Annotated in this window: 52 protein-coding genes, 1 rRNA gene and 1 pseudogene (1 of these 54 running past the window's edge); 18 read left to right on the plus strand and 36 right to left on the minus strand. The window is 46.8% G+C overall.

Features of this window, described 5'->3' with window-relative positions; translation table 11 throughout:
• Positions 1–95 (plus strand): 5S ribosomal RNA (gene rrf / locus MHO32_RS18750); the annotation flags it as partial.
• A 339-nt stretch (positions 96–434) separates the two neighbouring features.
• Here the strand turns inward: rrf and MHO32_RS18755 are convergent.
• The 10 genes from MHO32_RS18755 to MHO32_RS18800 form a co-directional block, all read right to left on the minus strand.
• Positions 435–1,424: a sensor domain-containing diguanylate cyclase gene (locus MHO32_RS18755; RefSeq protein ID WP_239213372.1), complete on the minus strand. Its 990-nt coding sequence runs from the start codon at positions 1,422–1,424 to the stop codon at positions 435–437.
• A 227-nt stretch (positions 1,425–1,651) separates the two neighbouring features.
• Positions 1,652–1,948 carry a DNA-binding transcriptional regulator Fis gene (gene fis, locus MHO32_RS18760; protein WP_000462885.1) on the minus strand — a complete coding sequence of 99 codons (297 nt, stop codon included), beginning with the start codon at positions 1,946–1,948 and terminating at the stop codon, positions 1,652–1,654.
• A gap of 23 nt (positions 1,949–1,971) precedes the next feature.
• Positions 1,972–2,940, minus strand: coding sequence for a tRNA dihydrouridine synthase DusB (dusB, locus tag MHO32_RS18765; protein ID WP_005448258.1), 969 nt, complete (start codon positions 2,938–2,940; stop codon positions 1,972–1,974).
• A 139-nt stretch (positions 2,941–3,079) separates the two neighbouring features.
• Complete coding sequence (gene prmA, locus MHO32_RS18770) at positions 3,080–3,967, minus strand: 50S ribosomal protein L11 methyltransferase (protein ID WP_009698909.1); 888 nt, start codon at positions 3,965–3,967, stop codon at positions 3,080–3,082.
• Between the two features lie 130 nt (positions 3,968–4,097).
• Positions 4,098–5,441: an acetyl-CoA carboxylase biotin carboxylase subunit gene (accC, locus tag MHO32_RS18775; RefSeq protein WP_005440401.1), complete on the minus strand. Its 1,344-nt coding sequence runs from the start codon at positions 5,439–5,441 to the stop codon at positions 4,098–4,100.
• Positions 5,442–5,455: 14 nt separating this feature from the next.
• Positions 5,456–5,923, minus strand: a complete 468-nt coding sequence (gene accB / locus MHO32_RS18780) for an acetyl-CoA carboxylase biotin carboxyl carrier protein (protein WP_239213383.1) — start codon at positions 5,921–5,923, stop codon at positions 5,456–5,458.
• 60 nt (positions 5,924–5,983) lie between these two features.
• Entirely contained in the window at positions 5,984–6,433 is a 450-nt protein-coding gene (aroQ, locus tag MHO32_RS18785) for a type II 3-dehydroquinate dehydratase (protein ID WP_005448261.1), read from the minus strand.
• A 307-nt stretch (positions 6,434–6,740) separates the two neighbouring features.
• A complete protein-coding gene (gene acs, locus MHO32_RS18790; RefSeq protein WP_005428764.1) occupies positions 6,741–8,693 on the minus strand; it encodes an acetate--CoA ligase in 1,953 nt (650 codons plus the stop codon).
• Positions 8,694–8,911: 218 nt separating this feature from the next.
• Positions 8,912–9,544 (minus strand): 3'-5' exonuclease, encoded by a 633-nt coding sequence (locus MHO32_RS18795; protein ID WP_005440406.1) that lies wholly within the window; start codon positions 9,542–9,544, stop codon positions 8,912–8,914.
• A gap of 35 nt (positions 9,545–9,579) precedes the next feature.
• Positions 9,580–11,406 carry a DUF294 nucleotidyltransferase-like domain-containing protein gene (locus MHO32_RS18800; protein WP_239213385.1) on the minus strand — a complete coding sequence of 609 codons (1,827 nt, stop codon included), beginning with the start codon at positions 11,404–11,406 and terminating at the stop codon, positions 9,580–9,582.
• A 240-nt stretch (positions 11,407–11,646) separates the two neighbouring features.
• On the opposite strand from MHO32_RS18800, the gene MHO32_RS18805 reads away from it, so the two are divergent.
• Positions 11,647–12,837, plus strand: coding sequence for a 3-phenylpropionate MFS transporter (locus MHO32_RS18805; RefSeq protein ID WP_239213386.1), 1,191 nt, complete (start codon positions 11,647–11,649; stop codon positions 12,835–12,837).
• Between the two features lie 143 nt (positions 12,838–12,980).
• A complete protein-coding gene (locus MHO32_RS18810) occupies positions 12,981–16,412 on the plus strand; it encodes a hybrid sensor histidine kinase/response regulator (RefSeq protein ID WP_009698905.1) in 3,432 nt (1,143 codons plus the stop codon).
• A gap of 56 nt (positions 16,413–16,468) precedes the next feature.
• Here the strand turns inward: MHO32_RS18810 and MHO32_RS18815 are convergent, their stop codons facing one another.
• From MHO32_RS18815 to aspA, 10 genes are all read right to left on the minus strand, one after another.
• Positions 16,469–17,854 carry a class II fumarate hydratase gene (locus tag MHO32_RS18815; protein WP_239213388.1) on the minus strand — a complete coding sequence of 462 codons (1,386 nt, stop codon included), beginning with the start codon at positions 17,852–17,854 and terminating at the stop codon, positions 16,469–16,471.
• A 16-nt stretch (positions 17,855–17,870) separates the two neighbouring features.
• Positions 17,871–18,251, minus strand: a complete 381-nt coding sequence (locus MHO32_RS18820) for a hypothetical protein (protein ID WP_017190957.1) — start codon at positions 18,249–18,251, stop codon at positions 17,871–17,873.
• Positions 18,252–18,466: 215 nt separating this feature from the next.
• Positions 18,467–18,952, minus strand: coding sequence for a hypothetical protein (locus tag MHO32_RS18825; RefSeq protein WP_239213390.1), 486 nt, complete (start codon positions 18,950–18,952; stop codon positions 18,467–18,469).
• A 99-nt stretch (positions 18,953–19,051) separates the two neighbouring features.
• Positions 19,052–20,779, minus strand: a complete 1,728-nt coding sequence (locus MHO32_RS18830) for a sodium:solute symporter family protein (protein WP_005448271.1) — start codon at positions 20,777–20,779, stop codon at positions 19,052–19,054.
• A 12-nt stretch (positions 20,780–20,791) separates the two neighbouring features.
• Positions 20,792–21,055 (minus strand): DUF4212 domain-containing protein, encoded by a 264-nt coding sequence (locus MHO32_RS18835; RefSeq protein ID WP_005448273.1) that lies wholly within the window; start codon positions 21,053–21,055, stop codon positions 20,792–20,794.
• A gap of 200 nt (positions 21,056–21,255) precedes the next feature.
• Positions 21,256–21,882 (minus strand): MarC family protein, encoded by a 627-nt coding sequence (locus MHO32_RS18840; RefSeq protein WP_005448274.1) that lies wholly within the window; start codon positions 21,880–21,882, stop codon positions 21,256–21,258.
• A 129-nt stretch (positions 21,883–22,011) separates the two neighbouring features.
• The gene (locus MHO32_RS18845) at positions 22,012–22,647 is read right to left on the minus strand and encodes a response regulator (RefSeq protein ID WP_005448275.1); all 636 of its coding nucleotides are present in this window, start codon (positions 22,645–22,647) and stop codon (positions 22,012–22,014) included.
• 195 nt (positions 22,648–22,842) lie between these two features.
• A complete protein-coding gene (locus tag MHO32_RS18850) occupies positions 22,843–24,678 on the minus strand; it encodes a protein-disulfide reductase DsbD (RefSeq protein WP_239213392.1) in 1,836 nt (611 codons plus the stop codon).
• 161 nt (positions 24,679–24,839) lie between these two features.
• Complete coding sequence (locus MHO32_RS18855) at positions 24,840–26,147, minus strand: anaerobic C4-dicarboxylate transporter (RefSeq protein ID WP_005448277.1); 1,308 nt, start codon at positions 26,145–26,147, stop codon at positions 24,840–24,842.
• Between the two features lie 178 nt (positions 26,148–26,325).
• Positions 26,326–27,777, minus strand: coding sequence for an aspartate ammonia-lyase (aspA, locus tag MHO32_RS18860; RefSeq protein ID WP_005428778.1), 1,452 nt, complete (start codon positions 27,775–27,777; stop codon positions 26,326–26,328).
• Positions 27,778–28,201: 424 nt separating this feature from the next.
• Here aspA and MHO32_RS18865 point away from each other — a divergent pair, with 424 nt between their 5' ends.
• On the plus strand, positions 28,202–28,720 hold the full coding sequence (locus MHO32_RS18865; RefSeq protein WP_239213394.1) for an FxsA family protein: 519 nt from the start codon (positions 28,202–28,204) through the stop codon (positions 28,718–28,720).
• Positions 28,721–28,790: 70 nt separating this feature from the next.
• Here MHO32_RS18865 and trmL read toward each other — a convergent pair whose 3' ends face one another.
• The 4 genes from trmL to MHO32_RS18885 form a co-directional block, all read right to left on the minus strand.
• Positions 28,791–29,270, minus strand: a complete 480-nt coding sequence (trmL, locus tag MHO32_RS18870; protein WP_239213396.1) for a tRNA (uridine(34)/cytosine(34)/5-carboxymethylaminomethyluridine(34)-2'-O)-methyltransferase TrmL — start codon at positions 29,268–29,270, stop codon at positions 28,791–28,793.
• Positions 29,271–29,400: 130 nt separating this feature from the next.
• Positions 29,401–30,009, minus strand: coding sequence for a superoxide dismutase (locus MHO32_RS18875; protein ID WP_050907128.1), 609 nt, complete (start codon positions 30,007–30,009; stop codon positions 29,401–29,403).
• A gap of 72 nt (positions 30,010–30,081) precedes the next feature.
• Entirely contained in the window at positions 30,082–31,485 is a 1,404-nt protein-coding gene (gene cpxA / locus MHO32_RS18880; RefSeq protein ID WP_050907129.1) for an envelope stress sensor histidine kinase CpxA, read from the minus strand.
• Positions 31,485–32,174 (minus strand): response regulator, encoded by a 690-nt coding sequence (locus MHO32_RS18885; protein WP_005448283.1) that lies wholly within the window; start codon positions 32,172–32,174, stop codon positions 31,485–31,487. The genes cpxA and MHO32_RS18885 overlap by 1 nt, the downstream gene beginning before the upstream one ends.
• A 191-nt stretch (positions 32,175–32,365) precedes the next feature.
• Here MHO32_RS18885 and MHO32_RS18890 point away from each other — a divergent pair, with 191 nt between their 5' ends.
• The 3 genes from MHO32_RS18890 to pfkA all read left to right on the plus strand — a co-directional run bounded on the left by MHO32_RS18890 (position 32,366) and on the right by pfkA (position 35,154).
• Complete coding sequence (locus tag MHO32_RS18890) at positions 32,366–32,875, plus strand: CpxP family protein (RefSeq protein ID WP_050907130.1); 510 nt, start codon at positions 32,366–32,368, stop codon at positions 32,873–32,875.
• A 123-nt stretch (positions 32,876–32,998) separates the two neighbouring features.
• On the plus strand, positions 32,999–33,907 hold the full coding sequence (gene fieF / locus MHO32_RS18895) for a CDF family cation-efflux transporter FieF (protein WP_005448287.1): 909 nt from the start codon (positions 32,999–33,001) through the stop codon (positions 33,905–33,907).
• Positions 33,908–34,191: 284 nt separating this feature from the next.
• Positions 34,192–35,154, plus strand: coding sequence for a 6-phosphofructokinase (pfkA, locus tag MHO32_RS18900; protein WP_005448288.1), 963 nt, complete (start codon positions 34,192–34,194; stop codon positions 35,152–35,154).
• Between the two features lie 113 nt (positions 35,155–35,267).
• Here the strand turns inward: pfkA and MHO32_RS18905 are convergent, their stop codons facing one another.
• Complete coding sequence (locus tag MHO32_RS18905) at positions 35,268–36,647, minus strand: MATE family efflux transporter (protein WP_239213406.1); 1,380 nt, start codon at positions 36,645–36,647, stop codon at positions 35,268–35,270.
• A 229-nt stretch (positions 36,648–36,876) separates the two neighbouring features.
• On the opposite strand from MHO32_RS18905, the gene MHO32_RS18910 reads away from it, so the two are divergent.
• The 3 genes from MHO32_RS18910 to MHO32_RS18920 all read left to right on the plus strand — a co-directional run bounded on the left by MHO32_RS18910 (position 36,877) and on the right by MHO32_RS18920 (position 39,925).
• Positions 36,877–37,167: a co-chaperone GroES gene (locus MHO32_RS18910; RefSeq protein ID WP_005448290.1), complete on the plus strand. Its 291-nt coding sequence runs from the start codon at positions 36,877–36,879 to the stop codon at positions 37,165–37,167.
• Positions 37,168–37,241: 74 nt separating this feature from the next.
• Positions 37,242–38,888, plus strand: coding sequence for a chaperonin GroEL (gene groL, locus MHO32_RS18915; RefSeq protein ID WP_009698895.1), 1,647 nt, complete (start codon positions 37,242–37,244; stop codon positions 38,886–38,888).
• A 473-nt stretch (positions 38,889–39,361) separates the two neighbouring features.
• The gene (locus MHO32_RS18920; RefSeq protein ID WP_005448292.1) at positions 39,362–39,925 is read left to right on the plus strand and encodes a VC2662 family protein; all 564 of its coding nucleotides are present in this window, start codon (positions 39,362–39,364) and stop codon (positions 39,923–39,925) included.
• A 77-nt stretch (positions 39,926–40,002) separates the two neighbouring features.
• Here the strand turns inward: MHO32_RS18920 and MHO32_RS18925 are convergent, their stop codons facing one another.
• Both MHO32_RS18925 and epmB read right to left on the minus strand, forming a co-directional pair.
• Positions 40,003–40,500 (minus strand): MgtC/SapB family protein, encoded by a 498-nt coding sequence (locus MHO32_RS18925; protein ID WP_005425045.1) that lies wholly within the window; start codon positions 40,498–40,500, stop codon positions 40,003–40,005.
• 94 nt (positions 40,501–40,594) lie between these two features.
• Positions 40,595–41,617, minus strand: a complete 1,023-nt coding sequence (gene epmB, locus MHO32_RS18930; protein WP_069687534.1) for an EF-P beta-lysylation protein EpmB — start codon at positions 41,615–41,617, stop codon at positions 40,595–40,597.
• A 32-nt stretch (positions 41,618–41,649) separates the two neighbouring features.
• On the opposite strand from epmB, the gene efp reads away from it, so the two are divergent.
• From efp to MHO32_RS18945, 3 genes and pseudogenes are all read left to right on the plus strand, one after another.
• On the plus strand, positions 41,650–42,216 hold the full coding sequence (gene efp / locus MHO32_RS18935; protein ID WP_005425036.1) for an elongation factor P: 567 nt from the start codon (positions 41,650–41,652) through the stop codon (positions 42,214–42,216).
• Between the two features lie 273 nt (positions 42,217–42,489).
• Positions 42,490–43,893: an SPFH domain-containing protein gene (locus MHO32_RS18940; protein WP_005425046.1), complete on the plus strand. Its 1,404-nt coding sequence runs from the start codon at positions 42,490–42,492 to the stop codon at positions 43,891–43,893.
• A 243-nt stretch (positions 43,894–44,136) separates the two neighbouring features.
• Positions 44,137–44,820, plus strand: a pseudogene (locus tag MHO32_RS18945) (nitroreductase family protein).
• Between the two features lie 91 nt (positions 44,821–44,911).
• On the opposite strand, the gene frdD reads toward MHO32_RS18945, so the two are convergent.
• From frdD to frdA, 4 genes are read right to left on the minus strand one after another with little or no spacing between them, the layout of a single operon-like run.
• Positions 44,912–45,289 (minus strand): fumarate reductase subunit FrdD, encoded by a 378-nt coding sequence (gene frdD / locus MHO32_RS18950; protein WP_005425034.1) that lies wholly within the window; start codon positions 45,287–45,289, stop codon positions 44,912–44,914.
• Between the two features lie 12 nt (positions 45,290–45,301).
• The gene (frdC, locus tag MHO32_RS18955) at positions 45,302–45,685 is read right to left on the minus strand and encodes a fumarate reductase subunit FrdC (protein ID WP_005425044.1); all 384 of its coding nucleotides are present in this window, start codon (positions 45,683–45,685) and stop codon (positions 45,302–45,304) included.
• A gap of 2 nt (positions 45,686–45,687) precedes the next feature.
• Complete coding sequence (locus MHO32_RS18960; protein WP_005425032.1) at positions 45,688–46,446, minus strand: succinate dehydrogenase/fumarate reductase iron-sulfur subunit; 759 nt, start codon at positions 46,444–46,446, stop codon at positions 45,688–45,690.
• Positions 46,446–48,266: a fumarate reductase (quinol) flavoprotein subunit gene (gene frdA / locus MHO32_RS18965; protein WP_005448312.1), complete on the minus strand. Its 1,821-nt coding sequence runs from the start codon at positions 48,264–48,266 to the stop codon at positions 46,446–46,448. The genes MHO32_RS18960 and frdA overlap by 1 nt, the downstream gene beginning before the upstream one ends.
• Before the next feature lie 449 nt (positions 48,267–48,715).
• On the opposite strand from frdA, the gene epmA reads away from it, so the two are divergent.
• From epmA to MHO32_RS18985, 4 genes are all read left to right on the plus strand, one after another.
• On the plus strand, positions 48,716–49,687 hold the full coding sequence (epmA, locus tag MHO32_RS18970; protein WP_239213408.1) for an elongation factor P--(R)-beta-lysine ligase: 972 nt from the start codon (positions 48,716–48,718) through the stop codon (positions 49,685–49,687).
• A gap of 9 nt (positions 49,688–49,696) precedes the next feature.
• A complete protein-coding gene (locus tag MHO32_RS18975; RefSeq protein WP_005448316.1) occupies positions 49,697–50,071 on the plus strand; it encodes a VanZ family protein in 375 nt (124 codons plus the stop codon).
• Between the two features lie 21 nt (positions 50,072–50,092).
• A complete protein-coding gene (locus tag MHO32_RS18980) occupies positions 50,093–50,728 on the plus strand; it encodes a TetR/AcrR family transcriptional regulator (RefSeq protein ID WP_005448317.1) in 636 nt (211 codons plus the stop codon).
• Positions 50,729–50,914: 186 nt separating this feature from the next.
• Entirely contained in the window at positions 50,915–51,871 is a 957-nt protein-coding gene (locus tag MHO32_RS18985; protein ID WP_239213418.1) for a DHH family phosphoesterase, read from the plus strand.
• A 95-nt stretch (positions 51,872–51,966) separates the two neighbouring features.
• On the opposite strand, the gene MHO32_RS18990 is transcribed toward MHO32_RS18985, so the two are convergent.
• The 5 genes from MHO32_RS18990 to MHO32_RS19010 form a co-directional block, all read right to left on the minus strand.
• The gene (locus tag MHO32_RS18990; RefSeq protein WP_005448319.1) at positions 51,967–53,115 is read right to left on the minus strand and encodes a murein hydrolase activator EnvC family protein; all 1,149 of its coding nucleotides are present in this window, start codon (positions 53,113–53,115) and stop codon (positions 51,967–51,969) included.
• Positions 53,116–53,141: 26 nt separating this feature from the next.
• Positions 53,142–53,963, minus strand: coding sequence for a serine O-acetyltransferase (gene cysE, locus MHO32_RS18995; protein WP_005381475.1), 822 nt, complete (start codon positions 53,961–53,963; stop codon positions 53,142–53,144).
• A gap of 78 nt (positions 53,964–54,041) precedes the next feature.
• On the minus strand, positions 54,042–55,079 hold the full coding sequence (gene gpsA, locus MHO32_RS19000) for an NAD(P)H-dependent glycerol-3-phosphate dehydrogenase (protein ID WP_005448320.1): 1,038 nt from the start codon (positions 55,077–55,079) through the stop codon (positions 54,042–54,044).
• A 204-nt stretch (positions 55,080–55,283) separates the two neighbouring features.
• Positions 55,284–55,748, minus strand: coding sequence for a protein-export chaperone SecB (secB, locus tag MHO32_RS19005; RefSeq protein WP_005386410.1), 465 nt, complete (start codon positions 55,746–55,748; stop codon positions 55,284–55,286).
• A 201-nt stretch (positions 55,749–55,949) separates the two neighbouring features.
• Positions 55,950–56,384 (minus strand): rhodanese-like domain-containing protein, encoded by a 435-nt coding sequence (locus tag MHO32_RS19010; protein WP_005448321.1) that lies wholly within the window; start codon positions 56,382–56,384, stop codon positions 55,950–55,952.
• A gap of 486 nt (positions 56,385–56,870) precedes the next feature.
• Here MHO32_RS19010 and gpmM point away from each other — a divergent pair, with 486 nt between their 5' ends.
• Positions 56,871–57,671, plus strand: partial view of a 2,3-bisphosphoglycerate-independent phosphoglycerate mutase gene (gene gpmM / locus MHO32_RS19015; RefSeq protein WP_005448323.1) — the 5' portion only. 732 nt of this gene lie beyond the right edge of the window; only the first 801 of its 1,533 coding nucleotides appear in the window; it begins with the start codon at positions 56,871–56,873; its stop codon lies beyond the right edge, outside the window.

Here is a 57,671-nt window from a genome sequence, read left to right on the forward strand (position 1 = left end):
ACCCACCTGACTTCCATTCCGAACTCAGAAGTGAAACGAATTAGCGCCGATGGTAGTGTGGGGCTTCCCCATGTGAGAGTAGGACATCGCCAGGCTTTAAATTTGAAGAAGCCCACTCGAGAGAGTGGGCTTTTTTGTATTTGGAGCAAAGTAAATCTGATCACCAGAGCCCTTCTTACAAAGTCGCATCACTTTCTAATCCCTGTATATCTTTCCTGTGACTAACTTGATCATGAGATAGTGCTAACGCATTACCTAACCTCTCACAATGCCACTACTTCTCATTGCCTTTACAACAGCCTCAAACTCGCTATTAAAACACATCGAGCTTGTGCCTAGTCCTATAACTCGATTAGGCAAAAGAGCTGCGTGTGAGTGTTTTGGAGGGTGTGTGGATAAGGTGATGTAAGATAAGGGGGATGAAGAGCGAAGGGCTAAGAAACCTTTTGGATATTTAGGTTTAAGGAGTGCTGTATTTTGACATCAGGAATACAGTCGTGATGAAGTGTTACTTGGTTGCGTCCAGAGTGCTTTGAGTAATACATGGCTTTATCAGCGTTAATCATGAGCTCTTTAGCACTAGATACTTGTCCGTCATATTCTGCGACACCAATACTTACGGTTGTGCTGATTTCGATACCATCAACTTGGCATGGGGCGTTTTGAATCGCACCTCTGATCCTTTCTGCTACATCATAGGCTTGAATCGCGCTGGTGTTGACTAAAATCACTGCAAACTCTTCTCCTCCTAACCGACCAATAAAGTCAGTGCCACGGATTGCTCGTTGGCATATCTTTGCTACATGGTTGATCACCTGATCTCCGGAGAAGTGACCGACTTGGTCATTTATCTCTTTAAAGTGGTCAATATCGATCATGACGCAGGAGAGTGTTTGAGATAGGCGAGAATGCGAGTTCAGAGCTTTATCTAGGCTGGTTAAGAATGCTCGTCGATTCATTAAACCAGTTAGCTCATCAGTCTCTGAGAGCTCTTTCAGGCGCTTTTCAAGTAGGTGTGTTTTCGTTACGTCACGAACAGACCAAATTACCCAACTTTCGTCGTCTTGTAAGCTTTCAACAGGTTTGATGATCGCTTCAAACCAGGTTTCCTCTGGGTTGTCTAACGCTTCTAGCTCTTCTATTGGCATTAGTAGGTGGTCTTGTAGTGCGATGCTGTATTTGACGACTTTTGGCTCATTAGAGCGAATTACATCATCAATATAACTTATTAATTCAGAAGCTTTACTTGATGACAAAACATCGTTTAACGAGAGGTTAGTGTAACTTTCGGCATTGAATTTCTTTGAGTGGTAAGTGCCACCAAAGCTTTCAATATAGCGACCGTTTTCATTGAGGATAAAGACATGATCAGGGAGAGTATTCAGAATGGCGTGAAGCCAATCTTCCCTTTCTTTGTAAATCATGAGGTTAGTTCCTTTATCCAATGTAAGTCTTTGATTATATCTGTTTATATTGAGTTCACAATCAATACTGATCACAGTTCAATGTATCAGGCTTGACTAATGTTTGTACAAAGGGTTGGTAAGAGAAGGTAAGGGAGGATGAAATACAGGATTGCGAGGAACAAAAAATAAAAAAGGCTTAATCATTGCTGACCAAGCCTTTTTTACAAAAATACTGTATGAACCTATTAGTTCATGCCGTACTTTTTAAGTTTTTTGCGAAGAGTACCGCGGTTGATACCCATCATAGTTGCTGCGCGAGTTTGGTTACCGCGAGTGTACTGCATGATGGTATCTAATAGTGGCTGTTCAACTTCAGCTAGAACTAATTCGTATAGTTCTGTTACTTCCTGGCCGTTTAGTTGAGCTAGGTAGTTTTTAAGAGACGCTTTAACAGAGTCACGTAAAGGCTTTTGAGTAATCTGGTCTTGTGACGTTACTGTAGTTACTGTTAATGCTTCTGAAGTCAGATTTTGTTCGAACATATTCGGTCTAGCTCTTCTCTTAATTATGATGCAACGTTATCAAAATAACCTTCTAACGCCTCAAGTTGCAGCTCAGCTGCGTCGATAGCGTTGAAGGTACGGCGAAACTCACTTGCTTGTTCATGTTCCTTTAGATACCACCCAACGTGCTTGCGCGCGATACGTGGACCTAAGAACTCTCCATAGAAATCATGCAGAGCGTTAACATGACCAAGCATAATGGCTTTCACTTCCTCACTTGGAAGCTCATCCATTGTGGTGCCGTTTTCCAAATAGTGATGGATTTCCTGGAAAATCCAAGGACGACCTTGGGCAGGGCGTCCAATCATTAAAGCGTCTGCACCGGTGTACTCCAGTACAAACTTCGCTTTCTCCGGGCTATCGATATCACCGTTTGCGATAACCGGAATGGATATAGCGTGTTTAACCGCTTTAATGCTGTCATATTCGGCCTCACCTTTGTACATACACGCTTTTGTTCTGCCATGCAGTGCAAGAGCCTGTATGCCGCAGTCTTCGGCTAATTTAGCGATGTGAACACAGTTTTTATTTTCTGTGTTCCAGCCAGTACGGGTCTTTAACGTTACAGGAACGTCTACCGCGTCCACTACCGCAGTCAAAATCTCTTTGATGATGTCTGGGTATTGAAGCAGTGCAGAACCCGCCAGCTTCTTATTCACTTTCTTTGCTGGGCAGCCCATGTTGATGTCGATGATTTGCGCACCGTTTTCAACACTGAATTGAGCCGCATCGGCCATAAGCTGTGGATCGGAACCGGCAATCTGTACAGAGCGAATGCCCGATTCGCCTTCATGTACCATGCGCTGTTTCGACTTTGACGTTCCCCATAGTTTCGGGTTAGCAGACATCATTTCACTGACGGCCATTCCCGCACCATAGCGAAGACACAACTCGCGAAACGGTCTATCCGTTACACCAGCCATAGGGGCTACGATTAGATTGTTCTTAAGTTGATAGTTTCCGATTTTCAAAACGTCATCACAGTTCTGTACCAGCAAGGGCGCGCATTTTACGCATTTTTTTACTGCGTGAAAAGACTAATATTTGAGCATTTACAAATTGTTTTTGTAATTTGTATGAAATTCAAACAATTAGCCCTGAAAACCTTGTCTAGCCTTGCTTACGACCAGAGATACGACACCATTCACTTTGCTCCACAATTGGGTCAATGTGAAGCTCGTCACGGTAATGGTTTGCTACATCCTCTGCTTGAGTGTCTAAAACACCCGACATCGCAAGGTCACCATTTGGTTTCACCAAACCTTTAATTATTGGTGCTAGTTCACGTAGAGGACCAGCAAGAATGTTCGCAACCACAACGTCTGCAATTAGACCTTCAGGTTGGTTTTGAGGTAGGAACACTTCAAGTTGATCGGCAACGCCATTACGTTCAGCGTTGTCGCGAGATGCTTGTAGTGCTTGAGGATCAATGTCGATCCCGATAACTTTTTCTGCACCTAGTTTGATCGCTGCGATCGCTAGGATGCCTGAGCCACACCCGAAGTCGATAACCGTCTTACCTGATAGATCGAGACCTTCTAGCCACTCAAGACACAATGCCGTAGTTGGGTGTGTACCTGTACCGAATGCAAGACCCGGATCTAGCATTACGTTTACTGCGTCTGGCTCTGGAATTTCACGCCAGCTTGGGCAAATCCATAGGCGTTCGCCGAACTTCATTGGGTGGAAGTTTTCCATCCACTCGCGTTCCCAGTCTTTGTCTTCTAGCTGTTCTACTTTGTAAGCAAAATCGTCAGTAAGCATGCCGCTTGCTTTGATTTGAGTGATGATGAAGTTTGTATCAGCTTCTGCATCGTACAGTGCCAGAATGTCAGTATCGCCCCATAAGCGAGTTTCGCCAGGCAGAGGTTCGAATACAGGCGTATCCTGCGCGTCTAGGAATGTTACAGACAGCGCACCAGTCTCTTCCATTAGCATGTCGCCGATTTGCTCAGCGTTTTCATTGGTCGCGTTGAGTTTGATTTGAATCCAAGGCATTTGTTTTTGCTCTTAAAGTGAATGAAGTGGCGCAGAGTTTACCAGAACTCTACGATTTGTTTGAGTATAGACTTTATACAAAACAAAAATGCCCACAGATGTGGGCATTTATCATGAGGTTAGCGAAGGCTTATTGTAGACCTAGCTTCTTCTCTAGGTAGTGAATGTTTGCACCACCGTGCTGGAAGTTCTCATCATTCATGATTGATTCTTGTAGAGTAACGTTAGTCTTGATGCCTTCAATGATCATCTCGCCTAGTGCGTTCTTCATACGTGCAATCGCTACATCACGGTTCTCACCGTAAGTGATCAGTTTACCAATCATTGAATCGTAATGAGGTGGTACTGTGTAGCCTGTGTAAATGTGAGATTCCCAACGAACACCCATACCGCCTGGTGCGTGGAAGCGTTCAATCTTACCTGGTGAAGGTAGGAAGCGCTCAGGGTCTTCTGCGTTGATACGACACTCAATCGCATGGCCGCGGATCTTGATGTCATCCTGAGTGAATGACAGTGGTTGACCTGCTGCTACGCGTAGCTGTTCTTTAATTAGGTCAACACCGGTAACCATTTCTGTTACTGGGTGCTCAACCTGAATACGAGTGTTCATTTCGATGAAGTAGAACTCACCGTTCTCGTATAGGAATTCGAACGTACCTGCGCCGCGGTAACCGATTTCTAGACATGCACGTGTACAACGTTCACCGATGTATTTACGCATCTCTTCAGTGATACCTGGTGCTGGAGCTTCTTCAACAACCTTCTGGTGACGACGCTGCATAGAACAGTCACGTTCACCTAGGTGGATAGCACCGCCTTGACCATCAGCAATCACTTGTACTTCAACGTGACGAGGGTTTTCTAGGAATTTCTCCATGTAAACCATGTCGTTGTTGAACGCCGCTTTTGCTTCTGCACGCGTCATAGCGATAGCTTGAACAAGTTCTGCTTCAGAACGTACAACACGCATACCACGACCACCGCCGCCACCAGAGGCTTTGATGATTACTGGGTAGCCGATACGCTTAGCGTGAGCTTTGTTTTTGTCTTCGTCGTTATCTAGTGGACCGTCAGAGCCTGGTACACAAGGAACGCCTGCTTTTTTCATTGCGTTGATTGCGGACACTTTGTCACCCATCATACGGATGGTGTCTGCTTTAGGACCAACGAAGATGAAACCGCTACGCTCTACTTGTTCAGCAAAGTCTGCGTTCTCAGATAGGAAGCCGTAACCCGGGTGAATCGCAATTGCACCCGTCACTTCTGCTGCAGAAATGATACGAGGGATGTTTAGGTAGCTGTCGATACCACGAGCAGGACCGATACATACTGTTTCGTCTGCGAGTAGTACGTGCTTAAGATCGCGGTCAGCTGTTGAGTGAACTGCCACAGTCTTAATGCCTAATTCTTTACAAGCGCGAAGGATACGAAGTGCAATTTCACCTCGGTTCGCGATGACTACTTTATCTAGCATAAGGCAAGCCCCGCTTATTCGATTACAACTAGTGGTTGGTCGAATTCAACTGGTTGGCCGTCTTCAACTAGGATTGCAGTTACAACACCTGATTTGTCCGCTTCGATTTGGTTCATCATTTTCATTGCTTCAACGATACATAGTGTGTCGCCAGCATTTACGCTCTGACCAACTTCAACGAATGATTTCGCGTCTGGACTTGGTGAGCGGTAGAAAGTACCAACCATTGGAGAAAGAACTTGGTGACCTGCAGGAACTGCTGCTGGCGCTTCTGCTGCCATTGCTGGTGCGTCTGCTACTGGAGCTGCTACCACTGGTGCAGGTGCTGCTACTGGAGCTGCTGCGTAATGAACTGGTGCTGGAGCAGCTGCAGGGCCACTACGACTGATGCGTACTGACTCTTCACCTTCAGAGATTTCTAGCTCAGCAATGCCAGATTCTTCAACTAACTCGATTAGCTTCTTGATTTTACGAATATCCATCTTTTCTTTCTCTTTTATCTTGTGATTAAGACAACCCCAAAGGGCTGCAGAGTGTTTGGTTTACTTTGCCTGCAATTTCGCGATTGCTGCAGACAGAGCGAATTCATAACCTTGTGCACCTAAGCCACAAATCACTCCTTCTGCTTTATCAGACAGATAAGAGTGATGACGGAACGGCTCACGAGCGTGAACGTTCGATAGGTGCACTTCGATAAATGGGATGGCTACGCCAAGTAATGCATCACGCAGCGCGACACTGGTATGAGTGAAAGCCGCTGGGTTGATGATAATGAAGTCCACTTTGTCATATGCAGCGTGGATAGCTTCAATCAGTTCGTACTCACGATTCGATTGCAGGTGTTCAAGTTCCACCCCAGAGTTGTGAGCTTGTTCAGTCAATGCGTCAACAATCTGTGCTAGGGTGTTGTTACCGTAATGTGTCGGTTCACGCAGACCTAATAGATTAAGATTTGGTCCGTTTAGAACTAGAATCCGTGACTTTGCAGACATTATGTTGCTATCTTCCTTTATCGTGAGTGGAACGTTTATATTCCCAAATATACGATAATTCAGCACGATTTTTTTGTTAAAACCGAGCAAATTTTAAAAAATCGACCAAGATTATAGCTAATTCACAGCAATTAGCAGCAATTTACTGGTCTAATCTCCCAATAACCCCCGCCGTTTCTGTAACCAAGTTAACAAAAACAACATAATTGCCATGTGCTTTCTGTGGTTTATTTTGCGTCCACGCACAAAAAAGCCACCATATGCAATGGTGGCTTTTAGGGCTAGCGTTTAAAACAGGGGCCGGGTGTTATGCCAGTTCTGCTTTCTCTGCAATTAGCTTGTCTACAACACTTGGATCTGCCAGTGTCGAAGTATCACCTAGGTTGCTGGTATCACCCGTTGCAATCTTACGTAGGATGCGGCGCATGATTTTACCGGAGCGAGTTTTTGGTAGAGAGTCTGTCCAGTGCAGCACGTCTGGTGTCGCGATTGGACCAATCTCTTTACGTACCCAGTCTTTCACCTCTTTGTGCAGCTCGGCTGATGGGAATTCACCATCATTAAGCGTGACGTATGCGTAAATTGCCTGACCTTTGATGTCATGAGGGATACCGACAATCGCTGCTTCCGCAATTTTATCGTGTGCAACCAGTGCTGACTCAATCTCTGCGGTACCCATACGGTGACCTGAAACGTTCAGTACGTCATCTACACGACCTGTGATCCAGTAATAGCCGTCTTCGTCACGACGTGCGCCATCACTGGTGAAGTACATGCCTTTGAAGGTAGAGAAGTAGGTTTGCTCAAAGCGCTCATGGTCGCCGTAAACAGTACGCATCTGACCTGGCCATGAATCAAGGATCACTAAGTTACCTTCTGCTGCGGTCTCTTCAATGATGTTACCCATGTTGTCCACTAGCGCTGGTTGTACGCCGAAGAATGGGCGAGTTGCTGAGCCTGGCTTAAGATCGGTTGCACCTGGTAGTGGCGCTATCAAGATACCGCCTGTCTCTGTTTGCCACCAAGTATCAACGATAGGTGAGTTTTCATTACCAATGGTCTTGTAGTACCACTCCCATGCTTCAGGGTTGATAGGTTCACCTACTGAGCCCATTACACGCAGGCTTGAACGAGATGTTCCTGCTACCGCTTCGTTACCTTTTGCCATTAGTGCACGAATCGCTGTTGGTGCAGTGTAGAGAATGTTTACTTGATGCTTATCAACCACTTCACTCATGCGAGCCGTGCTTGGGTAGTTTGGTACACCTTCGAAAAGAATGGTCTTCGCACCGTTCGCCAGTGGACCGTAAATTAAGTAAGTGTGACCTGTAATCCAACCCACATCCGCAGTACACCAGAACGTTTCACCTTCTTGGTAATCGAACACGTATTTGAAGGTCATGGTTGCGTACACTAGGTAACCACCTGTAGTGTGCAGCACGCCTTTTGGCTTACCTGTTGAGCCTGAAGTGTAAAGAATGAATAGAGGGTCTTCCGCTTTCATCTCTTCTGGTGGGCACACATCAGAAACGACAGCCGTTGCTTCGTGCCACCAAACGTCACGGTGCTCGTGCCAATCAATGTCGCCGCCCGTGCGTTTTAGAACGACAACTTTGTCGATGGTTTTTACTTCTGGGTTCGTCAGTGCTTCATCAACGTTTTTCTTCAGTGGTACTGCGCGACCACCACGAACGCCTTCGTCAGCGGTGATAACGATTTTCGCATCTGAGTCGATGATACGACCGGATAAGGCTTCTGGTGAGAAACCACCAAATACTACGGTATGAACCGCACCAATACGCGTACATGCCAGCATTGCGATAGCCGCTTCTGGCACCATTGGCATGTAAAGACAAACCACGTCGCCTTTGTGCACGCCTTGCTCTTTTAGTGCGTTAGAGAACTTACACACTTCTTTGTGCAGTTCATTGAATGTGAGGGTTTTATCGTCAGCAGGATCATCGCCTTCCCAGATGATTGCGACTTCATCGCCACGCTCGGCAAGGTGGCGGTCAATACAGTTTGCAGATACGTTCAGCGTACCGTCTTCGAACCAACGAATGTCGACGTGACCAGTATCGAAAGAGGTGTTTTTAACTTGAGTGAATGGCTTAATCCAATCGACAACTTTACCGTGTTCGCTCCAGAAGCCTTCAGGGTCGCTTACCGACTGCTGATACATGGCTAGGTAAGTGTCATTATCCGCATGCGTATGGTTTTTAATATTTTCTTTTACCGGATAAACGTGGGCTTCGCTCATGGCTTCTCTCCTTGTGCCTTTAATTCTCGACCTTCGTCTTTTGTAGGGCTGTTTCCGTTCTTTAGTCTGTGATTCATCAAGAACGTTGCTGTGCATATAACTGTCAGTCACAGCGCGTATTTCCACAATTAGACTTTAGGATGAGAGTGAGGAATGCGCCGCGATATTGCTGAATTTAAAGCGAATGTGGGAGGTGGATCGAAAGCTGAGTCTTAAGCCTATTGGGTATAAGGCACGCTCAGGTTTGGTAAATCGCCTTTGGTTAGGCGCACATATACCAAAGCAGCGGATTTTGCGTCTTGCAGGGCGTCGTGTTTGTCTTGAATCGGCAGTTCGAGGTGCTTACAAATCGCATCAAGACTTAAGTCGAAGTAGGCGTTAGGTAAATGACGTTCGAGTTTGTCGTGATAAATCTGGCTCACTTCGATGAGCGGGTTAGGTAGTGGAAAGCCTAAATGCCTCAGACAAGCGAGGTCGAGGATCTTTTTGTCATAGCGAATGTGGTAGCCGACTAAAGGACGATTGCCGATAAAGTCGAGTAACTTGATGAGCGCTTCTTTTTCGCTGATACCATCCACCAAATCTTGGTGGCGGATATGGTGAATTTTTACCGAGCCTGAATCGAGTGATTGTGGAGCGCGCAGTCGAACTTCGAACGGTTTGCTGGTGATGATGCGGTTGTCGATGATTTTGGTCGCAGCGATGGTGACCAGCTCGGCACGGTTGGGATCCAAGCTGGTGGTTTCGCAATCGAGAGAGACAAACTCGCCTTTTTGTGGCGAACAAAACAGTGGCTGATAAGGTGAGCCTTTCAGCTTGTAATGCCAGTATTTCCTTTGTAGCCAATTCATCCCTGTTACCTCTCGTCTTATTTGCCTAGAAGACTCTAATCACGGATTTGATAATGGAAGCCTAAGAACTGCTTAAACTTCTTCACCACGTGTAAGCTGTGGCGCAGTAGATCTCGTTCTGTCCTGTCTAACTGTTTAATGTCGATGTTGTTGAGTGCTTCCTGCTTACTCAATTGCTGGTTCAAACGGATCTTGAAGAACAGCTTCAGTGCCTCATTGAGGTTATCTGCGGTTTCTGGTTCTAAGATGCGCTTGTTTCTCAATGCTTCGATACGTTCGAAGGTGTTCTTCTCTTCAATCGCGTATTCCAATGCCAAGGTGCGAATACCATGCACGATTGGGAAAATGCCACCACGCTTAATATCCAGCCCGTCTTTAGCACTTTTTACGTTACCAAACAGAGTAAGAGGCACGGAAAATTGCAGTGCAGGGCGAGTGAAATCGGACAGAATCAACATGCGATCTTCCATGCTGTCTCTGAGGTGCTCTGCGATAGGCGCGAGCAACTCTCGATTGCCTGCGACCGCATGGGCATCACTGAAGATGGCTAAATCCATGATTTGTTCAGGCTGCGCTTTAGCGATCCAACCATCGAGCGTTTTAATCCATTCTTGCTGCGTTCGAACCCACTTCGGATTGTTAACCATGACTTTGCCAGGGCAGAGTGGGTAGCCCAGTTGCTGCAAGGTGTGGGTGAGGGTTTGCATCACTTCGGAGCAATGTTCCCATTCCAACCCATCTTGGATGATCAGCGCATTATCTTGATCCGTTTTAAGGATTTGCTCTCCACGACCTTCCGAGCCAAGCACAATCAGACAACAGTGATCGTGCAGTGCTGGTGGCACCACAAGCTCAAACGCTTTTTCGATGATTTGTTCATTTACAGCAGATATCAGCTCCATGATGAAGCGAGTGCGGATGCCATTGGTTAGCAAGCTGTCTACCAACTGACGCTGTCGATTGGAAGCAAGGGCTAACTCTTCCACACTACTGGCTCTAGCTATGCTGAGTGTCAGTACGTGTGAGTGAGTGGAAAACGCACTGAGGATTTGCGTCATGTCCAACATACCGACCGCTTGATTGCCTTCGCACACCATTAGACGCTTCATGCGATTACGCGTCATGATGATCATGGCGTTAAACAAGAAGTCATCATCATCCACGTGATAAACAGGGAAGGTCGAAATCTCACTCACTGGTGTATCGAGTGGGTGGTCGTCAAGCATCACGGCATGGAGCATATTGGTTCGCGTCACTATCGCGTAAGGATGCGCTGATGGATATTGCTCTAGGCGTGGGTCATCTTGGTTAAGCTGAACCAAAGCGGCATCAATGCCATTGTCTTTGAGTGTTTTAGTGACCTGATTAATTGGCATATCGGGCGCCAATAGCATTGGTGGATGATAAATACTGCTATCGACTTTAGTCAGAATGAATTCGGCAAGGTTTTGCTGTTGCTGAGCCGCTTCAATGAGGGCTTGGCGTTTGGATAAGTTGTTATCGAAGTAGGCAGCGAACTGTCCGTTCTCGTTATACAGCTCAAGAAACACTTCTTTGGGCAGCAAGTACGAGAGGGTATCTTCCAGTGCCACATACTGATGGCGCACGCTTTCTTCAAACAAAGAGCGCACATCAAACATGTCGTCGTTGGCGTAGTGAGCAAACACTTCGTCTTGCTCTTTTGAGCGCTCTTCCACGGCACCTTTAATCAGCACGTGCAGGTGAGGGTTGTCTTGCCCACAAGCTAAGATGACATCTCGCGTTCGGTAGTACGCCACATCAAGAGACGAGCGCAGTCGATTTTGCTGGGCGTCAGTCAGGCGATCGAACGGTGGAGATTGCATATTAAATTTGTCAGGCATGAGAGCACCTAAATTTGGTGGGAACACATTCTAAGTCTGACAAATTTCCCTGCCGAAGCCAGACGACTTTGGTCTAAATCGTCACAATCTAATTTTGCATTTCGAGATCCTGTGCCATTGAGGAAACGGTAAGTTGCCGATTCTTCCCTTTTTCTATTACGCATTGCGATCCATAATTCCGCGTCCCAAACGTTTACGTGTCGGAAGTCGTTAGTTTTTTCGTTTTTTAGGATGTCAGTGATGTTGAAACCCTCTCCGTATGGCTGGATTTCCCAGTACTTTCTCGGATTCTTTTTTGCGTATGGCGTGTATCTGCCATTTTGGTCGTTGTGGTTTAAAGAGCAGGGTGTTTCTCCGACAGATATTGGTCTGTTGGTTGGTTTGGGCTTAGCGACGCGCTGTGTGGCGAACATGGTACTTACCCCACGTTTGCATAAAGTCGAACACCTTATGCCTGCATTGCGCTGGTTGAGTTTTGCTGCTCTTATATTTGTTGGTTTCCACTTTTTCACTGGCGGCAACTTCTGGTTAATGGCGCTTGCCACCGTCTTGTTCAACTTGTGTTGTGGTCCTGTCGTGCCTCTGTCTGATGCGATGGCGAACTACTACGCTCGTTTGAAAATGCTTGATTACGGTCGTACCCGTTTGTGGGGCTCGGTTGCGTTTATTGCAGGCTCGACTGTGGTGGGGTACTTGGTGGCAGAGTTTGGTTCTGACATGATTTTGTACACGGCGATGGTCGGTGTGTTTGTCTCGCTCTTATTTGCAATGCGTAACACCAACCCAATGCCAGTGACACGCGAAGGTCAACATTCTGAGCGTCCAAAACTCTCAGCGTTACTGACGGATAAACCGGTCGTGAAGTTCCTTGTGCTGATTGCGTTAATCCAAGGCAGCCATGCGGCGTACTACGGTTTTAGTGCGATTCACTGGAAAGCGGCTGGTCACTCAGAAGATGTGATTGGTTACTTGTGGAGCTTGGGCGTGGCAGCTGAAGTTGCTGTGTTTGCTCTGAGTAAGCGTCTATTCGCTGGCTGGTCTTTGCGCACTCTGTTTGTGGTTGCTGCTGGTGGTGTGATGCTACGTTGGGGCATGACTGCGTCTACGACCTCTATTTTGGCGTTGGTGGTAGTGCAAATGCTTCACGGCGTGACGTTTGCAATGGCGCACATTGCTGCCATTCAATACATCCAGAACTCAGCAGAGAACAAGATGGTGGCATTGCAGGCACTATATAACGCAATTCCACTGGGTGCGTTTATCGCGTTGATGACAGTGATCAGTGGTTGGGGCTACGAGCACTGGGGTGCGAATATCTTCTGGTTGATGGCGGCGATGGGCTTCATTGCACTGTTTATCAAAGTTGATCCTCAAAATGATGAAAGTAATGTGGTTGATCTCTCAGCCAATGCGCCTGAAGCACAGAATTAAGCTTCTGTGACAGAGATTAAAAACTAACCTTTGTCTCTGTTGTGAAAGCAGTGTTAAATGAAACCTCTCCCTTATGGAGAGGTTTTTTTATTCCTTGCTTTAAAAACAGCAAGAAAGGCAAGAAAAGTAAGAAAGGATATCGGATGCAAGGATGGCTAGTGATTCCCGTTTCTTTGGCGTATTTGGGAATCCTGTTTTTAATCGCTTGGTACGGTGACAAACAAAAGAGATGGTTAGCGCGTTGGCGACCATGGATCTACAGTTTGTCGATTGCGGTGTACTGTACGTCGTGGACCTTCTACGGCACGGTCGGACAGGCGAGCAACAATCCTTGGTCCTTCCTACCCATCTATATCGCGCCGATCATCGTGTTTACCATCGGCTGGCGCGTCCTCGCTCGGCTGATCTTGATTGCCAAGCGCGAGCACATCACCTCCATTGCCGATTTTATTGCCGCCCGCTATGGCAAATCGCAAGGCTTGGCAGTAGTTGTCACCTTAATCGCGGTGGCAGGCATTCTTCCGTATATCGCTTTGCAATTGCGCGGCATCACCATGGGATTGGAGATCATCGCGCCAGATTTAGCATCTGATCTCAGTTATCAAAACTACAGCGTGTCTTGGTTTGTGGTCGGGGCGATGGCGATCTTCACCATGCTGTTTGGTACGCGTCATATCGATAACACCGAACATCACCGCGGCATGATGATGGCGATTGCGTTTGAATCAGTACTCAAGTTGGTGGCGTTTTTAGTGGTGGGCGTGTTTATTGTTTGGCTCGCGATGGATACCGAGAGCTTCCACCTCGCTGATATCGCCGCTGAAACCTATGAATCACCCAACATTCCGACCTTGCTGATTCATACCATTCTGACCATGCTGGCGATTGTCTGTTTGCCACGTCAGTTCCATACCATGGTGGTTGAGAATGAACGCGCGCAAGACTTGCACGTTGCGCGTTGGTTATTCCCGTTGTATCTGATTCTGATGGGCATTTTCGTTCTGCCAATTGCATGGGTAGGGCAAAGCTTGTTGAGTGGCAGCCCTGCCGATACGTACGTGATCAGTGTGCCGATGGCGGTGGGCGCGAATGACATCGCCTTGCTGGCATTTTTAGGTGGTACCTCTGCGGCAAGCGGCATGGTCATCGTCTCGACCATTGCCTTAGCGATCATGGTATCTAACGATTTGGTGATGCCGCTGATTTTGCGCCGGATGAAGTTATCAAAACGTAATCATCACCATTTCTCTACGCTGTTATTACGTATACGTCGCGGGCTTATTCTGCTTCTTTTGATTGGAGCATGGGGCTTTTATCAGGCTTTAGATAGTATCCACTCACTCTCTGCGATAGGTTTTCTCTCGTTTGCAGCAATTACCCAGTTCGCTCCGTCTCTACTTGGCGGTATGTACTGGCGTCAGGGCAACAAGAAAGGCGTGTATGTCGGTCTGCTGGTGGGTTTCACCATTTGGTTGATCACTTTGATGAGCCAAACCGACATGCTGGCGGGTGACGCAAGCAACAACTTACTGATTTGGTTGATCACTCCGCCTGATTTATTGGCAGGTTTTGGTATTGCTGTTTCTGACTGGGGCATGATCCTCAGCGTGGTGGCGAATACCGCGTGTTTTGTCGCGGTATCACTAGCTACGCGCCCAAGCATAAGTGAACGCTTACAATCGGCGTCATTCGTTGGTACGCCGTTGCCTGAGAGTGAAAACATCAGCTTGTATCAGAGCCGTGTAACGGTCAGTGAACTGGAGATGTTAGCCTCTCGATTTGTTGGACGCACGCGAGTGAAATCTGCTTTTCAAACCTATTGGAGTCAGCAACGCGAAGAGCTGCTTCCCAATCAACAAGCTCCCTCTACCTTGATTAGACACACCGAGCGCGTACTCGCAGGTGTGTTTGGTGCCTCTTCAGCTAAGTTAGTACTTACTTCTGCTTTGCAAGGCAGAAACATGCAGCTTGAGGAAGTAGCGACCATCGTTGATGAAGCGTCAGAGCTGTACGATTTCAGCCGTGGCTTGCTGCAAGGTGCGATTGAACACATTGGGCAAGGTATCGCAGTGGTCGACAAGCAACTAAGGCTGGTGGCGTGGAATCAACGTTATCTGGAGTTGTTTGTCTTCCCGCCGGGATTGATTCAGGTCGGGCGTCCGATTGCGGATGTGATTCGTCATAATGCAGAGCAAGGTTTATGTGGTCCGGGTGACCCTGAAGACCACGTTCGTCGCCGCGTTTATCACCTTGAGCAAGGCACGCGACATACCTCTTCCCGTGTGCGTCCAGATGGTCGCGTAATTGAAGTGCAAGGTAACCCAATGCCCGGTGGCGGTTTCGTTATGAGTTTTACCGATATCACCGTGTTCCGCGATGCGGAGCAAGCTCTGAAAGATGCTAATGAGACACTAGAAGAACGCGTTCGTGCTCGTACTCGTGAATTGGAACAACTGAACAAACAGCTGGTGGCAGCGACCCAACGTTCTGAGCATGAGTCGCAGTCTAAGTCGCGCTTCTTAGCCGCTGTAAGTCATGACTTGATGCAACCGCTGAATGCCGCGCGCCTGTTTGCTTCTTCCTTGTCGGAAGTTGCTAAAGACAGTGAAACCCAAAAGCTGTCGACCCATATTGAGAGTGCATTAGGCGCAGCAGAAGATTTGATTGGTGACTTGCTGGATATTTCACGTTTGGAGTCGGGCAAGTTGGACGTCAATGTGCATGGCTTTGCGGTCAATGATGTGTTGGCAAACTTGAATGCGGAATTCAGTGCGTTGGCGAAACAACAAGGCATTGAGTTCACAATGATCCCATCGTCTTTAATGGTGAAGTCCGACCCGAAACTGCTACGCCGCGTGGTACAGAACTTCCTTACCAATGCGTTCCGATATAGCCCGAATGGCAAAGTTGCGCTCGGTGTGCGTCGTGTACAAGGGCGAGTGCGTATTGATGTATGGGACAATGGCATGGGTATCGAAGAAGAGAAGCAACAAGAGATCTTCGAAGAGTTTAATCGTGGTACTCAAGTTCGTTCTGACCAAGGTTTAGGGTTAGGTTTGGCTATTTCGAAAGGTATTGCTCAAGTGCTGGGGCATGAAATTTCCATGCGTTCGTGGTTTGGTCAAGGCAGCGTGTTCTCGATTACCTTAGATAAGGCAGAGAAGGTGCACATTCCAGCAGTTAAAGCTGTGAAGAGTGCACAATCCGATTTAAGTCATATTCGTGTGTTGTGTGTCGATAATGAGCCAGACATTCTGGTCGGAATGGAAAATTTACTCTCACGCTGGGGGTGTGATATTCGCATTGCGACCGACATCGTTGAGAGTCTGAAAGCGATCGAAGACGATTGGCTGCCGGATGTGATTTTCTCCGATTATCGTTTAGACAATGGTCGAACAGGATTAGAAGTGTTGCAGCAATGCCGCTTGCGTCTGGGTAACCGCTTTGAAGGGGTGATCATCAGTGCCGACCGAACCGATGACATGATGGAAGGCATTAAAGCCAATGGGTTCAGTTTTATTGCCAAACCGGTGAAACCTTTGAAGCTGCGTTCGGTTCTCAATCGAGTCGCCTAGAAAAAAAGACCTCCGATTGGAGGTCTTTCGCTTTAAGGGGATGATCGGTCAGTGGCTTATTCTGCAACGCCGCCTTGAGTTAGTTTGGCTGGATCGAGCAATCTTTCTAATGTTGCACGATCTAAGTCCGTTTCTTCTTCCGCAACATCAATGATCGCGCGACCTTGTTTGTAGGCTTTCTTCGCCACTTCGGCTGCTTTTAGGTAGCCAATCACAGGGTTAAGTGCGGTGACCAGAATCGGGTTCTTCGCCAGTGCAACATCAAGGTTGTCTTGGCGTACTTCAAACGTCGCGATGGCTTTGTCTGCCAAAGCAACGGCGCTGTTCGACAGCAGTTCAATGCTTTCTAGTACATTGTGAGCTATCACTGGCAGCATCACATTAAGTTGGAAGTTACCCGATTGACCTGCAACGGTAATGGTTGCGTCGTTACCAATCACTTGGGCAGACGCCATGGCTGCAGCTTCTGGAATCACAGGGTTCACTTTGCCCGGCATGATAGAAGAGCCCGGCTGTAAGCCTTGCAGTTCGATTTCACCTAAGCCAGCTAGTGGACCTGAGTTCATCCAGCGAAGATCGTTTGCGATCTTCATGATCGCAACTGCTGTTGTTTTGAGCTGTCCCGATAGGGCGACGATCGCATCCTGACTGCTGAGATTGAAGAAGAAGTTTTTGCTTGAAGCAAACTCGATGCGCGTTGATTGCGTTAGGTTATCGGCAAAAAGATCGGCGAAGCGTGGATCGGCGTTGATCCCTGTACCCACCCCTGTTCCGCCTTGAGCTAACGCTTTCACTGCTGGCAGTGTTTGTTCGATGGCTTGTTTAGCGTGTTCGATTTGGAACTGCCAACCACCAAGCTCTTGGGCGAAGGTAATTGGCATCGCATCCATGAGGTGCGTACGACCTGTTTTCACCACATCTTTCAGAGCTTGCTGCTTAGTCTCTAGTGTTTCACTTAGGTGGGACAGTGCTGGTAGTAGCTGTTTTTCAATTGCAATTGCAGAGCTGACTTGAATCGCAGTAGGCACTACGTCGTTACTGCTTTGACCCATATTGACGTGATCGTTTGGATTGACTGTTCCGCCTAGATGCTCAGATGCCAATGTTGCAATCACTTCGTTGGCATTCATGTTTGAGCTCGTGCCCGAGCCAGTTTGGAATACATCGATAGGGAATTGATCGATGTGTTTACCATCAATGATGGCTTGCGCGGCATCAGCGATGGCATTGGCAATATCACCTTCTAGCAAGCCAAGTTGAGCATTGGTAAGCGCTGCGGTTTGTTTGATGTGAGCGAGTGCTTGAATAAACCCTGTCGGCATGGTGTGTTTGCTGAAAGCAAAGTTATCGACAGCGCGTTGAGTTTGGGCTTGATACAAAGCGTTGGCTGGGACTTTGACTTCGCCCATGCTGTCCGCTTCGATACGGAATTCCGTGGTCATGGTAGGTTCCTTTTGTTTAATCGAGTGGCGTCTGTATCAGACGTAATTGTTGTTGTAATGAGAGAAATTTCACATCGCCATCCTCAAATTGGTAGTAGTAACGTTTGAGACAAAGTAGCGGAGTGTGAATAGAATCGAGGCAGACTCGGCGGAAGATGCGGCTGCGCGCAGGGTCCTGAATGGCATCAAGTAGATGGAAGTAGACTTGGCGCAAATACAGCTCGCACAGCAACAGGTTTTCGTGCTCCGCATCGTGATCGTAGATGGACGACAGCACCATACCCCAATGGATGTAATCATGGATCACATCGGGTTCGAAGCCGCTTGGCGCATACACATGAAGGAATCGGTCTTGCGCTTTAAAAAAGGCGTTGTAGATGGCTTGGCTGCTGTCCATAGTTACCTCGATACTTAAGATAATGATAATTATTATCAATTAATTGTCGATTAGCAACCACAGCTTTTTTGAGGAAATAACACAACAAAAAAAGCCGATACTCGGACTCAGTATCGGCTGAAGTGGGAGAGCTCAATCCCTACAATTAAGCTCGGTATTCTTTCGCGAGATAAGGTTGGCTCAAATGCGTCTTCAAGCCTTATGGAGCAAGTAAGTTATTTGTCCGTAAACAGGGTTTCGTATTTCACAAACGCTGTTTGCGTTTCACCGTAGTAGAGCGTGCCTTCAGATTGAATCGCAACACGTAGCCAACTCTCGGCTGATGCAGGCTTAGGCAAAGTGATGGTCCAGCTTTGTCCGGCTTGATCCGCTGGCTTCATGTCAATTGGTCGTGCGTTTTGCTCTTGGCTATCCACGACTGAAAGCTTCACTCCTTCCAGTGGGTAAGCCGCATGTAAAGACAACTCTAGGCTATCTTGAGTCAGCTTTTCTGAGCGAAACTTCACTTTAAAGTCGCCGTTCTCCATATCACACAAGCCACTGGTATAACGGCAATTCGACTTGCTGGCCAGTTTGTAGCTTTCCCCTTCTTTAGCGGCATGAGGTTTCTCACTTAGAGCCATGTCTGTACCGAAATAAGCGATCAAAGACAGAATCGGGGCGATCAACAGAGCGATAATAAAGTGCTTGTTTTTGAACATGTTGGCTTCCTTGCTACGGTTCAGGGAATCTCTAATTATTAGAATAAGTTAAGTGAATAAAAAAGCCCCAAGCGGGGCTTTTGTGGTTTGCGTTATATTTTAGTGGTCTACTGCACCGCCAGCGCCTGCTGGTACACGTACGTGCTCGACTAGGTCTTTTACTTCTTGTGGTGTTTCTGCCGTTACTTTCGATACAGCGAATGCCACGATGAAGTTGAACACAGCACCAATTGCACCAAATGCGTTTGGTTCGATGCCTAGGAACCAGTTCTGACCCCAGCTTTGTAGGTAAGTCCAGTCAGCAACAAATAGGATGCCTTTGTGCTGGAATACGTAGAATAGCGTGATACTGATACCCGCAATCATACCCGCGATTGCGCCTTCTTTGTTGATGCTCTTACTGAAGATACCCATCATCAACGCAGGGAAGATGGAGGATGCCGCCAGACCGAAGGCGAGCGCTACCGTACCGGCTGCAAACCCTGGCGGATTCAAGCCTAAGTAACCGGCGACTGCGATGGCGACTGCCATGGAGATTCGGCTCGCGAGCAGCTCTTTCTTCTCGGATATGTTCGGATTTATCACACCTTTGATTAAGTCATGAGATATTGCGGACGAAATCGCCAGTAGTAGACCTGCAGCTGTCGATAGTGCTGCCGCCAGACCACCTGCTGCGACAAGTGCGATAACCCAGTTAGGTAGCTTAGCAATCTCTGGGTTTGCTAGTACCATGATGTCACGGTCAACTTTCAGCTCATTGGTTGCTGGGTTTGATGTGTACTCAATCAGACCGTCGCCGTTCTTATCATCAAAGCCTAGTAGACCTGTTTTCTCCCAGTTCTTGAACCAGTCAGGACGCTCATCATAAGCAAGGTGCTGACCCGGAGCTGGGTTAACGGTATCCATTAGGTTTAGACGCGCCATAGCAGATACTGCAGGTGCTGTTGTGTAAAGGATAGCGATGAAAACTAGCGCCCAACCTGCTGATGTACGTGCATCACGAACCTTAGGAACGGTAAAGAAACGGATGATTACGTGTGGCAGACCCGCAGTACCGATCATCAATGACATGGTGTACACGAACATGTTTAGCGTGTCGCCACGAACTTGGGTGGTGTATTCACTGAAGCCGAGCTCGGTGACTACTTGGTCGAGCCTATCGAGTAGATAGACATCGGTGCCTTGGATGGTACTACCTAAGCCGATCTGTGGTAGTGGGTTACCTGTTAGTTGCAGAGAGATAAAGATTGCAGGAATAGTGTAAGCAAGAATGAGTACGCAATATTGAGCAATCTGCGTGTAGGTAATGCCTTTCATGCCACCCATAACGGCGTACATGAATACGATACACATACCGATCAGTAGACCTGTTGAGTAATCCACTTCTAGGAAACGACCGAACGCCACGCCCACGCCTTTCATCTGACCGATAACGTAAGTTACTGATGCGATGATAAGACACACAACCGCTACGATACGCGCTGCGTTAGAGTAGAAACGCTCACCTACGAATTCTGGCACAGTAAACTTACCGAACTTACGTAGGTATGGTGCAAGCAGAAGTGCCAGTAGTACGTAACCGCCTGTCCAACCCATCAGGAATACCGAGCCGCCGTAGCCCATGAAGGCAATCAAGCCTGCCATTGAGATGAATGATGCTGCTGACATCCAGTCTGCTGCGGTTGCCATGCCGTTAGCGATAGGGTTTACACCGCCGCCTGCTACATAGAATTCTTTGGTTGAGCCCGCACGAGCCCAAATCGCAATACCGATGTAGAGGACGAACGTCGCGCCAACCACCAGATAGGTAATAGTTTTCAAATCCATCTGAGTTACTCCTTACTCATCTACGCCGAATTCACGGTCGATTTGGCGCATTTTCCACGCGTAGTAGAAAATAATACCTAGGAAGGCATAGATGGAACCTTGTTGAGCAAACCAGAACCCGAGTTTGTATCCACCTAATTGAAATTGATTAAGTACGTCGACAAATAAAATGCCGCAGCCGAAAGACACTACGAACCAGATGACCATCAGGGTAATCATGAGCTTCACGTTCTTGTCCCAGTAGGCTTTGGCTCTTTCTTCGCTTTCAAATGCCATTGCCGTCTCCTTACGATTGGTATTGTTGTTAAAAAAATGTTTCAACATATACATTAGCAAGGCACTGGCAAGAACTCTTTTCAACTTTAGTCGGGATGCTAAAAAGCAAAAACGCCCATTTTTAGGGCGTTTGAGAAGAAGTGAGAATAAAAGTGTGATGTTAATTTGATGTTAAATTAGCCAAAGGTCTAAGAGTTTTATCAATTAACATAGAAATCTTTTATACCAAGCAGCAAATTATTCAGTGCAACAGCAGCAAGGATAAGCCCCATTACGCGGCTGATGATGGCTGCGCCTACGTTACCAATCACTTTTTGAATCGTGTTTGCTCCCAGTAACAAGAATAGGGTAACCAGAAGTACCGCAATCATGACGCCTGCGGTCATGGCTTGGTCGACGAAAGAGTAGCGGTTGTTATCGGTGAGCATCACGATAGCCATCATTGCACCCGGCGATGCAATCGAAGGGATCGCAAGAGGGTAAACGGCTAAGTCAGCGAGATCGGAGTGGCTGACTTCTTCGCCCAGTTTTTGTTCTTGTTCTGGCTTGCTCTCACCAAAAATCATCGACAATGCAAACAGCAATAACACTAAGCCACCAGCGGCTTGGAACGCGGGCAATGGGATTTGCATTGCTTCCAGCAACAACTGACCGGCAATAAGGAAGAACAGCAACACACCCATTGAAATGGCAATGGCTTTCAACGCTACGAGACGACGCTGTTTTGCCGTGAGGTGTTGAGTTTGTGATAGATAAACGGGTACTGAACCAATCGGGTCGATGACGGCCCAGAGTACGACGAATTGAGTGACGAGAATACTTAGCAAAGTATGACCTCCCAGAGTTAGCGGTTTAACAGAGGGATGAAAAAGGCTGCGTGGTGCAGCCTTATTATTTTAACGTTTGTTGTTCTTTTTGCGTCATATAAATGTGAATTAGATATATTTACTAACACATTACTGCTCGGGTTCCATTTGCTGCAGTAGGATGACGGCTTGAGTTCGGTTTTTCACGCCCAGTTTGCGGAAAATTGCGGTCATGTGGGCTTTGATGGTGGCCTCTGAGACATTGAGCTCGTAAGCGATTTGTTTGTTGAGTAAGCCATCGGAAAGCATGCCCAACACTTTGTATTGCTGGGGGGTAAGTGCGGCAATTTTTTCTGCCAAGTCATTACAAGCTGCGTTATTGGTGATCAAGCCTTCTGGGAAGTATGGGTCGCCGTTGAGGACTTGGTTGAGTGCATTGACCAGCTCACGCATGTCGCTCGATTTTGGAATAAAGCCGAACGCACCGTGGCTTTTCACTTGAGTGACCACGCTTGCTTCTTCGCTGGCAGATACCACCACCACTGGGATATCTGGGTATTCAGCACGAAGGTGAATCAACCCCGACATGCCATTTGCGCCTGGCATCTTGAGATCTAACAACACCAAATCTGGCTCTTCTTCTTTTTCCAGCAACGCGAGTAGAGCATCCAGCGTATCCGCTTCGAGAAGGTTAGCACCACTCACAGCCATGTGTACCGATTGGAACAAGGCATTGCGGAACAGCGGGTGATCATCAGCGATGATAATGGTGTAGGTCGAATCCATGACGTTAAACACTTTTGACTATTTCGTTAATGGAATTATTGTCCACCTTTAAGAATTTGGACAATATTTATCCGCTAAAAGTCTGAACTAAATCGACTTTTATTAGAAAAATTGCATATAAACGCAACTTTCTCAGTTTTATTGAGACAACAAAAAACGCCAGTGAATAATCACTGGCGTTTGAATGATTCATCATCAGAATCGGTTGATGTGCTCTAAGAAAGGCTCGGCTTGCATAAAGCCCGTCAAACGAGCGTTTGAAACATGTTCGCCATTGGCATCCCAGAACTCAATCGTTGGTAAACCCAGTACATTCATATGTTTAAGCAGCTCGATGTCCTGAATTTGGTTCTTGGTCACGTCCGCCTGCAGAAGAACGAAGTCTTGTAGTTTGGCTTCGACGCTTGGGTCATGGAAGGTGTACTTCTCGAACTCTTTACATGCTACGCACCAGTCGGCGTAGAAATCCAGCATCACTGGTTTACCTACTTGTTTCGCCTGAGCAAGTGCAGCCTCAAGCTCAGCCACGTTAGCAATACGAGTAAAACTCACTGTTGCTTGCTGAGTTTGTGTAGTGGTGTTGTTACCAAACCAATAGTTCAATGCTGGTTGAGCAGAAGCAAACAAACCAAGCACAGCAATGATGCCTACTGCGCTTTGCTTCCAACCGCCAAATTCTAGGCTGTTTTTGATGTGGTATAGCCAACCAAAAGCCGCGATACCCAGTGCTGACCACAATGCCGTAGCCCACATTTCTGGCAAGATGCGCTCAAGTAGGAAGATAGGAGCAGCCAGTAGAATGAAGCCGAACAGAGTCTTAACGCGATCCATCCAACCTCCTGCTTTTGGCAGAAGTTTGTTGCCGAATACTGCAACAAGAATGAGTGGAATACCCATACCCATTGCTAGTGCATAGAGCGCGATACCACCTGTCAGTAAGTCACCGCTTTGTGCAACGTAAAGTAGCGCACCAGACAGAGGAGCCGTGGTGCATGGGGAGCACACCAGACCAGAAATCGCACCCATGGCGAATACACCTGCGCTGCTACCACCTTGTTGTTTGTTGCTGAGGTTGTTTAACCAAGTTTGTACCCCACTTGGCAGTTGCAGGTTATAAACGCCAAACATAGACAGGGCGAGCGTCACGAACAGCACACTCAAACCAATCAACACATAAGGGTGTTGCATCGCTGCTTGGAATTGCATGCCCGCAGACGCCACCACAAGGCCCAGTAGGGTATAAGTCAGCGCCATGCCTTGCACGTAGACAAACGACAAACCTAGCGCGCGACTTTGGCTTAGTTTGCCGCTGCCAAGCACGATGCTGGTCAGAATTGGGTACATCGGCAGAACACATGGCGTAAATGCTAAGCCCACACCAAGCGCCAAGAACAGAAGTGGCGTCCACCAGTTATCAGCTAGGTTTGCGGCAAGGCTATCTTGCTGTGTTACTGGCGTCGATGGTGTGTCGCTAGAACTAGATGATTGCGCCGCTGGTGGCGTTGCTGTTGGTACTTGCTCTGCTTTTGGTGTTGTCGTCGCCGCTGTTGAATCTGAGCTCGACGAAGTAAACGCGCTGATAGGAATCACGCGAGTTTCTGGTGGGTAACAGAAGCCTGCTTTCGCACAACCTTGGTATTGCACTACCACGCGTGCACCGTCTTGCCAGTCGTGCATTGGGACGTTAACGAACAGAGGCTGAGTGTAGATATGTACGTCACCAAAGAATTCATCTTTATGCGGCGTTCCGTCTTCCATTTGCAGTTCGCCTAGCGATACTTTCTCACCCGCTACCGATAGGCGTTCTTGATACAGGTAATAACCATCGCGTACTTGCCAGTCCAGCATCAGTTTGCCGTCTTGCTGGTAGTAGTTGAATGGGAAAGCCTGATCGACAGGTACAAAGGTATCGTTGCTGCTGCCAAAAGCGTTGCTTTGACTGTTGTTTAACTGATCATTGCCAAACAAAGCAAAAGAAGGCGCAGAGAAGGTAATAAGCCCTAAGAGTAAGACGGAGAGTAATGCACGCATAAAAGGTTCAATTCATCTTAGATAATTGCCGTTAGTGTAACTCAATCAGACCTGCTGACTAGCCAATAAGTTTCATGGAAGTGAAGATTTGTTAAGCGCTCTCCAATGCGGCAGGCAATAAAAAAGGGAGCCGAAGCTCCCCGAGTAAGACTCTGTTTCTACTAGATCAGCAGACCACCGAATGCGAAGCCAAGTGCTACCGCAGAAGCGATGGTTACCACACCAGGTACAAAGAATGGGTGGTTGAATACGTATTTACCGATACGAGTTGAACCCGTGTCGTCCATCTCAACTGCCGCAAGCAGCGTTGGATAGGTAGGTAGTACGAATAATGCACTTACTGCTGCGAAAGACGCAACTGCGGTAAGTGGTGCCACACCGATTGCTAGTGCTGCTGGCATAAGCGCAACGGTAGTTGCACCTTGCGAGTAAAGCAGCATTGAAGCAAAGAATAGAACAAGTGCTAGCATCCATGGGTAGTCTGCTAGTAGCGCACCAGCCACTTCTTTGATGCCGTCAACGTGCGCGTTAACGAACGTAGAACCTAACCATGCTACACCAAGAACACACACACACGCTGTCATACCAGAGCGGAATGTCGCTGCTGCTGGGATTTTGCCAGCATCGATTTTGCAGCTCATTACGATAGCTGCCGCAGCTGCGAGCATTACTGTCATGATTGCTTCGTTACGACCTAGAGCAGGGTTCTCGATAAGGCCAACAGAGCCAGAGATTGCTGCTGCGTAACACACTACGAATGCGATAGCACCTAGGAAGATAAATGTCGCTTTCTTCGCTGTTGGCAGGATTTCGCGCTTAGATTCAGTGTTTAGCTTAATCAGACCTTTCTCTAGACGGTCTTGGTATTCAGGATCGTCTTTAAGTTCGCTACCCATGAAGTTCGCAACGAATGCACCGATCATACAAGCGATGAACGTTGTTGGGATACAGATCGCTAGTAGCGTCAAGTAGTCAACGCCGAATGGGTGAAGCATTGCTGCGAACGCTACAACTGCCGCTGAGATTGGCGATGCTGTGATAGCGATTTGCGATGCAACTACCGCGATAGACAGTGGACGAGAAGGGCGAACGCCTTGACCTTTTGCTACTTCTGCAATTACAGGTAGAGTAGAGAAAGCGGTATGACCTGTACCCGCCATCAGTGTCATTAGGAATGTCACGATAGGCGCGTAAAAAGTGATGCGTTCGGGATGTTTACGCAAAAAGTCTTCTGCAACTTGAACCATCCAGTCCAAACCACCCGCCACTTGCATTGCTGCGATAGCGGTAATTACAGACATGATGATCAGGATTACGTCGACAGGGATGTAAGCTTGGCTTGTCGGTACGCCTAGGATTAAAGACAATGCAATTACCCCAGCACCACCGGCAAAACCAATGCCGATACCACCGATTCTTGCCCCCAAATAGATGAAGAGCAGAACCACGAAGAGTTCGACCATTACCATATTGATACCTCTTTTAGTTTTTTAATGATTCTGATTTTTTGAGCACTCAGGAACAGGAGTAAGTGTTCAGAAAATCAGAACCTGATCGGCTTACGGCAATAAAAAGCGCATAAAAAATGTGGTTAACCGTATCAGAGCCTAAAAAAGGGCCCCGTTAGGGACCCCTTTACATATACGATTACTCGTAGCGTTTCGCTTTATAAGTCGGATGCATGAAGTTTTCAACCGATAAGATGTCATCTAGCTCTTCTGCAGTTAATAAACCGCGTTCTAGAACCACATCACGTACGCTCTTACCTGTTTCAGCACAGATCTTACCCACAATATCGCCCTCGTGGTGACCGATGTATGGGTTTAGGTAAGTTACGATACCGATAGAGTTGTAAACGTAGTTCTCACAAACTTCTTTGTTCACAGTGATGCCATCGATACATTTGTCACGTAGGTTCACACACGCGTTGTGTAGTAGAGAGATAGACTCGAACACGCTTTGTGCGATAACTGGTTCCATTACGTTAAGCTGTAGCTGACCGCCTTCTGCTGCGAAAGAAACCGTGTTGTCGTTACCTAGAACTTTGAAGCAAACTTGGTTTACTACTTCAGGGATAACTGGGTTTACTTTAGCTGGCATGATTGAAGAGCCTGCTTGCATTTCTGGTAGGTTCAGTTCGTTAAGACCTGCACGTGGACCAGAAGAAAGTAGACGAAGGTCGTTACAGATCTTCGATAGTTTCACTGCTAGACGTTTCAGCGCACCGTGCGTCATCACGTAGGCACCACAGTCAGAGGTTGCTTCGATTAGGTCTTCTGCTGCAACCACTTCAACGCCAGTGACTTCCGCTAGGTGTTTCACTGCTAGTGCTTGGTAACCAGTTGGTGCGTTTAGACCAGTACCGATTGCCGTTGCCCCTAGGTTGATTTCTAGTAGTAGTTTGGATGTGTAATCTAGGGCACGAATTTCTTCGTTTAGTGTTACTGCCCATGCGTGGAACTCTTGACCTACAGTCATAGGAACCGCGTCTTGAAGCTGAGTACGACCCATCTTCAACACATCTTTGAATTCTTGTGCTTTAAGCTCGAATGCGCCTTTTAGGTATTCGATCGCTTCCATCAACTGATGAACACTGTTGTAAACCGCGATACGGAAGCCCGTTGGGTACGCACAGTTTGTTGATTGGCTCTTGTTAACGTGATCGTTCGGGTTGATGAACTCATATTGGCCTTTTTCCTTGCCCATCAGTTCAAGTGCAACGTTCGCGATAACTTCGTTTGTGTTCATGTTAACTGACGTGCCTGCGCCACCTTGGAATACGTCTGAAGGGAACTGATCCATGCACTTACCTGTTTCAAGGATCAAATCACACGCTTCTAGAATGTAGTTAGCAACGTCTTTTGGAATCGCACCTAGCTCTTTGTTTGCTAGTGCAGCGGCTTTCTTAGTCATTACCATGCCACGCACAAATTCAGGTACGTCAGAGATGGTAGTGCTTGAAATGTTGAAGTTTTCGATAGCGCGAAGTGTGTGGATGCCGTAGTAAGCATCGGCAGGGACATGACGTTGGCCTAATAGATCTTCTTCAATACGAGTGGCTTGGTTTGCTGTCTTTGGAGCATCAGATAGTGTAGCCATAACAGGATCCTTAGATAATAATTCTGATATTTAAGTTATTTATTAGCCATTTCTGCAATCAAGAATCCATTCATCAGAGTTTTTGGCTGGAAAAACCGTCCTGACTTATGTGGCACATCATACTGCACCTAGCGCATAAAAATAGTAAGTGGATCACCTTTTTCGCTTTTAATGCGTCAATAATTTGCAAAGTATGAACGGGATATTAATAACCCTTTATGGGTAGATGTTTTTCCTCGACAAACATGGATTTTAAGAGTCCGAAAATAGCACTTTTCAACGATCAATTTTTGTATATGCACCTTTGTTCAAAGAGCGCTTTTTGCACAATGCATTCTCCCTAGGGTGAACACGCTTTTTTACAACGATTCGTTTGAGCTTAGTAGGCTTTTGCCATTACACTGAATCCAACAAAGGAGGGCATGTGTTTCCTATCTTATTATTGGCGTTTATTTTCGTCCCGATCATCGAAATCGGCCTATTTATTCAGGTGGGAGGCTTCTTAGGTCTCTGGCCTACGATTGCTTTGGTGTTGATTACTGCATTTGTTGGTGCGTCTTTGGTACGTAGCCAAGGCATCCAGACGCTAATGTCGGTGCAAGGGCGCTTAGAGCAAGGTGAGCTTCCAGCGCAACAGATTTTTGAAGGTGTGATGCTGGCGGTTGCCGGTGTGCTGTTGTTAACCCCAGGTTTCATGACCGATGGATTGGGTATGTTGGTATTATTGCCAGCCCCACGAGCGGCGATTGCGAAATACTTAATGAGCAAGATGGTGGTGAAGACGGTAAATGGTGGCGGCTTCCAAGGTGGCTTCTCAAATCAAGGTCCATTTGAGCAAGACCCATTCCGTCGTGACCCATTTGATTCTCAATCGGATAACGGCAACACCTTCGAAGGTGAATACGAGCGTAAAGACGACAATGATCGTAACAAGCTCAACTGATTCAATCGGTAAGTAAAAAAAGCAAAAGGGCGCATTCAGCGCCCTTTTTAGTATCTGTCATTTGCTGTGCTTACAACGCGCCTTCAAAGCCCATCTGGCGCCACGCTTCAAACGCAATGATAGCTACGGCATTAGATAGGTTTAGGCTGCGTGCGTCCGGCATCATTGGAATGCGGATACGTTGCTCCATTGGCAGGCTATCGATCACGTTTGCTGGCAGACCACGCGTTTCTGGACCAAACATCAAAACATCGCCTTCTTGGTATTTTGCATCGACGTGATGACCTGTGGTCTTTGTCGTACATGCAAACAGGCGGTAGCTGCCTTGTTTCTCTTTCTCTAAGTATTCCAAGAATGCTTGATAATTTTTATGACGCGTCACGCGAGCCAAATCGTGGTAATCCAAACCTGCGCGGCGGACTTTCTTCTCTTCTAGATCGAAACCCAGTGGCTCAATCAGGTGCAGATTCGCACCGCAGTTAGCACACAGGCGAATGATGTTGCCGGTGTTCGGCGCGATTTCTGGTTCGTATAGAGCGATATCAAACATGGTATTGAATTAGATTGGTCAAAACAGGCGAGCAGTATATACCCAAGTCACCATGAGAAGCGAGATTCAACACAATGACGGGTAATAGAAGAGGGCAACCACTTCAGTGTGTTGCCCTCATTTAGATAGATTAACTCAGAGCGCGAGCGTAGTTCTCTTCCACTGCGCGCCAGTTGACCACATTCCACCATGCGTCGATGTAATCAGGGCGACGGTTTTGGTAGCTGATGTAGTAAGCGTGCTCCCAAACATCCAATGCTAGAACTGGCTCGCCTTGTACTGCGGCAACGTCCATCAGAGGGTTGTCTTGGTTGCTGGTGGAGGTAATGTGAATCTCACCATCTTTTACAACTAGCCAAGCAAAGCCTGATCCGAAGGTATTGATAGCCGCTTGGGCAAACTCGTCTTTGAATTTTTCGAAGTCACCAAACTTATCGTTGATGGCCTCTGCAAGAGCACCTTGAGGCTCACCGCCACCATCTGGTGACATGCAGTTCCAATAAATGATGTGATTGTAGTAACCGCCGCCGTTGTTACGGATAGCTGGGCTGTGTTGAGAAATGCTAGCGAAGATGTCATCGAGGCTTTGGGTCTCGAGAGCGCTGCCTTTTGCGGCAGCCATGAATTTATCGTAATAGGTTTTGTGGTGTTTGCTGTAGTGAACTTCCATGGTTTTCGCATCGATGTAAGGCTCTAACGCATCGTAGCTGTACGGAAGCTCTGGGAAAGTGTGCGACATTGTAAATCCTCCTTAATGGAGGATTTACTTTAATGTTAATGAAAATCATTATCAACTTTGATCTTTGTGGGGTTATTTCGCCTCACTGATCAACGGCAGGGTGATGGTGACGCGTAAACCACCCAATGGGCTGCGACTTGCGATAATCGAACCACTGTGCTGACGAATCGCACTTTCGGTGATGGTTAAGCCCAACCCTGTACCACCTGAATGGCGGTCGCGCGCGGTCGACACACGATAGAACGGACGGAAAATCGCTTCTAACTCTTCCTCTGGTACGCCTTCTCCGTTGTCATCCACCACAATGCGTAGCGTATCGAATGAATCCTGAATGTTGATTTTCACTTCGTCTTTGCCGTAGTAAATCGCGTTGCGGATGATGTTCTCTACCGCGCTCATCAAGAGTTTTGGGTTACCTGAGATACTGCGTTCTGGCACAGCAGAGTAGCTAAGCGTTTTACCCATCTGTTCCGCTTCGAACTGTGCGTCTTTAATGATCTCTTCCCATAAGCTAGCAATCGGCTGGGTTTCACGCGTCATGTGACTGTTCACTTGCATGCGTGACAATTCAAGCAGCTCGGCAATCATCTGTTCTAAGCGTTGGGCTTCAGTATCAATACGAGTCAGCTCTGGGCTTTCACCTTGCTTACGCGTCGCTAATGCACTTGCCATGCGCAGACGAGTGAGGGGAGAGCGCAGCTCGTGAGAAATATCCGAGAGTAAACGCTGCTGACCAGAAATCATTTGATTCACCGCCTCAACCATTTGGTTAAAGCTCGTACCTGCTTGGCGAAACTCGGTGGTGCCTTTCTCTAGATTCGGATCGATGACAAACTCACCTTTAGCAACGCGTTGTGCTGCGGTTTCCAATCGTCGAGCTGGTTGGCTCAATGCCCATGCTAACCATAATAATAGCGGTGTACTCACCAACATAACGGCGAGCAGCAACTGCAATGGGTGGTCAAACAGGCGCAACATGATTGGTGGCGGCTCGTTCCACTTAAAGCCGACGTACATCAGTAGATCTGAATTAGCGACATTGATTGGCACTGGACCTGCAATCATGTAACGACCGTAGAGTTTTTGTTTCGGCTGTGACTGATCTTCAATACTGGTGACAAAATTTTGCAGTGCACGCAGCTTAAAGTCTTTGTGGCTCGAGGTGCTTAAGACATTCCCTTCGTGATCGGAAAAGAAGATCCTTGGACGTGGGTCATGCTTGCTGCGTCGTTGTCCTTCAAGGCTAAATAAGATTTTGCCGAGGTTATCTTGGTTGCGATACTTCTTCTCAATACCGTCACGTATTTCAAGCATACGTTGATAATGCTCTTTTGGAATGTCGCGCGCTTTCCGTGGATCAAGATGAGGTAGTGACAGCACAGCCATCAGAACCAAAAACATGGTGAACCAGAAGATGGCAAAGATGCGTCCATACAAGCTGTTTATCTTCGGTAGTTTGAAGCGTGGTGCTCGCATTAATCCTCCTCAATTAACATGTAGCCGCGCCCTCGTAGGGTTTTAATGCGTGGCTTACCGTTACTCTGATCTGGCAGTTTCTTCCGTAGGTTGGACACGTGCATATCGATCGCGCGGTCAAAGGCTGCAAGGCGCTTACCAAGCACGTCAAGACTCAGGGTTTCTTTAGTGAGGACTTGCCCCGGATTTTGTACAAAGTGAGTCAACAAGGCGAACTCTGTGGTCGTTAAATCCAGCAGAACCTCTTCACAATAGGCTTCCTGTTTGCCTGGATAGAGTTTGATTTCTTGATACTCAATGCAGTCACCGTTTTTAGTGCTCTTTTGAGTGCTGCTTGTGCGGCGTAAAATTGCTCGGATACGTGCCAGTAGTTCGCGGTCGCTGAATGGTTTTGGCAGGTAATCATCCGCACCCAGTTCAAGACCGATCACGCGATCGATTTCTTCGCCTTTAGCTGTCAGCATTAGAACAGGCGTTTCCCAGTTTTCACGCAGGCGCTTTAAGGTTTCCATTCCATTGAGTTTTGGCATCATGACATCGAGCAAAATAAGGTCGATTTCGTCAGTGACTGCCGCGAGACCAGCTTCTCCATCGTTGGCTTCGTTGACGTTAAAACCTTCGAAGCTCAGCACTTCCTTAAGTAGGCTGGTTAGCTCGGTATCGTCATCAATCAAAAGAATGTTCGCCATATGAGTACCTATTTATCATTCGTAGTTGTTTTAATATTACATGGTAATGACGGTGAAGAATGAGTGTAAAAATCACTCTTTACGATTCTTTACGGTCTCTATACGTCGCTTTACCTAGTAGGTCGTATTCTACACTCAAGCGCTGTGAGAACAGCTCAGAAGAATCACTAACCTGTGTAAGGAATCGTATTATGAAAACTGCAAAGAAACTGGTACTAGCGGCTGTTGTTCTACCTCTAACTCTAGGTACAGCGAGTGCATTCGCATTTGGCGGTAAAGACCACAAAGGTCATCGCGGTGAGTGTGGTATGGGTATGGATCGCGGTGTCATGCGTCAACTAGACCTAACTGATGCACAAAAAGACCAACTAAAAGAAATGCGTGAAGCGAACAAAGCGGAAATGAAAGCAAAATTCGCGGATGGTAAAGAAGCACGTATGGCTGAGCGTCAAGCGCACCACGAAAAGGTTCAAGCACTGCTATTGGCTGATAACTTCGATGCAGCAGCGGCAAACGACCTAGCAAAAGAGATGGTTGAGAAGCAGACTGAACGTCGCGTTAAAATGCTAGAGAAGAAGCATCAAATGTTGAGCGTGCTAACACCTGAGCAAAAAGCAAAATTTGTTGAGCTACAAAAAGAGCGTCAACAAAAGTGTGGCGAAAAAATGCAAAAACGCATGGAAAAGCACCACAACAGCTAATCGCTGAAAGATAACGTAAGAGAGGTAGCCAGAGTGCTGCCTCTTTTTGATCTTGGCGATTTAATACTCATTAAATCATTCTCAAGGTATACTCAAAGCACGGTTTGAGTTAACTATTTGATTATGAAACAGCAATACGCACGTTTAGTGACGATGGCAGCTTGGACGGCAACCATCGTTGCGACGCTTCTTTTGATTGTCAAAGTCATCACTTGGTGGGTGACGGGGTCAGTCAGCTTACTTGCCTCTTTAATTGACTCCATGCTGGATATCGCCGCTTCGGTGGTGAACCTCATTGTGGTGCGCTATTCCCTACAACCTGCCGACAGAGAACATACTTTTGGTCACGGTAAAGCCGAATCGTTGGCGGCGCTGGCACAAGCGATGTTTATTTCTGGTTCAGCGGTGTTCTTGATCCTGAACGGTGTCGAGCGCTTCTTCCGTCCACATGAATTAAACGCCCCAGAGCTCGGTGTTTACGTTTCTCTATTTGCTATGGTGGTCACTTTTGGACTTGTGATGTTCCAAAAGCATGTCGTGCGTGTGACGGGCAGTCAGGCGATCGCCGCGGACTCACTGCATTACCAAACAGACCTGTATATGAATGGTGCCATTATGGTGGCATTAGGTTTGAGCTACTTTGGTGTAACCCAAGCCGATGCAGTGTTTGCGGTGGGTATTGGTATCTTTATTTTATACAGCGCATTCAAGATGGTCAGTGAGGCGATTCAGACCTTGTTGGATAGAAAGCTGCCAGATGAAGAGTTGGAACAGATTCGCCAAGAGTGCTTAAAAGTGGAAGGGGTATTGGGTGTGCATCAGTTACGTACACGGATGTCTGGTCCAACGCGCTTTATCCAACTGCACTTAGAATTGGATGATAACTTACGTTTGATCGAGGCCCATCACATTGCCGATAAAGTAGAAGATAATCTACTTGAGCTGTTCCCGGAAGCGGATGTGCTGATCCATCAAGATCCATTGTCAGTGGTGTTTGGTCCAGAAAGAGACCAGAAGGCGCAAGATTGGTAACGGTCGAAAAATAGGGCTGTGCCTGACGACAAATAGGCGCTTATTGACTATCTTTCCATCACTACTTATTAAGAATCGTGATCCTGATGTGAATCAACGAAGTTGCAAAGAGAAACTGTAATACTCTTACATAAGTAGAAAAGTTACATAAAAAAGTGTGTTTTCATTGGTATTCCTGTAGAGGAAATGTAACATAACGCACAGTTCTGGATTATGCAGGTTGCTTGGTAACAAGGGGCCTAAAAGAAAATTAAATAATTGATTGCCAAAGATCGAGGGTGAGCATGATTAAGAAGATCGGTGTTTTAACAAGTGGCGGTGACGCACCTGGTATGAACGCTGCAGTACGCGGCGTAGTTCGTACAGCACTATCTGAGGGATTGGAAGTTTACGGTGTTTACGATGGCTACCTAGGTCTTTACGAAGACCGCATCGAAAGGTTAGATCGTTCTAGCGTTTCTGATGTGATCAACAAGGGTGGTACATTCCTAGGTTCTGCGCGTTTCCCTGAATTCAAGGAAGTGGCAGTACGCGAACAAGCGATTGAGAACCTTAAAAAGCACGGTATCGATGCACTAGTTGTTATCGGTGGTGACGGTTCTTACATGGGTGCTAAGAAACTGACTGAGATGGGTTACCCATGTATCGGTCTACCAGGCACAATCGATAACGATATCGCAGGTACAGATTACACAATCGGTTACCTAACAGCGCTAAACACAGTTATCGACGCAATCGACCGTCTACGCGACACGTCTTCTTCTCACCAGCGTATTTCTATCGTAGAAATCATGGGTCGTCACTGTGGTGACCTAACTCTGATGTCTGCAATCGCAGGTGGCTGTGAGTACATCATTACTCCAGAAACTGGTCTAGATAAAGAGAAGCTGATTGGTAACATCCAAGACGGTATCTCTAAAGGTAAGAAGCACGCAATCATCGCGCTAACTGAGCTGATGATGGATGCAAACGAACTAGCGAAAGAGATCGAAGCGGCAACAGGTCGTGAGACTCGTGCAACGGTTCTTGGTCACATCCAACGTGGTGGTCGTCCAACTGCATTTGACCGCGTTCTAGCGTCTCGTATGGGTAACTATGCTGTTCACCTACTAATGGAAGGCCACGGTGGTCGTTGTGTTGGTATCGTGAAAGAGCAACTGGTTCACCACGACATCATCGATGCTATCGAGAACATGAAGCGTCCTGTACGCAACGACCTATACCAAGTTGCTGAAGAGCTATTCTAAGCCTGCTTGATAAAGTCAAAATCTAAAAAAACCGCGGTTATCCGCGGTTTTTTATTATCCGAAACTTGTCTAAGCTGAAGTCCGTCTGAGATTGAAACTGGCTTTATGTGGAACTAAGAGCTCGCATGCTCTGCTAATGTCATACGACGCTCGCGCAGGGCAAAGAGATACCCTAGCAAACCGCCTAGTGTGTTACCCAGAGCAATACCAATGAACAAACCTTCGATGCTATAAAGCTGGCTGCCAATCCATGCCGCTGGCAGCGTAAAGACGAACAAGCGCATAAAGCTCCATTGGAAAGCGCGCAGCGGTTTGTGCATCGCGTTATAGCCACTCACCAGCATCATCACAATACCTTGGAAACCATAGCTAAACGGCACGACTAAGAGGTAATGCCAGAGCAAGTCTTTTACTACCGCTTCTTGGGAGAAGAGTGCTGCGAGAGGAATGCTAAGGGGCACCATCATCAAAAAGATAAAGCCTTGGAACACCACCGCAAAGCGCATGCTCAGGAACCAGCCAGCGAATGCACGAGCAGGGTTATTAGCCCCAAAGTTTTGCGCCATAAACGGGGTGAGTGCAGAAGTCAGTGACATCAACACCAAAATCAAGATCGACTCAATTCGCTGCGCAGCGCCATAAGCGGCAACCGCTGCGGTGCCATGGTGAGACAAAATCATCATCAGAATCGCACCAGATAGCGGCGTCATCGCATTCGAGAGAGCAGCGGGCGTACCGATCTTGAGCGTTTGTTGCCAATCTTGTTTGATGCACTGCCATTGTGGTGCCGCAAGCAGCTTTTCGCGTTTGATCAATACATAGAAAGAACCGCACAAAGCACCAAACCAACTGAATGCACTAGCAATCGCAGCGCCTTGAATGCCGAGCTCAGGAAAAGGACCGTAGCCAAAGATGAGTAATGGATCGAGTATGCCGTTAATCAATCCAGCGAGCATCATTATCTTCGCCGGAGTCTTGGTATCACCAGTCGCCCGAATAGCGCTATTGCCTGCCATTGGGATCACCAGCAGGGGAATTGTCAGATACCAGACTTGCATGTACTGCTTGATCAGTGGAATGGAATCTTCTTTTGCGCCAAGGAAGCTGAATAATGGCTCGATGGTAAACAAACCTAGCGTTGAAGCAATCGTAACTAGAGCAACTGCCAGTAATAAACCATGGCTAGTAAAACGTGCAGCTTGAGAAGACTCTCCTTGACCCAACAGGCGACCGATATTGGTCGACAGACCCATACCAATGCCCATAGTGATGCAGTTCACAGCAAAGGTTACTGGGAAGGTATAACTGATTGCCGCGAGCGCTTCGGTACCCAATAGCGAGATGAAAAAGGTATCGACCAAGTTAAACATCAAAATCGCGATCATGCCCATGGTCATTGGGACGGTCATTTTGCGTAAGGTGTCAGGAATGGGCGCGGTCAACAAACCATGCTTGTCTTGAGTCTGATTGTCCGGCTTATTCTTTTCCAGCATTTTTGACATCTATCTGGTGAGGGAAGGGCAAGGATACAAGAAAGCCGTTGCCTCGGCGAGTGAGCATTTCGCGCGCAAACCGTTGCTTAGCTGCCGGTTATTTTAACTAAGTCACAAAAAATTCACGTCTACCCCTTGGGATCCTTAGCTTTGCCCCTTATATAGTGATCACGTGCCCCTGCGCGGGCAATTATCAAATAAACATGGAAATTTTCAGGAGAGACGACCGATGAACATTCGTCCATTACATGACCGAGTTATCGTTGAACGTAAAGAAGTTGAATCAAAGTCAGCTGGTGGCATCGTTTTAACTGGTTCTGCTGCGGAAAAATCGACTCGCGGTGTTGTTCTAGCTGTGGGTAAAGGCCGCATCCTAGAGAACGGCACAGTGCTACCGCTGGACGTTAAAGTTGGTGATACTGTTATCTTCGCTGAAGGTTACGGTACTAAAACTGAAAAAATCGACGGTAAAGAAGTGCTAGTAATGTCTGAAAACGACATCATGGCTATTGTCGACTAATAGCAATCGTTGAGTAATTTTTTGCTCTGATTCAAAAACGAAATCGAAAACAGAATTTAGAAAGGAAATCAAAGATGGCTGCTAAAGACGTTAAATTTGGTAATGACGCACGAGTTAAAATGCTAGAAGGCGTAAACGTTCTAGCGGACGCAGTAAAAGTAACACTGGGTCCTAAAGGTCGTAACGTAGTTCTAGACAAATCTTTTGGTGCACCAACTATCACTAAAGATGGTGTATCAGTAGCGCGTGAAATTGAACTGGAAGATAAATTCCAGAACATGGGCGCACAAATGGTTAAAGAAGTTGCGTCTAAAGCAAACGACGCAGCGGGTGACGGTACAACAACAGCAACCGTACTAGCGCAAGCAATCGTAAATGAAGGTCTAAAAGCAGTTGCAGCGGGTATGAACCCAATGGACCTTAAGCGCGGTATCGACAAAGCAGTTATTGCAGCAGTTGAGCAACTAAAAGAGCTATCTGTTGAGTGTAACGACACCAAAGCAATCGCACAGGTTGGTACCATCTCTGCGAACTCTGACTCAAGCGTAGGTAACATCATTGCTGAAGCAATGGAAAAAGTTGGTCGCGACGGTGTTATCACTGTTGAAGAAGGTCAAGCACTACAAGATGAGCTAGATGTAGTTGAAGGTATGCAGTTCGACCGCGGTTACCTATCTCCTTACTTCATCAACAACCAAGAAGCAGGTTCTGTTGATCTAGAAAACCCATTCATCCTTCTGATCGATAAGAAAGTATCGAACATCCGTGAACTTCTTCCAGCACTAGAAGCAGTAGCAAAAGCATCTCGCCCACTACTTATCATCGCTGAAGACGTAGAAGGTGAAGCACTAGCAACACTTGTTGTGAACAACATGCGTGGCATCGTGAAAGTAGCAGCAGTGAAAGCGCCTGGTTTCGGTGACCGTCGTAAAGCAATGCTACAAGACATCGCTATCCTAACTGGCGGTATCGTGATTTCTGAAGAAGTTGGTCTAGAGCTAGAAAAAGTAGCACTAGAAGACCTAGGTCAGGCGAAGCGCGTTGCAATCACAAAAGAAAACACAACCATCATCGATGGCGTGGGTGAAGAAGCAATGATCCAAGGTCGTGTTGCTCAAATCCGTCAGCAAATCGAAGATGCAACTTCAGACTACGACAAAGAGAAACTACAAGAGCGCGTTGCTAAGCTAGCAGGCGGTGTTGCAGTAATCAAAGTTGGTGCAGCAACTGAAGTTGAGATGAAAGAGAAGAAAGACCGCGTAGAAGATGCACTGCATGCAACTCGCGCAGCGGTTGAAGAAGGCGTTGTTGCTGGTGGTGGTGTAGCACTAATCCGTGCAGCATCTAAGATTGTTGACCTAGAAGGTGACAACGAAGAGCAAAACGTTGGTATCCGCGTTGCACTACGCGCAATGGAAGCGCCAATCCGTCAAATCACGAAGAACGCGGGTGATGAAGAGTCAGTAGTAGCGAACAACGTGAAAGCAGGTGAAGGTTCTTACGGCTACAACGCAGCAACAGGCGAGTACGGCGACATGCTAGAGATGGGTATCCTAGACCCAACTAAAGTAACGCGTTCTGCTCTACAATTTGCAGCATCAGTTGCAGGTCTAATGATCACAACTGAAGCGATGGTTACTGACCTACCACAAAAAGAAGGCGCAGGTATGCCTGACATGGGTGGTATGGGCGGTATGGGTGGTATGGGCGGCATGATGTAATTTGCTGCTTGTCTTGTCGCTCTAACGCCTTATAGCTGCATCGAAAGTGCTCATTTACGTGCGTAAACTCTGCGCTTTCTCTTTGCTCTAAGACGTTATAGCTTAAAGACAACCGACCAAACCAAACTAGGAAGCCGAGGTGAATGCCTCGGCTTTTTTATGTCTGTGAATTGGGACTGTTTGTGGGTGAGATTGAGTTGTAGGGAAATTCTGATTCTTCTTCGTTAGACATAGCAGAGCAAGGTGTTATTGGATTGAGCTGAGTGCTGAGAACATTGACGGAAACACTCGAAATTGAGTGGTTACTAATCATCAGAGTTTAGGAAAAAAGCGGATAAATAATGCGTGTGAATTATTGGGTTAAATATTCACTCAGTTAAATATGACTTAGCGCTAACATTCATCAACTAAAAATAGCGCAAACTCTGAACACTACACTATGTTGTAAAAGACAAATCCCCATGGAGATGAAAATGAAAAAGCTAATGACGTCACTGGCTGTTGCAGCCGTTATCGCTTCACCTGTTGCTCTTGCTGATAGCTCACCAGTTATGTTCTCTACAATCGACAACACGAACGCGCCTTCTAACTCCTCAGTTGGTGGTGTGCGTCTTGCTGTTCTTCACGGTCAGGTGAACGAAGTGAAAGGTGTCGATTTCTCTCTACTTGGTATGTCTGAAACAGATCGTACAACCGGTGTGAACTTCGGTCTTTTCTTTGGTGCATCAAAAGTAAATCAAGAAATGACAGGTGCTTCTCTGGGTCTATTTAACTGGAACCAAGGTCAGACGAACGGTGTTAACTTGGGTGCAGTGAACGTAACAAACAATGTGAAAGGTTTGAACTGGAGTGCGGTGAACTACTCTGAAGGTTACACAATGGCAGACATTGGTCTGGCAAGTATCTCTAAAAAGTCTAACTTCCAGCTTGGTGTCTTCAACATGACTGACCAAATCGATGGTGTTCAAATTGGTCTTCTAAACTGTGCGGACAACGGTTTCTTCAAGTGTTTCCCTATCGTGAACTTTGCGAAATAAGTTCCGCGACCTTCCACGATAAATGCCAGATACAAAAAGACCCCGGCGAGACGTCGGGGTCTTTTTTATTGAATGGATTATTTGATCAAACGTGTAGATGTTTTTCGCTGCTGCATTTTCTGGTGCACACCGCGGCGCAAAGCTTTGACGCGGTTTTCTGCCCGGTCTACACCGAGCAAAACGGTCAATGCCAACACGGTAATAATGATCGACTGCGATAAGTAACCTAAGCCAATCATCAAGCCCAAGCCTGCCAATACCCAAATTACTGCTGCTGAAGTCACACCGTGGATTTTGCCGTCTTGAGTCATCATCACACCTGCACCTAAAAAGCCAACACCAGTAATGATCTGCCCAAGAACACGAGCTTGGTCTAACGTGTTTGGTGAAAGTGAAACCGCCATTGACATAAATAGGTAAGTACCTGATATGACGAGAATTGCAGTACGAATACCAACGGGTTTACCTCGAGTTTGACGCTCAATGCCAATCATCAAACCATTGATTGCGCAGCAAAGTAATGCCGCCCAACTGAATGGGCCAAGATCGAAATAGTGTTCAAAAGTTGCTTGCATCTTAACCTCCAAATTTGCGGAGTATGCATAGATAAGACCGCCTGAGCGAACAAAAGCTTTTACTCGTAACGACAATCTTTATACGGCAAGCAACTTACTCTAGATGCAGATCCAGTGGTGTTTTACTTGGTCGACCACCAATTTCACGGGTCAATTTAGGCACTAAATATCCAGACACTCGCGTGATTACGCCACGCATGAGCTCTTTCGCTTCTTCATCGGAAACAAAGTAGTGTGCCGCGCCTTGGACTTTATCTAAAACGTGCAAGTAGTAAGGCAAAATGCCAGCATCAAATAACGCTTCGTTCAGTGCAACTTGTGCTTCAACGCTATTGTTAACGTCTTTCAGCAGTACCCCCTGGTTTAGCAAGGTAACGCCAGCCTGCTTCAACTTCGCCATTTGAGCGGCAAACTCAGCGTTGATTTCGTTGGCGTGGTTGATATGAGTTACCAAGATGATTTGCAGACGAGAAGCGCGAAGTAGGTGACATAGCTCATCAGTAATACGAGCAGGAATCACGACAGGCAAACGGCTGTGAATACGCAGGCGTTTGATATGTGGAATTTGTGCGATGTGCTCCAATAGCCAGTGGATCTCATCGTCTTTTGCCATCAAAGGATCGCCACCAGAGAAGATCACTTCGTTTAGCTCAGGTTGTTGTGCCATGTACTCAAGGCACTTAGTCCATGCTTGCTTGCCGCTTTTGTTTTCTTGATAAGGGAAGTGGCGGCGGAAGCAGTAACGGCAATTCACCGCGCAGCCGCCTTTCACAATCATCAAGGCGCGGTTGCGATACTTGTGCAGCAATCCCGGAATGTCATTGTCTTGCTCTTCTAGCGGATCATTGGAATAGCCTTCATGGACCTCAAATTCTTCGTTCAAAGGTAATACTTGGCGTAAAAGTGGATCGTAAGGATTGCCTTTTTCCATCCTATCGACAAAACTTTGCGGTACACGCTGTGCAAACAGCTTGCGCGCAGCAAACCCGTCCAGCCATGGCGATGGATCAATTTCCAACATTTCCAGCAATTTTGCAGGATCAGAGATCCCATTCGCTAACTGTTTGAGCCAGTTTTGCTCAACAGATTCGACTTTTCGGGTTATTATGTGCGGCATTGAATTTAGCTCTAAGAATGTAAGAGGAAAAAATGGCTACAGTTAGCACCAATGAATTTAAAGGCGGCCTTAAGTTAATGCTTGATAACGAGCCTTGTGTAATTCTGGAAAACGAATACGTTAAACCAGGTAAAGGCCAAGCGTTCAACCGCGTTAAAATTCGTAAACTTCTTTCTGGTAAAGTGCTAGAGAAAACATTCAAGTCTGGTGACACTTGTGAAGTGGCAGACGTAATGGATATCGACCTAGATTATCTATATTCAGACGGCGAATTCTACCACTTTATGAACAACGAAACTTTCGAGCAGATCGCTGCAGACGCGAAAGCAGTTGGCGACAACGCTAAGTGGTTGGTAGAAAACAACACTTGTATGATCACGCTTTGGAACGGTAACCCAATTACTGTTACTCCACCAAACTTCGTTGAGCTAGAAGTTACAGATACAGATCCAGGTCTGAAAGGTGATACTCAAGGCACAGGTGGTAAACCAGCTACGCTATCAACTGGCGCTGTTGTACGTGTTCCACTATTCATCGCAATCGGTGAAGTGATCAAAGTTGACACTCGTACTGCTGAATACGTAGGTCGTGTGAAGTAATTCACTCAAACGTATTTGATGAAAAAGGTCGCTTCGGCGGCCTTTTTTATTGTCTGCAATTCCCCTCCCTTTAATGCTTCTGTGCAAAACATCGATATCCTCCGCAAATTTTTAATGATTTTGTATTATTCGTAAAAATCTTATTTATTTCATGAATCTTTCGATTATTTCTTAATGTCACAATTTGATACATTAGTCCTCGTTGTCAGCGAGTTGTATAGCAATTTGATTTTTATCGATTTAACTCAATGACAACCTAAAAAGGAGAACAAAATGGAAAGCAGAGGCTTAGGACGAGGTTTAAAAGTGGAAGAGAGACGTCAGTTACTACATAAAGGATTGAAAGCAGCCGTATTTGGTATCCCGCTGCTGGCCATAGGCTTAACGATTAACAGCTCAGTGCTAATGACCGATGCGGGTTACAGCTATGTGCATCAGAACAACATCACCGGTGAATTGGATGTATTCACGGAGCCGGGCATTCATTTTCGTATGCCGTTCCTGTCTAAGATCACCAAGTATGACCAAGTGATCACCGTGTCATTTGGTAACAGCAAGGGCGAGGATTTTTATCAACGCCTTGATGCGGTGCAGGTTCGCTTTGCCGATACCTACATTGGTCAAATTCCGGTGACATTCCGCTTTAAGCTCAGCAATGATCCTGAAGCGGTTAAGAAGATGCACAAAGAGTTCCGCAACAACAGCAACCTTATCGATGCTCTGTTGGTGAAGAACGCACGTAACGTGACAGTGATTACCGCGACCCAGTACACGGGGGAAGAGTTCTTCCAAGGTGGTTTGAACCAGTTCAAATCCAAATTGGGTGATCAACTGCGTGAAGGCATTTATCTGACTGAGCGTCGTCAGGTAGAAGTGGAAGAGCTAGACCTTGCTCCAGTAGGTGCTAACCAATCGAATGCGAACCAACTGCAACGTACTAACCAATTGGTGTGGAAGACGGTTCCGGTTGTGGATGGAACAGGGCAACCAATCCGACAGGATAACCCGCTACAGCAATACGGTATTCAAGTGACGCAGGTGACCATCGGTGACCCGCAGCCAGAGAAACAGCTTGATCAGTTGTTGGCAGATAAGAAGCGTCTAGTTGCCGACCGTATTCGTGCGATTCAGGAGCAAGAGACCTCCAAAGCACAAGCAGAGACTGAGCAGTTACGTAAAGAGATTCAACGTACTCGTGAAGTACAAGATGCTCAGCGTAGCAAAGAGCTCGCGATCATCGCACAGCAAAAAGAAGTCGAAGTTGCGCGTCAAATTGCGGAGCGTGAAATTGTTGAAGTAGAGAAAACTAAGCGACTGGCTGAGGTGGAAAAAGAGAAAGAGCTAGCAGTAGCGGAAGCTAACCTAGCGATTCAAAAAGCCAATGCTTTGTCTGCGGAATTTGAAGCAAAAGCGATTCTTGAAAAAGGTCGTGCAGAAGCGGAAGTCTTGAAAGCGAAGTATGCGGCATTGGGCGCAAACAGAGAAGTGTACTTGGCCGAGTTGAATCGAGACGTGGCGAACTCGCTGTACAACAACCTGCAAAACTTCCAAGTGCAGATGCCACAAAACTACATTGGTGGTGGTGAAGAAACAGGTCTGAAAACCAACCTCGATGTGATTACTGGCTTTGGTGCTCTTGGTTTAATGGACCAAACCAAGAAGGTCACACAGCAATAAGATCATGGGTGGTCAAAAGCTCAAAAAGCAAAAAGATCATAGGTGACTAAAAGCTCTGATAACTGTACAAATCAGAGTAACGCAGAGGCTGATACGAGTTATCAGCCTCTCTTTTTTGTTGGCAAAATAGTGCTTAATATTTGCGCTTTATCTCAATATCACATTGATTTTATGAAGATAAAAAGGCGAGGGTGAAATTTGTGGCTATAGTGAATCAACACCCAACAAGCGCAAGGAAGCACTATGTCGAACCAAGAGCAACACCATCCACTCAATGATTTTGTGGAATACCCTCCGCAAGAAATGGCAGCAAGAGCTGTACATAATCTTGAGCAACTTCAGCGCCGTCATTCCATTCGAAGTTTCTCTGATCGCCCAGTGGCGAAAGAAGTGATTGAGCACTGTATTCGAGCGGCAGGTACGGCACCTAGTGGGGCAAACCATCAACCTTGGCATTTCGTTGCGATTAACAGTGCGGAAGTGAAAGGGCAGATCCGCCAAGCCGCTGAAGAATTAGAACGTTCTTTCTATGAAGGTCGAGCTGGGCAAGAATGGTTAGATGCACTGAAACCACTCGGCACGAATGCCAGTAAGCCGTATTTGGAAAAAGCGCCGTGGCTGATCGCTGTGTTTTCGCAAAAGAAAGGTGGCATGAGCAATGATGGGGAACAAACCAATTATTACGTACACGAGTCAGTAGGGATTGCCACAGGCTTTTTGCTTCAAGCATTGCATAACGCCGGTTTGGGTACGTTGACTCACACGCCAAAGCCGATGAGTTTCTTGAGTTAGATTTGTGGGCGAGACAACGATGTTGACCGTCCGTATATGTTAATTGTGACCGGTTATCCGGAAGAAGATGCGACTATTCCGGAGCATGCAATGCACAAAAAGTCGCTGGATGAAATCGCGACCTTTATTGAATAGTGTCTGAAACGAATAGCGCTGACGATAAACTAAATAACAGGCAATAAAAAAGCTGGCGAGGTGCCAGCTTTTTTCATTTTCCGTCAGCGTCTTAAATCATGAAGATAAAGACAACAGCCAGTGCAGAGATAAGACCTGCAAATGCGTAACATGCGATCTTACCTACCACCCCTGTGTGGAATTTAAGGTCGTGCATGCCGTGGTGTACACGGTGCATTGCATGCCACATTGGCAGTGCTAGCGTACCGATGATGAACAGTGCACCAATGATGCTGGTTGCGAATTCAGATACGCGCTCGTAGCTCATTGCTTCTGCATCAATCACACCTAGTGGAACTAGGATGCCGAGTACGAGTACCGTGATTGGCGTGATCATTGCGAACCAAGTACCACCGGCACCAAATAGACCCCACCAGATTGGCTCATCAGAACGTTTCGGTGCTGTATTAACACTATAATTTGGTTTCATTACTCAAGCTCCTTACATCACGATGAGAACGATCAGTGAGATGAACGCAACTGCTGCCCACTGAGTCAGAACGATGATTTTCTTATCCACTGGTTTGCCTTTCAGACGAATTGGCATAACCTGTGGCATCATGCTGAAGAAAGTTTGTGCGTGGAACAGGCTACCTAGTAGTGCAACGATGTTGATCGCTACCACGATAGGGTTTGCCATGAACTCCAACCAACCTTGCCAAGCTTCAGGACCTTTCACTAGAGAACCTAGACCGAAAGTCAGGAAGATAGTGAACAGGATTAGAGGAAGCACAGTTGCTTCACGTAGCATGTAGAAGCGGTAGAAAGGATGGTTCTTCCACCAAGTGCGTTTTACTTCACGAACGTAAGGTTTACGGTTGCTCATCCTTATGCCTCCACTTTTTTCGGTGAACCATCAGGTTTCAACATAGCAATTACGAAGTCCATAGAAGACTCTACTTTGCCTTGGTTTACTGCCGCTGCAGGATCTACGCTCTTCGGACAAACTTCAGAACAGTAACCTACGAACGTACAACCCCAAGCGCCGTTTTCACCGTTGATCAGCTTCATGCGCTCATCTTTACCGTTGTCACGGCTGTCTAGGTTGTAACGGTGTGCCAGAGTTAGAGCAGCAGGACCGATGAACTCAGGGTTCAAACCAAACTGAGGACATGCTGCGTAGCACAGACCACAGTTGATACAGCCAGCAAACTGCTTGTATTTCGCCATTTGCTCAGGCGTTTGCAGGTTTGTGCCGTCTTCTGGTTTGCGGTCGTTACCAATGATGTAAGGTTTGATAGCTTCTAAGCGCTCGATGAACGGCGTCATGTCCACGATCAAGTCTTTCTCGATTGGGAAGTTTGCTAGTGGCTCGATAGTCACGCCATTCGGGTAATCACGTAGGAAGCTCTTACAAGCTAGCTTAGGCACGTTGTTTACCATAATGCCGCAAGAACCACAGATCGCCATACGACAAGACCAGCGGTAAGACAGATCTTTGTCTAGGTGATCTTTGATGTAACCAAGCGCATCAAGCACAGACATGGTTTCATCAAAAGGTACTTCGAACGTTTGAGTATATGGTTCTGCGTCCTTCTCTGGGTCGTAACGCAGAATGTCGACTTTTTGAATGCGGTTTGATGACATTATGCTTGCTCCTCTGCCTTCTTCGCTTCTGCTTCAGCGGCTTTTTCAGCTGCTGCTGCTTTCTCTGCTGCTTCACCGTATAGACGTGCTTTAGGCTGTGACTTAGTAATCGTCACGTTGCTGTAGTCGATACTTGGTGCTGCATCTTCTTTGAAGAAAGCAAGCGAGTGTTTCAGGAAGTTCACGTCATCACGCTCTGTACAACCATCGTCTAGACGTTGGTGCGCACCACGAGATTCTTTACGCAGGATTGCAGAGTGAACCATCGCTTCTGCGACTTCTAGACCGTAGCCCACTTCAATAGCGTAAAGAAGGTCAGTGTTGAACACTTTGCCTTTGTCTTTGATGCTGATTTTCTTGTAACGCTCTTTCAGCTCAGTGATTTTCTCGATGGTTGCTTGCATCAAGTCTTCTTGGCGGTAGATACCACAACCTGCTTCCATGGTGTGACCCATTTCAGTACGGATATCTGCCCAGTTTTCATCACCTTCTTGGTTCATTAGAGCGGCAATGCGGTCTTCAACTGCTTTCACCTGAGTCGCGATAGACTCTTCGTTCCAGCCTTTGAATTCTGCAGCACGTTTCACCGCTTGTTCACCCGCAACGCGACCAAATACCACGAACTCAGCCAGCGAGTTAGAACCTAGACGGTTTGCACCGTGAAGACCAACAGACGCACATTCGCCAACCGCGAATAGACCTTTAATGCGAGTTTCACATTCGCCGTTGGTTTCAATACCACCCATGGTGTAGTGAACCGTTGGACGAATTGGAATTGGCTCTTTTGCTGGGTCAACGTTCACGTAAGCTTTCGCTAGCTCACAAATGAATGGTAGACGCTCTTGTAGATACTCTTCACCTAGGTGGCGAAGGTCTAGGTGCACCACATCACCAAGAGGGTGTTTGATGGTGTTGCCTTTCTGTTGTTCGTGCCAGAAAGCTTGAGAAACTTTGTCACGAGGACCCAGTTCCATGTATTTGTTCTTAGGTTGACCCACTGGAGTCTCAGGACCCATACCGTAGTCTTGTAGGTAACGGTAGCCGTCTTTGTTGACGATGATACCGCCTTCACCACGACAACCTTCAGTCATCAGGATACCAGTGCCAGGAAGACCTGTTGGGTGGTACTGAACGAATTCCATATCACGTAGAGGAACGCCGTGACGGTAAGCCATCGCCATGCCATCGCCCGTTACGATACCGCCGTTGGTGTTACAGTGGTAAACGCGACCTGCGCCACCCGTTGCTAGTACGACAGACTTCGCCTTAATCGTAACCAGTTCACCTTCAGACATGTGGATTGCAATCAGACCTTGTACTTCACCTTCATCAACAAGCAAGTCGACAACAAAGTACTCATCAAAGCGCTTGATGTTGTCGTACTTCATCGACGTCTGGAATAGCGTGTGAAGCATGTGGAAGCCAGTTTTATCTGCAGCGAACCAAGTACGTTCAACCTTCATACCACCAAAGCGGCGTACGTTGACTTCACCGTTCTCTTTACGACTCCATGGGCAACCCCATTGCTCCATTTGGATCATTTCGCGAGTCGCGTTCTCTACAAAGTATTCAACAACGTCCTGTTCACATAGCCAGTCACCACCGCCAACAGTGTCGTTGAAGTGGTTGTCTAAGCTATCTTCATCCTTGATAACTGCTGCTGAGCCACCTTCTGCAGCAACCGTGTGGGAGCGCATTGGGTAAACTTTAGAAATAAGTGCTACTTCTAAGTCCGGGTTTGCTTCAGCCGCTGCAATAGCAGTACGAAGACCAGCGCCGCCTGCGCCGATGACTGCGATATCTGTGGTGATAATTTGCACAGTTATCCTCCAGTGTGTGATTGCGGAAATCCGCTTGTTATTGTGAGTGTGAGGGAAGGGTTTTAAGGCAATCCCTCAAAAGTAGTAGGGTTAGTGTAGGGGAGCCTTATGGCAGAAAAATTGATGTATTTGGGTTTTTTCTCCGGTAATGCACACAAGAGCATAGAAATTCTAGGTTATGTGACTGCTATCACGGCACGAAACGGTTGAGGGATAAACGTAAACTCGGTCAATGTTACATAGGTGTTGCACGACATTACCCTCATTGATAATAGGATTAATTGTGAGTGTTTTTTGTACTGTGGAACGTGAAATGCTTGCTTCAGTTTTAATCGAGTTTTATTCGTATTTAGACGGATGAAATTAAGAGGAATCCCCTATCGATGAACTAGGCAAAGCGTGCCAAAATTGCTATTTTCCTCGCTCACCAATGTATTGAGACTCTTGTTATGCAAACGACCTGGCAACCTACCGCTTCTATGGAACAACTTCGTCAACGTGCCGCGTTGATCACCGCTATTCGTCAATTCTTTGCCGAGCGACAGGTGATGGAAGTTGACACGCCAGCCATGAGCCACGCCACGGTGACCGACATTCATTTGCATACCTTCCAAACAGAGTTTGTTGGACCGGGTTATGCCGACGGCAGCAAACTGTTCTTTATGACCAGCCCTGAATTCCATATGAAGCGCTTGTTGGCGGCGGGCAGCGGCTGTATCTACCAAATTAACAAAGCGTTTCGTAACGAAGAGAATGGTCGTCATCACAACCCCGAGTTCACCATGCTGGAGTGGTACCGGATTGGTTTTGATCACCATAAGTTGATGGATGAGATGGATGACCTACTTCAACTGGTGCTGAAGTGTGGTGCGGCAGAACGTATGACTTACCAGCAAGCTTTTATTGATGTGCTAGGCGTGTGCCCTTTAGAAGGCTCTATGCAAGAGCTAAAAGTGGTCGCGGCTAAGCTAGGGCTAAGTGATATTGCTGAGCCAGAGGAGGATCGCGATACCTTGCTGCAACTACTTTTCAGTATTGGTGTCGAAGCTAAGATTGGTCAACAAGCGCCTGCATTTGTGTATGACTTCCCTGCATCGCAAGCGGCTCTGGCAAAGATCAATCCGCAAGACAACCGAGTGGCGGATCGTTTCGAGGTGTACTTCAAAGGCATTGAGCTGGCGAACGGTTTCCACGAGCTGGATAGCCCGAAAGAGCAATTGGCGCGTTTTGAACAAGATAATGCTAAGCGTCTGGAAATGGGTTTGAAACCACAGCCGATTGATTACCATTTGATTGGCGCATTAGAAGCAGGTTTGCCAGATTGCGCAGGTGTGGCGTTAGGCGTTGATCGCCTGATCATGTTGGCGCTGGGTTGTGACCATATCGACCAAGTGACCGCTTTTCCATTCCCTATTGCTTAAGGATAAATAATGAACCTGACCGCTGGACGTTTGGTACTGCTTAGTTATGCGACTTTGATTGCGTACTTGTCTCTGAGCTCGGGAGAGTTGCAAGATTGGGGCAACATTGCATATTTGGATAAGATGCAGCATGCGATGGCGTACAGTGGTTTTGGCTTTTTGGGCTGCTTCTGTGTAGCAAGTTGGCGTCAGCGTTGGATTGTGGCACTGAGTATTCTTTTATTCAGCGCTGTGATTGAAGTTTTACAAGGTTATGTGGGACGCCAAACCTCTTGGCTCGACTTGATTGCGAACTCGATTGGTATTCTAACTGGTCTGCTATGTTACCGTATTTGGAGCCTCTATCGACCTAGGTTGGTGAAGTCGCTATACTCGATTCGTTAATGAAGAGGGAATACGATAACCATGAAAACGCGCGACAAAATCGTCTATGCCGCACTGGAGTTGTTCAACCAACATGGTGAGCGCAATATCACAACCAATCACATTGCTGACCATATTGAAATTAGCCCAGGCAACCTTTACTACCACTTCCGTAATAAGCAGGAAATTGTGCGTGAGATCTTCGCGCTATACTCTGCGGAACTGCTAGAACGCTTTACCCCTATTCAAGGTTCTCAAGAGAGCCTGACCATGCTGAAAAGCTACCTCGACTCGATCTTCACTTTGATGTGGAAGTACCGTTTTTTCTACGCGAATCTTCCCGAAATCCTTTCTCGAGACGAACAACTGCATGATGAATACATTGATGTTCAAGAGAAGCTGCAAGCCAACCTGATCGCGATCATGCAAGAGTTTGTGTCTTTGAAACTATTGAATGTTGATCAAGAGCAGTTGAAATCATTGGTTTGTACACTGCACCTTATCGCGTGTAGTTGGTTAGCTTACCAGTCAGCGATGTCACCAAAGACCGAAATTACCGAGCAAATGGTAAAACAAGGTATGCTGCAAATGCTCAATGTCGTTAAACCAGTGGCAACCGAGCAAGGTATGGAGCAATTGCTACTGCTTGAAGAAGCGGTGAGCCGACTGCACAGTTAATACTATTTTCCCTCCTTATTAAATCTAGAAAATGAGAGTATGGTTCTACGCTTAAAGTTTAGAGCGCAGCTCTCATTTTCAACTCCCTCCTTGAGTTGACTTGCTGTGCTCATTTCGCACAATAGGATTCATGCACCCTAAAAGCATCCGTTGGGGTATGACTCTCGATAAAGGAACTATCGTTCAATGAATTACGACATTTTTAATGGCGATGCCGACGGCATCATCGCATTGCTGCAATTGCGTTTAGCGGATCCTATCAACGCTGAGTTGGTGACGGGCGTAAAGCGCGACATCAAGCTGGTGGAGAAAGTGGATGTGCAAGCGGGTGATGAACTGACGGTGTTGGACATTTCAATGGAAAAGAACATGGTAGGTTTAGAGCAAGCTTTAGCTCAAGGCGCGCATGTTTTCTACGCCGATCACCACAAAGCGGGTGAGATCCCTCAGCATGGTAATTTGGACGCGCACATCGACCTCGATGCTAATATGTGTACTGCTTTGATTGTCGATCAGTTGTTGGAAGGACGTTTCCATACTTGGGCAATCACTGCTGCTTATGGCGATAACTTGATTGCTAAGGCGGATGTGTTGGCGGATAAAGCCGGACTCAATGAAGCGCAAAAAGCGCAGTTAAAAGAGCTCGGGACGTTGATTAATTACAACGGTTATGGCTCGAAAGTCGACGACCTTCATTTCCATCCTGCGGACTTGTATCAAGCATTAAAGCAATACGCTTCACCATTCGATGCGATAGCAGATAAAGCGTCACCTTACTATCAATTACAATCGGCTTATCAGCAAGATATGGACGCAGCACTCGCCGTCCCTGCGACTCACGAAAGCACTAAGCTCAAGCTGTTTGAACTGCCAGACAATGCGGCATCACGCCGAATCAGTGGTGTTTATGGCAACTGGCTTGCAAACCAAACTCCAGACTCTGCGCATGCGGTGTTAACGGAAAACGCTGACGGCACTTACACTGTTTCTCTTCGTGCGCCACTGAATAACAAGCAAGGTGCGGTGGCAGTGTGTGGGCAGTTCCCAACAGGTGGGGGGCGAGAAGCCGCAGCAGGCATCAATGCACTAAGCAAAGACGATGTCAGTGCTTTCATCGGCGCAGTAGAGGCTTACTACGCCTAGCATTTTTCTGAGTGCGAATACGACAAAGGAGCCGAGTGGCTCCTTTGTTTTTGTGTCGCGATAGTGCTGTTTAGAACTGCGATGATAAACGGCAGTTATAAACGCTTTAACCAAGATTTCGGGTTTTGCGCTTCACTGTTACGGCGAATTTCGAAGTACAGTGAAGGTCTGTCTTGACCACCGGTATCACCTGCAAGTGCAATCACTTCACCTGCGGTCACCTTATCACCTTCTTTCTTGGTCAAAGCTTGGTTGTAACCGTAAAGCGTCATGTCGCCTTTCCCGTGATCAAGCAGCACGACTAAGCCGTAGCCTCGCAGGTATTCAGCAAATACCACGGTGCCTGGGTAAACGGCTTTGACTTGCTGACCGTATCTGGCAGACAACACCATACCTTTCCAGTTTACCTGCCCTGTTTGTTTGGTACCGAAGCTGTGCAGTACGCGACCTTTCAACGGCCACGGTAGTTTTCCACGTTGTTTTGCAATACCGTCCATCGGTACTGCATTACGTTTTGCTGCTTTCGCTATCTCGGCCTTTAGACGGGTTTCGTTACGTTGCAGTTCTGCTAAGTAACGTTTGTCATCTTTGATGCTCTTTTGAATCTTGCTCAGCGTACCTTTACGTTTCGACTGCGTGCTTGCTAAAGACGAACGTTTTTCTGATTGCTGTTTGAGCAAGGTTTCAATTTGGTCTTTTTCCAGTTCGAGTTGGTTTTTGTTGTGCGCCAACTCTTGGGTGGTTTTGGTGATCGCATCAATGACTTCCGCGCGTGCTTTGGCAAGATGTTGAAAGTATTGGCTGATGCGATCTTCTTCTACGCCTTCGTTAAGGAGATGCCCATTGGCTTTCGCACGCTCCGTGACGTAGTAGGTTTGAATCAGTTGTTTGAGCTCTTCTTCTTGTGCTTGGCGTTGAGCTTCTTGCAGCGCAATCTTCTCTTCCAACTTACTGATGTTTTGATCCGCTTGTGCCAAGTCTGCTTTGGTTTGTTTGATCTCGCGTTCTAACTTGGAGATACCGAGTTCTTGGCTTTTCAGCGATTTTTGCAGATCGTTGAGCTGTTTTTCTTGAGAAGTTAGCGACTTTTTCTGGCGATTGATTTCGCTAGATACGCCTTTGAGCTCTTGTTGGCTTGCGGCGAAAGAGGTGAGGGGATATGTGGCAGATAAAGCACAAGTTAATAAAATAGCCGAGCGTAGCACTGGGTGATTTTGTTTTCGCACTTGAGAGTTACCTACCACATTCTTGTCAAAGGATCAGATGACGATTAAATACCATCCCCATGGATAAAGCTTTGCGATTTACCGTTAAAGCCTTGATCCATATCGAGAGAAGGTTTGTCCGTTTTCGGACGACCAACAATTTTTGCAGGCACACCAGCCACGGTTGTGTGTGGCGGCACTGCTTGCAATACCACAGAGCAAGAGCCAATTTTTGCGCCTTCGCCCACTTCGATATTGCCAAGAATTTTAGCACCAGCTCCGATCATTACACCTTCGCGAATTTTCGGGTGACGGTCACCGCATTCTTTACCGGTACCACCTAGAGTGACATCTTGCAGAATAGATACGTCGTTTTCGACAACGGCGGTTTCACCAATCACGATGCCAGTTGCATGGTCTAGCATGATACCACTACCAATACGCGCTGCAGGGTGAATATCGACCTGACATGCTACAGAAATCTGATTTTGCAGGTAAGTCGCAAGAGCGTGACGACCTTGCTTCCATAACCAGTTTGCCACTCGGTACCCTTGCAGAGCATGGTAGCCTTTCAGGTACAACAATGGCATTGAGTACATTGAAACAGCAGGGTCGCGATTAACCGTGGCACAAATGTCACAAGCCGCGCCGTCGGTGATGGTTGGATCGGCGGCAAAGGCTTCTTCAACCACTTCACGCACTGCCATTGCTGGCATGGAAGCGGTGTTCAATTTGTTGGCCAGAATGTAGCTCAATGCGGCACATAGACTTTCATGCTTGATGATGGTCGCATGATAAAAGCTCGCCAGCATAGGCTCTTGCTCTGACATCTCACGGGCTTCTGAAACAATTTTGTTCCAGACTTTTTGTTTTTCGCAGTGTTTCATTCTCAATATCCTGAGTGGTTCTTCCGTGACCCGACAACTTCTATTCTTCTCAGATGAGGTGCAAAAGGCGGTAGATTGCTACTTTCCTTCGGCTTTTTTGTCACGAGCAAGTAAATCTTGCGCTGCCAGGCGTGCATCCTTTCCTTGATACAATACTTGATAAATTTGGTCAACAATTGGCATCTCTACGCCCATGCGCTGAGAGAGCATCCAAACTTCTTTGGTGTTGCGGTAGCCTTCAACGACTTGACCGATTTCTTCTTGCGCAGTGTCGACGTCTTTACCTTGACCTAATGCCAAACCAAAACGGCGGTTACGTGATTGGTTATCGGTACAAGTTAAGACGAGGTCGCCCAAGCCAGCCATACCCATAAAGGTTTCTGGTTGTGCGCCTAGTGCGGCACCAAGACGGCTCATTTCTGCCAAACCACGTGTAATCAGTGCTGTACGGGCATTGGCACCAAAACCGATACCATCAGACATACCTGCACCAATGGCAATAACGTTCTTCACCGCACCGCCCAATTGCATGCCGATAAAGTCGTTGTTTGCGTAGACACGGAAGGTTTTGCTGCAGTGGATTTTCTCTTGCAGATCAGCAACAAAGTTCGCGTCTGGAGAAGCTACAGAAATTGCTGTTGGCATTCCCATCGCAAGCTCTTTAGCAAATGTAGGACCGGATAGAACTGCCAACGAGTAGCTGTCACCGATGATATCGAATGCTACTTCTTTTAGTAGACGACCCGTTTCTGGCTCAAGACCTTTGGTTGCCCAACAAATACGAGAATCTTCACGTAAGAAAGGCTTACAGCTGTTCAGTACGATGCCAAAAACGTGGCTAGGAACCACAACTAACAAGTCACGGCTTGCTTGAACGGCTTTTTCTAAATCCGATTCAATAATCAAGCTCTCTGGGAAATCAATACCAGGTAGGAATTCGTGGTTGGCACGGTCTGCTTCAAGGCGTGCCATATGCTCTGGCTCGTGACCCCATAGGATGACGTTTGCGCCGTTACGAGCAAGGGAGATTGCCAAAGAAGTGCCGTATGAGCCTGCACCAATCACAGTCATTGCGATGTCTTTACCGTAAGCATTGTTTGTATTTGCTTGTGTCATGCTACCGCCTAATTGCCTTTCTACTAGTAGAATCTAGTTCATAATCGCCAGAGTTTACGCTCTCTAGGGGTTAGGAACTAGGAACTTTTATCAGAAATAAAAAATGCACATTGCATCGCAGAGAGGACGCTTTGTGCATTTTCTTCAGGTATATGACGTGAGCTCGTTCTTAGGAAGGGCAACACGTCACTTACAAAACGTGAATTACGCTTCAGCTTCGCCTTGTTGAGCTTGCTGTTGTAGGTAGTTCATGAATAGCGCGTCGAAGTTAACTGGTGCTAGGTTCAGTTGAGGGAACGTACCTTTAACTACTAGGCTAGAGATAGTTTCACGAGCGTATGGGAATAGGATGTTCGGGCAGAATGCGCCTAGGCAATGTGCAAGTTGACCTGCTTCCATTTGCTCAGCTGTGAAGATACCACCTTGTTGAACTTCACATAGGAACGCTGTTTCTTCTTCGTTCTTAACAGTAACTGTTAGACGTAGAACAACTTCGTAAACACCTTCACCAAGCTCACGGCTTTGAGTGTCTAGGTCTAGTTTAACGTCTGGGTTCCACTCTTTTTGGAAGATTACTGGAGAGTTAGGCGCTTCGAAAGAAACGTCTTTTAGGAAGATGCGTTGAATTGCAAAGTTTTGTTGTGCGTCTTGTGGTGCTGCTTCAGCCATTTTTAAATCCTTAATAAACATTTGTTGGGTCTAGGATTTTCTAAACCCAGAAATATGGTTTGTCCTGAGACTAACTGAGCAAATCTACCTTGACTAGATGAAGCGCGTATTACGTGCAAAGCATCACAACTTAGTGCTTCAACTGCTTTCTATTTGCTCAGTTTATATAAACGAGGCTGGCAAAATTGTTTTACCGCGACCTTATTTCTTACCACGTACTAGTGGAAGGTTCGCTTCGTTCCATGCAATCAAACCGTTCTTCAGTAGGCTTACGTTTTCGAAGCCTGCTTTCGCTAGTAGGTTTGCACTTTCTTGAGCGGTTTGACCCGTTTTGCATACCACAATGATTGGGTCTGATTTACGGTTTTCAAGGCTACCAAAGTTACCTGCTTTGATATCAGACGGCAAAATGTGAAGTGCGTCGGTGATGTGACCTTGTTTGAACTCATCTTTAGAGCGGATATCCACCACAACGCCGTTTTCACGGTTCATAAGGTGAGTCAATTGGTTCACGTTAATCTCTTTGTATGCTGCCGTCGCAGATTTCACGATGTTCATGATGAATGCGACAAGAAGACCTACCCAAACCAAAGATAGAATCATGTTCTGTTGGAAAAAATCAATGTACTCTTGCATGTCCTGAGCTCTTACACTGTTGGCGGAAAAATAAAGCAGGAGTATAGCGGGGATAGCCGCCTTAGGCGAGAGGGTTAAAATTTTCTAACGAATAATTGAGATCTAAGCGCTCCCAGCAAACTGGTTGAAGCTAGTCATTCATGCAATCTTATTATCACTTCCTCCTATCAATTCAATCGGCGTAATTGACTTCACTTCTGGTCGAAAAAGCGCACAATGGGTTACAACAAAAAGTTTTTCACCAAAGTATTTCGGTGGTCGTACAAAGCATCTTGAAAGTGACTATGCTTGTGGAACACGTTTGCTGACTAGGTCGGATTGCTTGCTAACTTGTAAGATAGCAACAATAAATCGCAAACATTATTTGATCTTAACCTACAGTTTTGGTTAAAAAGTGTAGTAAAATTACGCTAGTTTTGTTTCAAGGTTAGATGGAGCAGCGAAGCTCTACACCGAAAGTTACTTAAATTTGATGAGGTCATCACTATGTCTGCTAAGAAGCCATTGGCTCTAGTTATCCTTGACGGTTACGGTTACCGTGAAGACACAGCAAGTAACGCAATTGCAAATGCTAAAACACCAGTAATGGATGCACTGATTGCGAATAACCCACACACTCTTATCTCTGCTTCAGGCATGGACGTTGGCCTACCTGATGGTCAAATGGGTAACTCAGAAGTTGGTCACACCAACATCGGTGCAGGTCGAGTTGTATACCAAGATCTAACTCGCATCACTAAGTCTATCGCTGATGGTGAATTTGCTGAGACAGCGGCACTAGTAGAAGCTATCGATTCTGCAGTAAAAGCTGAAAAAGCAGTACACATCATGGGTCTTATGTCTCCAGGTGGTGTTCACTCTCACGAAGACCACATCTATGCAGCCGTTGAAATGGCAGCAGCTCGTGGCGCTGAAAAGATCTACCTACACTGCTTCCTAGACGGTCGTGATACGCCACCACGTAGTGCCGAAAACTCACTACAACGTTTCCAAGATCTATTTGCGAAACTAGGTAAAGGTCGTGTTGCTTCTCTAGTTGGTCGTTACTATGCAATGGACCGTGACAACAACTGGGATCGTGTTCAAGTTGCTTACGATCTTCTAACTCAAGCGAAAGCTGAGTTCACTGCAGAAACAGCGGTTGCTGGTCTAGAAGCGGCTTACGCTCGTGACGAAAACGATGAGTTCGTTAAAGCAACAGCTATTAAAGCGGAAGGTCAAGAAGACGCAATCATGCAAGATGGCGATGCAGTTATCTTCATGAACTACCGTGCTGACCGTGCGCGT

It is taken from the genome of Vibrio sp. MMH1-50, assembly GCF_022347645.1.
GTDB classification, from domain to species: domain Bacteria; phylum Pseudomonadota; class Gammaproteobacteria; order Enterobacterales; family Vibrionaceae; genus Vibrio; species Vibrio harveyi.

What these genes read in the sequence shown, in the direction of transcription:
- MHO32_RS18940 (WP_005425046.1), top strand. Translation starts at nt 42,490, where the DNA reads ATGGAAAGCAGAGGCTTAGGACGAGGTTTAAAAGTGGAAGAGAGACGT.
- MHO32_RS18800 (WP_239213385.1), bottom strand. Translation starts at nt 11,406, where the DNA reads ATGCCTGACAAATTTAATATGCAATCTCCACCGTTCGATCGCCTGACT.
- MHO32_RS18925 (WP_005425045.1), bottom strand. Translation starts at nt 40,500, where the DNA reads ATGCAAGCAACTTTTGAACACTATTTCGATCTTGGCCCATTCAGTTGG.
- MHO32_RS19010 (WP_005448321.1), bottom strand. Translation starts at nt 56,384, where the DNA reads ATGCAAGAGTACATTGATTTTTTCCAACAGAACATGATTCTATCTTTG.
- epmA (WP_239213408.1), top strand. Translation starts at nt 48,716, where the DNA reads ATGCAAACGACCTGGCAACCTACCGCTTCTATGGAACAACTTCGTCAA.
- accB (WP_239213383.1), bottom strand. Translation starts at nt 5,923, where the DNA reads ATGGATATTCGTAAAATCAAGAAGCTAATCGAGTTAGTTGAAGAATCT.
- MHO32_RS18875 (WP_050907128.1), bottom strand. Translation starts at nt 30,009, where the DNA reads ATGTCGCACACTTTCCCAGAGCTTCCGTACAGCTACGATGCGTTAGAG.
- aspA (WP_005428778.1), bottom strand. Translation starts at nt 27,777, where the DNA reads ATGGCTACACTATCTGATGCTCCAAAGACAGCAAACCAAGCCACTCGT.
- MHO32_RS18855 (WP_005448277.1), bottom strand. Translation starts at nt 26,147, where the DNA reads ATGGTAATGGTCGAACTCTTCGTGGTTCTGCTCTTCATCTATTTGGGG.
- MHO32_RS18905 (WP_239213406.1), bottom strand. Translation starts at nt 36,647, where the DNA reads ATGCTGGAAAAGAATAAGCCGGACAATCAGACTCAAGACAAGCATGGT.
- MHO32_RS18985 (WP_239213418.1), top strand. Translation starts at nt 50,915, where the DNA reads ATGAATTACGACATTTTTAATGGCGATGCCGACGGCATCATCGCATTG.
- secB (WP_005386410.1), bottom strand. Translation starts at nt 55,748, where the DNA reads ATGGCTGAAGCAGCACCACAAGACGCACAACAAAACTTTGCAATTCAA.
- MHO32_RS18910 (WP_005448290.1), top strand. Translation starts at nt 36,877, where the DNA reads ATGAACATTCGTCCATTACATGACCGAGTTATCGTTGAACGTAAAGAA.
- MHO32_RS18820 (WP_017190957.1), bottom strand. Translation starts at nt 18,251, where the DNA reads ATGGACAGCAGCCAAGCCATCTACAACGCCTTTTTTAAAGCGCAAGAC.
- acs (WP_005428764.1), bottom strand. Translation starts at nt 8,693, where the DNA reads ATGAGCGAAGCCCACGTTTATCCGGTAAAAGAAAATATTAAAAACCAT.
- frdC (WP_005425044.1), bottom strand. Translation starts at nt 45,685, where the DNA reads ATGAGCAACCGTAAACCTTACGTTCGTGAAGTAAAACGCACTTGGTGG.
- efp (WP_005425036.1), top strand. Translation starts at nt 41,650, where the DNA reads ATGGCTACAGTTAGCACCAATGAATTTAAAGGCGGCCTTAAGTTAATG.
- MHO32_RS18830 (WP_005448271.1), bottom strand. Translation starts at nt 20,779, where the DNA reads ATGGATTTGAAAACTATTACCTATCTGGTGGTTGGCGCGACGTTCGTC.
- MHO32_RS18755 (WP_239213372.1), bottom strand. Translation starts at nt 1,424, where the DNA reads ATGATTTACAAAGAAAGGGAAGATTGGCTTCACGCCATTCTGAATACT.
- MHO32_RS18890 (WP_050907130.1), top strand. Translation starts at nt 32,366, where the DNA reads ATGAAAACTGCAAAGAAACTGGTACTAGCGGCTGTTGTTCTACCTCTA.
- MHO32_RS18815 (WP_239213388.1), bottom strand. Translation starts at nt 17,854, where the DNA reads ATGACCACGGAATTCCGTATCGAAGCGGACAGCATGGGCGAAGTCAAA.
- fis (WP_000462885.1), bottom strand. Translation starts at nt 1,948, where the DNA reads ATGTTCGAACAAAATCTGACTTCAGAAGCATTAACAGTAACTACAGTA.
- gpsA (WP_005448320.1), bottom strand. Translation starts at nt 55,079, where the DNA reads ATGACACAAGCAAATACAAACAATGCTTACGGTAAAGACATCGCAATG.
- frdD (WP_005425034.1), bottom strand. Translation starts at nt 45,289, where the DNA reads ATGAAACCAAATTATAGTGTTAATACAGCACCGAAACGTTCTGATGAG.
- MHO32_RS18805 (WP_239213386.1), top strand. Translation starts at nt 11,647, where the DNA reads ATGTTGAAACCCTCTCCGTATGGCTGGATTTCCCAGTACTTTCTCGGA.
- aroQ (WP_005448261.1), bottom strand. Translation starts at nt 6,433, where the DNA reads ATGTCTGCAAAGTCACGGATTCTAGTTCTAAACGGACCAAATCTTAAT.
- MHO32_RS18885 (WP_005448283.1), bottom strand. Translation starts at nt 32,174, where the DNA reads ATGGCGAACATTCTTTTGATTGATGACGATACCGAGCTAACCAGCCTA.
- MHO32_RS18825 (WP_239213390.1), bottom strand. Translation starts at nt 18,952, where the DNA reads ATGTTCAAAAACAAGCACTTTATTATCGCTCTGTTGATCGCCCCGATT.
- MHO32_RS18850 (WP_239213392.1), bottom strand. Translation starts at nt 24,678, where the DNA reads ATGCGTGCATTACTCTCCGTCTTACTCTTAGGGCTTATTACCTTCTCT.
- MHO32_RS18960 (WP_005425032.1), bottom strand. Translation starts at nt 46,446, where the DNA reads ATGTCATCAAACCGCATTCAAAAAGTCGACATTCTGCGTTACGACCCA.
- pfkA (WP_005448288.1), top strand. Translation starts at nt 34,192, where the DNA reads ATGATTAAGAAGATCGGTGTTTTAACAAGTGGCGGTGACGCACCTGGT.
- MHO32_RS18810 (WP_009698905.1), top strand. Translation starts at nt 12,981, where the DNA reads ATGCAAGGATGGCTAGTGATTCCCGTTTCTTTGGCGTATTTGGGAATC.
- MHO32_RS18795 (WP_005440406.1), bottom strand. Translation starts at nt 9,544, where the DNA reads ATGAATTGGCTACAAAGGAAATACTGGCATTACAAGCTGAAAGGCTCA.
- fieF (WP_005448287.1), top strand. Translation starts at nt 32,999, where the DNA reads ATGAAACAGCAATACGCACGTTTAGTGACGATGGCAGCTTGGACGGCA.
- cpxA (WP_050907129.1), bottom strand. Translation starts at nt 31,485, where the DNA reads ATGCGAGCACCACGCTTCAAACTACCGAAGATAAACAGCTTGTATGGA.
- accC (WP_005440401.1), bottom strand. Translation starts at nt 5,441, where the DNA reads ATGCTAGATAAAGTAGTCATCGCGAACCGAGGTGAAATTGCACTTCGT.
- MHO32_RS18920 (WP_005448292.1), top strand. Translation starts at nt 39,362, where the DNA reads ATGAAAAAGCTAATGACGTCACTGGCTGTTGCAGCCGTTATCGCTTCA.
- epmB (WP_069687534.1), bottom strand. Translation starts at nt 41,617, where the DNA reads ATGCCGCACATAATAACCCGAAAAGTCGAATCTGTTGAGCAAAACTGG.
- cysE (WP_005381475.1), bottom strand. Translation starts at nt 53,963, where the DNA reads ATGAAACACTGCGAAAAACAAAAAGTCTGGAACAAAATTGTTTCAGAA.
- prmA (WP_009698909.1), bottom strand. Translation starts at nt 3,967, where the DNA reads ATGCCTTGGATTCAAATCAAACTCAACGCGACCAATGAAAACGCTGAG.
- MHO32_RS18980 (WP_005448317.1), top strand. Translation starts at nt 50,093, where the DNA reads ATGAAAACGCGCGACAAAATCGTCTATGCCGCACTGGAGTTGTTCAAC.
- MHO32_RS18975 (WP_005448316.1), top strand. Translation starts at nt 49,697, where the DNA reads ATGAACCTGACCGCTGGACGTTTGGTACTGCTTAGTTATGCGACTTTG.
- MHO32_RS18835 (WP_005448273.1), bottom strand. Translation starts at nt 21,055, where the DNA reads ATGGCATTTGAAAGCGAAGAAAGAGCCAAAGCCTACTGGGACAAGAAC.
- groL (WP_009698895.1), top strand. Translation starts at nt 37,242, where the DNA reads ATGGCTGCTAAAGACGTTAAATTTGGTAATGACGCACGAGTTAAAATG.
- trmL (WP_239213396.1), bottom strand. Translation starts at nt 29,270, where the DNA reads ATGTTTGATATCGCTCTATACGAACCAGAAATCGCGCCGAACACCGGC.
- MHO32_RS18845 (WP_005448275.1), bottom strand. Translation starts at nt 22,647, where the DNA reads ATGGATTCGACCTACACCATTATCATCGCTGATGATCACCCGCTGTTC.